Here is a 40,876-nt window from a genome sequence, read left to right on the forward strand (position 1 = left end):
TTTGCTAATGTGAGTGATATTTAATCATTCATGCGGTTGCCCTGCCACGGTCATAAGTATAGGAACGGGTATAGTTAGTGTAGGTGTTGTTATCAGAAGGTAGAGCCGGGGAGGGAAGTTGGTTATTTTGTTGACCAATATTGGCCATTTCACGCCCGGTAGCACTGATAAGCTGATACAGGGAATCGTAGGTATAGCTATTCTCCGGGGCTATTTTTTGATTGCGCCAAAAGCGGGTGGCTTCTGCATCATTACGAATACTAATGACATTGCCTACCGGGTCATATTGATAGCGTAAGTCTTGCAACACCTTGGTATCTGACGGACGGCGGGTGGTGATGCCGATAAGTCGTTGGGTTTCCGGTTCATAGCTGTATTCGGTGATAACGCCGTTACCGTGCTCTTCGCATAATTTTTGTCCGGCGGCGGAATAGGTCAGCGATTTGATAATCACTTGTTCGGCCTGACCTTTTAATGTTAGCCAGCTCCCTTTTAGCTGCCCGGCCACATCATAGGCTTGCCGCTGAATGTTGCCTTTGGCATCGGTCTGGGTAAGTAAAGCCCCGGTGGCATCAATGCTGCTTTGGGTGGTATAGACATCACTGTTCAGTTTTTGTTGCCAGAGGCTCTGGTCTTCACCTGTCCAATCGGCATCTTGGTTATCGACGAGCAGTTGTTGAGATTGTGATAAAACGGCGCCGGTCAGAGCAAGGCTGTTGAGTTGAGTGAGTCCTGCGGTATCGTAATGACGGGTACACTGACCAGCCAGGTTGTGCTCTTTTTCTTGTGGTGTATTACCGGCCCAGATAAGACGCTCGGTGGTTTTCTCTTCTGTCTGTACCTGTTCGGTAATAGCGAGCAGGCGACCGGGTAGGGTGTTATTTTCGTAGCGATGGTTCTGGCGGACGCCGGTTGCGTTGATGGTCAATACCCGGCGGCCTTCAATATCGTTGAGGGTAATTGTCCGGCCTGCATCGACGCTCTCTGTTCGCAGGATATTGCCGGTCAGATTGTGTTGCCAGATAAAATTTGGTTTCACCGTATTATCAGTTTGCTTGGCGTCATACAGGCGAGGATCAATGCTTTGGTTTAAATATCCGCCGACATTATATTGATGGCGAGTAATACGGGTATCAGTATTTGCTTCTGCGGTAGCACGGTGAAAACTGATGTTACGGACAGCCAGCCCACGGTTATCGTGGACACTAACAGTAGGCGTATGCTGATAAAGTTTGGGGTCGATGTTTTCCATCGTCATCTACTTCCTTTGTTATGTTGAATAATTTTTGCAATCGTTATTTTATCTACGTTACAGTGAATTAATGTTAAATTCACTCCTTCCACATAATAAGGATAATTTTTCTACTGAGGTAATTGAAATAACAGCGGTACGTAAGATGAATTTTAATAACAGGCCCTGATTAGGGCCTGTTGCAGGTGATATTGGGGCTGGTTATTCGAGAATAGTGTAACGAATATGCAGAATAATATCGGTCAGCATCTGTAATACGTTTTTTTGTTTACTGGCGGCATTGGGGAAACTTAGCGTTAGTGTCCCCTTGTCATTAATATCGATCCCTTCCAACGGCAGGAATTTGCCATCGTTGAAATCGAGCTGAAACTGACCGTTGTCATTCAGGCCGTGGGAGACCGCCAGGGCTTTACAACCTTTAGCTAAGCCGGTGGCGTCGCCGCCATAAGACAGAACCGCTTGCACGTCTTGATAGGGCCCCAATAGTGCCGGCAGAGAGACGCTAATTTGTTTAATGCGGCGTATTTTGCCTAACTGCATGTCATCTGGATAATCATCTTTAAGTTTCAGGTCTTGCAGGGTTAGCGTCGCGGATAGCGTATTGTTGGTTAATTTCAATTGATTGCCGTCGTTACCGGCGGAAGTCTCTTTATCTCCTTGTAGCAACGCTTCAATTTTATCTTTTAATGCAAAGCTTTTCTCCCCTAAGGATTGGTACACCTGCGCCAGAGAAACCGTGCGTTCCACTTCCAGTGCGCGTTGCTCTTGTTTCAGGTGCGCGTCTTCCATTTGCGCCAGGTTCAACATTAGGGTTTCTCCGGCGAGCAGGCCGGCATAAGTTCCCTGCCAGGCTCCCGGTTTAATAAAACGTGCGGAGCTATCATTAGTTTCCCAACGGTAAGCTTGTTCTGCCATCAAACAACGGGCGACGACTAAATCGTAAAATTGGAAATAAATGGCTGCTAACCGACCACGTAACCAATTATACAGCGCTTGATTGCTGAATTTTCGTTGCAGGAACGCTAGCTGCGCTTGAGTTTGCTCCTGTTGGGTTTTTAGGCTGGTTTTCTGTAATACCGCTGCTTCACGGCGTACCGTTAGCGATTTGAGTTGAGCATCGATTTGTTTCATCTCTGCGTCGGCATTATTACGCTGGATTTCCCACTCTTGACGGCGACGGCGCCATATTTCAGATTGCGAGACTTTCTCTGCTTCAATTAACAAACCTTCTGCGGCGATACCGCCACCAATCGCAATGGCATTGGCAATTGCTCCATAGCGCGTCCCCCCGACTGCAAAGCCGTAGATATTGGGCACCATCTCCAGTGCGGCGGCAGCCATGTGCAAGCCTTTCAATCCTGAGGTAATACTTTGGGAAGCTATTCGCATATCCAGAGCTTGACGCTCACCGGCGTTGACATCTTCGTCATATAATTTGCTGTAGTTGTCAAAGCGCGATTTTGCTCCGGCTTTGGATTTTTCCAGTACGGTTTTTTCAGCATCTATTTCTTCAATGGTCTTGTCTTGGATGCTGAGCGTCGTCAACATCAGTTCTTTGGCTTGATTTTGTAATAGAGCGTTTAAAGCCTCAGCATCTTGGCGTTCAATAATATTTTGCAACGTGGAACCAAACTGCGTGAGTTGAGCGACCATGCTGCGGGCATTTTCCAGCATATGCGGGAAGCGCCACAGTGACATAAATGGCTGTGGGAGAGAGCCTCCGCCTTGAGAAGTGGCGACGGCGGCGCTGAGTAACGCTTTCGGGTCCGCCGGTGTGGCATACATCGGCAGATAGAGCGGTTGACCATCGATAGAGAGATTATGACGTAAGTTATACAGACGCAGTTCCAGTTTGTTCCAGTAGCTCAACATAACATCGTTGATTTGTGGCAGGAAGAGATCGGTCAGGGTATTAGCGGAGCGCAATAATAATGCTGGTGTTTGCGTGCCTTGTCGTAGGGTGGTTATTGCATAGGAATATGCTTTTTGTACGGTGGTGTCTGCGGCATTGTCCAGACGTGGATTATTCCATACAGAACTCAGCGGCAGATAAGGTTTATCGCCCAACAGGTGCAGCGCCTGCATATACCACATTTTGGCTTCGTTCAACGTATCCCGCTCCAGTTGGCGATAGGCATGATCGCCCCGAGCCATCAGTAGATCGAGAGTGCGCATAAAGGTGGCTACTTTATAGTGCATTGGATCGTGCTGTGCCACCGCGTCAGGATCGACTGAATCCAGAGGATCACTGTTCCAACTGGTGTTTTCCAATAACGGGCGCACATTCCAGCGATAGTTTTTAATTTGACCACGAACAATATAACCGGATGGGCTCCAGACATATTTCAGCCAACGGTTAGCTTCATCAAAGTTTTGTTCATGTAGTAAACGCTGAGCAACCAGCATCGGGGTATAGTAGAACAGTTCCCAGAAATAGAGACTGTTAGCGCCGCTGAAATCCATAGGTTCTGTGAAAGTTTGTATTACTCTGGCTGATGCAAGCCCTGGGAAAGTCCCATTCTTATAGGTCGTGTCGAATGTAGCGGGTTTCTTATTATCCTCTTTAACGAATCGAATGAAATTTGTTTCCACTTTTTGATAAACCGCGTAAACATAGAGATTGTTTTTATTTCCATAAGCGTTATCAATGCGAGGTAAGAATAATTTTACTGTTGTTTGTGTAATATCGCTTAATATTCCCTGATAAATAGGAAAATGATCGCCTGCTTTAAAAATATCACCATACATAATCTTAAATAATTTATTCGTGCCGTGTATGTCAGGATTATATTTATCCAAAATGAGTTCTATATAAGCGCCTATTCCCATCATCGGCTCCTGAATATTCTGAGTTTCCATACTTAGAATTGTATCAATACCCGTATTAGCTCGTTCAACTAATTGGCGAGCAAATAGCGTATTAAGGCGAATGCGATAGGCTCCCCATTGCATATATTGAGCGCCATTTTCGTCATGGCAGAGAATTAGCGCGTTATCAGTAGTAACTTTACGAGTGACGGGAATAATGAATTTTTCTGAACCAAGATGGCGTTCTCCATTTGCATAGGCATTAAAATTGATTTCAATTTCAGCTTTATTATTTATAAAGTTGAGTTTTGAACCATCTATTTCAATTTCATTGAATGAATAGTCAGTTTGACCAAATGTAAATTTTGGCAATGGATTGACATAATCTTTGGCGGTATATTTTTTTTCACTTTCTCCAATAGTTACGGTGATATTGGAGGGTTCAACAGCAGTATCAATTTCTATTGGATTGGAAATTTGGTAACTATTGGTTCCATAAAATTTATGCCCAAAAATATTATTAATAGTAAGTCTGATTGCTACTGATTGCAAATTATGAAAAAATTCTTTATTAAGATTATGGTCTTCCAGAGTTATTGATACAAGGCCATCTATTGTATCGGTACATTTAATTATTGTCTCTCCAGAAGAAGAGGTAAATGTCCATTTGGTAGGGTCACTTGAGTGTGAGTAATTATATAATGTATTATTTATCAGGATAGAACCTTGATCAGTATCTCTTTTGCCAAATTTAAATGTAGGTATTAATTTGGAATCTGGGAGAGTTTGCTTAGAGTTATTTTTTGCGTCATAAATAATAAATTTATCCCCTACCTGACCAAATTTACGCATCAAATCAACCTGAGTTTTTCTTACTGCGCCTTCGCCGCGACCATAGTGATAAATACGTAGATTAGGTTTAATTTTTATTTTTAAAGCAGCTTCTGAGGATTGGTAAGAAATAGAAGAAATACGACCATCACCTAAATAACTTAAGTCGTATTTTCCCCAACTGTGGGTTTTACTTGAATTTATTTCAGGAGGAATTTCATAATTCTCTGCATATCGGTTATTTATTCTTATGACGCTATTAGTATCGAAATGTGTATAACTGTTATCTCGATAAGAGTTGTATTGTTCATTGGTCATATATTTGAAAGACATATCGGAGAAAATATATAATCCTGGGGTTTTATTATCCTTATTATCCTTATTATCCTTATTATCCTTATTATCCTTATTGTCAGTTTTATAATCATCCAATTTATCTTTTTTACTATAAAACATTACTAACAAGGTGTCTTCCCCTTGATAACCTGAGCAATAGAATCCGGGAGTTTGATATTTTTCCAGTTTTAGTGCTGATATTTTGTTATTCACATCAAAGGTTATTGGTGCATTCCAGGTACCATCATAACGAATATGTGCTAGTTTTAATTCATAGTAATAGTCTGTGGTGACTATATTATTCTCATTTTGTTTAGCTGTTTCATTTTGTTTGGCTGTTTCCTTTTGTTCCAGCCAAATCAGATATAATCGGGATTTATAGATAACTGGGCGAATGGTGCTTTGATAGGGATTAATTGCGCAGTCAATTTTGTGCCATTCACTCCAGGCATTAGCAGCGAATTTACCGTCGTTGAATTTACTGTGATCGATGCTGCGCCAATAATATTGATTAACTTCTGTTTTACTGTTCCCGATAAAATAGGTCAGTCCTTGGTCATTATTAACGTTATCATGATAAGCACTAATGACTTCCAAATTAGCGACTTGTTCAAACGAGGTCAGGTAAGATTTAAATGCATCTTCTACCGTATCGGCATTTAATTGGCTCTGGCTGACGGATTGCAATAACGTATCCATCATTTTCGTTTGTCCGATACGCATTGTCGGGTCGATATAATTTTCGGGATAGTAAACTAATTGTGAAACGCCAGCCCAAGTACTGTAACGTTTATTATATTTGTCCCAATCGATAAAAAATTGACGGGTAATAACATCAGAAACGGCATGGGTTTCTACATTTTCCAGCGCTCGGTTGACATACAATTGGATACTGGCAATGGCTTCGGCAATACGTGTAGTTTTTATTTCAGCGGAAACTTGATTATCAATCAGTAAGTATTGGTATAAATCGTCACGGCTTTTAATTGATGCTGCCCGATTAGCAACCTTGCCAATATAATAGTTGCTTAATGCAGTACCGCGAGATTCATCCAGAAATGCGTGTAGAGTATGAGTTTGTTGAGTGTCTAACCCGGCAGTTAATACCATAGCTGCGTTTTCCCATTGGGAATAGGTCGGTGTTTTTTGAGCCGGTTGTATATAATCCAATGCCATCAGGGATGAAATACCTTGTGGGGAGATATTAAAATTATTTGCTACATTGGTCCATTGCAGAATAATGTCGATGGATTGCCAATTGGAGAATGTATTTTCCTCAGTAACCTGCTTATAATTTTGTGCCTGAATACTGGCTTGTTCCAGTAAATTAGCATCAAGATTCATGGCGTTAGCTAATTTTCCCGCAGTTAAGGTTTTATTTTCAAAAGCCGTTAGAATAGGGGAGGCTTTTTCACCTAGAGAATTAACCCAATTGGCAAAGCGGGTTAGGGTGATTAATGTTGGTGCATTATGGGCTGGTGTCGCTTTATTCGGTTCATCAGGGATGCCAAAAATAGTTGGCTTTTCGATAAATAGACGGAAAGCGTTTTCATTAATGCCGGAAGAACGATAAATCATTGTCAATTGTGCCAGACAGTGACAGTACTGAATAATTTGTTCCTGCATTTCTGGCGGTTTTGACAATTCTGTAGTATCTCTATTTTGTAACCAGATCCAAAATTTTTCTGCTGTTATTTCATTTTCGCTTGGTTTTATCTTATCAGCCCAGAGAAGAATAGAATGTGCAACATTTTCAGATGGTAATTGTAGTGTTGCAGCAATATAAGGCGCGATGGCTGCCAGAAGTTTGGTTTTATTTTTATCGAAGTTCTGTAAGCCATTGTAGACCGTATCGAGTAAGTTTTGAATTTCAGGCGTTAGTGTTTTGTCATAGTTGGTGGTGGTCATCAAAAATAACTGATAGACACTCCACTTTTGTGTACACAGCCAATTGCTTAGGGTATCGAGTCTGTTTATGAGTTTCTCCAGCTCTTTATCATCAATATCATATAAATTTATTTTATCTTCACCAATAGTTATCAGTAGTAAATACAGTTCATCAATCGTTAATTGATGAATATCTGCCAGTAGTTTAGTCATATAAAGATTGGAAAGATTTTTTATATTATTAGCAATTTTTCCATCGGTATTGTTATGATTGGCAATATGGAGTAAACGATAGAGGGAAATATCATCGACATTAAAAGCACGTTTAAGTACTGCTTTGTGCCAGTTATCGGTACTGTTCAGACTTAAGTCAATATTAGTGTCTTCGATAACGAAATATTGTCCATTGAGTGGCGAGGTATTAAATAGGCGATCAAATTGGCTAGGTTGATTACTATAGGAGTATTGTGAAATGGAATCATTACATAATATTAAGGCAGTTTCCGTATCAATATTGTATTTCTGCATATAATATTTAACTAGAAATATTTTTCCTAATACTGTTGGGGTAATGTTATGTTCTGGAATAATTTCATCTAACTTTAAAAACGGCAGATTCACGGCTTGCGATAATAAAATAATTTTATTGATTTTTAGTAAATGTATTTTCTGAGTATTTAGTTCATTATCTGGATATTTGCGAATAAATTGACTGAGTTCTTCATCACTAAAATTATAATAACTTTTCAGATATTCCGGCATTGCCAGGCAGGCAGGGTCAATATCGCCAAAATTCTGTTTATAAATTGCCTCTGCGTTAGCTTCGGTAATCTCTTCTGTCAGAATATTAAACAGTTCTGGTGAGATAGAGTTATTAATTCCTAATAATGAAGCTTGATGCATTAATCCGGCGACCGCCGGTGATTTCTGAAATTGTTCAAGTTTCGGATCTTGTAATTGGATAGCTTTACGTACATTTTCGTAAGCATCATGATAAGGTATCGTGCCGGAAGGACGGAAAGTGGATAACATTTCCATCACCTGAGTATCGCTGTCCAGATTAGACTGATTAGCTTTAATTCCTTTCAACAAAATTTCATTAGACAGAGAAAGAGTGGAAAGTTCGGTATCCATATTTTGCTGGCTGAGCGTCATTGATTGGAGGTCTGGGCGGCGTTCATCCAGATGATAAACGGAGTCGCTGGCATGTAAATTACGTGCTTCACGATAGAGTTCAGTTAAATAAGCTGCGGGGGAGAACATAGAGGAAACCGAACCCGGCGCCACATATTGGCTGGCTCGGCCACCGAATTCACTATTATAGCCTCGTAATTCAGCATGAGGGAGGGTAATACCGAGGTGCACTGCATTTTGCAACTGCGGGTTAGCGCGTTTAAGAATACGCGCTTCATATAATTGATTCTCTTTTTGTTCCTGTTGCGCATCACGGTATAAGCGGTTGGTCTCTGACCAGGAGAGATGATCAGAGACTTGCTGGCGGAATTCATTAAAAGAATAGCGGCAAATATCTGTCAGGAAATTAATACCACATTGGCTTTGTAATATATCAGGTATCTCTTTCACGTATGAGTTCATGTTTATTCCTTTTAAATCATAAGGTAAATGAAACATCCGTGTGATCTCTGTATCATCAATACAAATCGATATAATAGAGAGAAGAGAGTGACTCCGTTCTATAGGAAGATGAGGATCATCACTATCTCACTGTTTTCTTTAAATAGCTGTTGCAAAAAAAACAGTCGCAAAATTTGCAATTGTTTTTTGCTCAAAACTGGATGTGGAAAATCAGTAAAGGCTAGATTTTTTTATATATCGTGGACTGCTTCTTTTGACAATGGGGTATTTTTGTCATTGCATTCGCCATTATATTTACAATAACTTAATCTTTTATTGAATTTGTAACACTTTGTTACAAAATCTACTTTTTGTAAATTAGAAAAATGAAAATTTTTCTTGCTATTTGGTGATGATTTAATAATCATAACTTTAGTTCCGTCATATGGACAATATGACGGAACTTTCAACTCCTGTTCCCTTATTCAAAGGGATTAATCGATGGGGATACATTTCGTCTTCCTGTCGTTCAACTTGCTATTACTCACGGTATAAGCGGTGTTTCTTATCTGTGGTAATAGGATTTTTACTATCTTGTTTCTGTAGTGACGCGATCAATCACGGTTATTCCTGACAGGATATTGATGCTGATGAAAGTGATTGATAGCCGGGCGGGGAAATCTTGTGAGACTTTCAACGCATAACGTGCGGTCTGCGTGCTTACATTTGTAACGTTAAAAGAAGGAAGTAAAACTAATGGGTATATCAGATCCACGCTTGTGTCTTGATTGTAAACGGTTTTTGAAAAACTGGGTGGAATTTCAGCTGGTGGATGAACAGGGAAAACCGCTGGTCAACATGCCTTATCGCCTGATCAGTCGCGGAACCCCAGGTTATGTACGCCAGGGGACAACCGACGGTTTCGGTGTGCTCAGAGAAGAGGATCTGTTGCCTCATCCGGTAACGTTGTATATCGGCGCCCAACCACTGGCCGACGAAATGGAGCAGCGTCCGTTACGGGAAAAACGGGGAGAAGAATTTTCAGTGGTGAAACCAAAAGCAGAAGCCGAAGGCTATCAATATCGTTATGTGACTATCGGGCAGATCAGTGATGGGTTGCCAGCGCTGGATGATTGGAATGATCCCAAAAAAATTCCACCTCCCTATCATTTCCCAGACCCGGAACCAAAAGGCTATCAGGTTCATCCGTTAAATCGCCGGTATGTGCTAGAAATATGTCCTTTTCGAGCCTGGGTTTTGCAACTGCATCATCAGAAGGAATATTCCATTGTTAATGCCTATAACCAGTGTTTGATGAGCGTACTGGCCTATGCCGATGAGGATGTCAACGTAGCAGGCTCGGTTAAACATTTTTTTAACCGGCAGATGGTAGATGTTTCAAAATTGCCCTATAAAGTGGAGGAATTGTCGGCAACGCCTGTAGTTTACGATGTACCGTTTAGTGAACGTTATACTCAAGTGGAATTTATTAATTCTAAAACAGGGGACAATAAACAGGGTAATACCCAATTGTTTTATGCGGTCAGTAAAAATGATGTGATTGTCAGTTGGCGGGGTACCGCCAGTACAGAAGATGTTCTGACAGATGCTACATACCAACCTTTAGAGTTAAGTTGCGATGAAAAAACATTGTGCAGCGGGTTTATTCACAGCGGCAAAGTACATAAAGGGTTCTGGGAAGCATTTAACTTGGTCAGCAAATTAAGAGTTCCCAGTGATACAGATCAAAAAGTATTCGCCAATATTACTAAGTTGGTTAAAAATAAAAGATTATTTGTCTGTGGTCACAGTTTAGGAGGCGCACTGGCAATACTGCACTGTGCACAACTAAAAGAACATAATCCATGTTTTTACAGCTATGGAATGCCACGAGTATTAACTGCCAGTGCAGTACGGGAACTGGCGGATATCACCCATTACCGCCATGTGAATGAAGATGACCCAATCCCTTCCTTACCACCAGAAAAAAATCTGGATAACTGGCTATATGATTGTTGGGGGCCACTCGGCTATTTATTCAGCCCTATTGAGTTACTGGATGTTACTAAAAGCGGTGAAATTTTCCTGCATCACGGAAAAATAGTGCACTTTTGTAAAATCAATCTGGTTATTGAATGGCTGGAAGAGCGTAACCCAAGCAACCATATACGACTTAGAACCACTTTACCCACCAAAACAAAATTGTATTTAATTCCGTCATTAAACTGTGAAACGGAACACAATCTAAAGGCTGCGGGGGAGATTCAAAAAGGATTTTTTAAACAGATAAGCGATGCAGATAAAGCTAAATGGTTTCCGTTGAATGAGAATCCAACTGAAAAAGATGCCTTGGGTTTTCCTGATCACAGTTCATTAAAATACGCCCGTTACATTGGCGCACGACTGGCAGAGCTAATTGCACCGGATAAATACTATTTTTTCCGAGATCAAGAACAGTTATTTGAAAAAACGCTGAATGAGAGGAACGATATTGTTGCTGATATTCGGCAACGCGATGCATTATTTTTACAAATGGACCATCACTTAAAGCAAGCATTAATTCGCACTCAACAGGATAAACAAGGACCGTTAGCCTTAACACGCTATATAGATAACGCTGTAGGAATTGAGGAGCAGTTACCATGATCAATATCAAGCAATACTTATCTGTCTTATCCGTGATTTTAATATCAGGCTGTGCTGATCCTAATGAGCCGCTCTCTCCTCCCAAAGAGAATCAGTGGATCATCATAGAAGGTGTGGTGCCGAAATACACACAGCCGCATGTATCCGCAGAGTATATTTCAAAAGATTGCCTTGAATATCAGTTACATGCTGACATGTCACCTTATAAAGTACCAACCTATAATGGGCTTCGCCTGAAAGTGAAAGCTGATCCGCAAACCGGTTATTTTCAAACAAAGCTACCTTTTAACGGTGGTGGCCGGTGCAAATGGAAAATTAACCGGGCCTTTGTGTCCATAACCTATACCAATGTCCACCATCTAGCGAAAGATGCAGTACCCTATGGGGGAACCGGTTTAATCGCATTTATTAATGATGCAGTCCAGACGAATATTAGCGAAATCGCCGCATCGAATACAATTGACTTTAGTCCGGTTATTTACCCTGTTTTAGAAATAGTTGAAGGATTTCCGAAAAGCGTATCCTTACAGGGTGAAGTTAAAATGTATCCCTTCAGATTAAAATTAACACCGGGCGCTAAATGGAAAATCACCTATAAACCCAAGCTGGATGAAACCAAAATGCCGAAAATCACGGTGACTAATGGGAGAGGAGAATGGGTTGAATATCCCAATGGAAGAATCGACCTCCGCCGACAAACGATAGATTACTGGAAGATAAAATAATATCTACTTCTGTAGGAATTGAGGAAAACTTATCATGATAAATATTAAACAATACTTATCGGTCTTATCAGTGATTTTAATATCGGGTTGCGCTGACTCCCATGAGCCGCTTTCTCCTCCTAAAGAGAATCAGTGGATAACCGTAGAAGGTGTGGCGCCGAAGTATACAAAACCATATGTGTCCGCTGTGTATATATCAAAAGACTGTCTTAAATATCGTCTGGATTCCAATATGTCTCCTTTTAAAGTACCAACTTATAATGGATTGAATCTGGATGTAAAGGTCAATCCACAAACCGGTTATTTTCAGGCAAAGTTACCTTTTAATGGAGGAGGCCGGTGTAAATGGAAAATTGACCGAGCCTTTGTTACTGTAGGTTATACCGATGTCCGCCATTTGATGAAAGATGCTACTCAAGAAGCAGGAACTGGGGGCATTGGTTTAACTGCATTTATCAACGACGCAACCCAGACAAATCTAAGCGAAACGGCAGCATTGAATACTATAGATTATAGTCCGGTTATTTACCCTGTATTGGAAATGGTTAATAGATTCCCCAAAAGAATATTCCTACAGGGTGAAGTAGGAATGCGTCCCTTTAGATTAGGGGTAACTCCAGGTGCTGAATGGAAAATTACCTATAAGCCTAAATTAGACGAAACCAAAATGCCTAAAATTATTATCCCACCTGGCAAAGAACCTTCAAGAGTTGAATATCCTGATGGCAGAGTTGATTTAAACAGAGACTCTATTGATTACTGGAAAATAAAATAATGCCCCCTCTGTAGGAATTGAGGAAAACTTACCATGATGAATATTAAACAATACTTATCGATCTTATCGGTGATTTTAATATCGGGCTGCGCTGACCCTAATGAACCGCTTTCTCCTCCCAAAGAGAATCAGTGGATCACCGTAGAAGGGGTAGCGCCTAAATACACACAACCATATGTATCCGCAGAGTATATCTCAAAAGATTGCCTTGAATATCAGCTGCATGCTGACATGTCACCTTATAAGGCGCCAACCTATAATGGGCTTCGCTTGAAAGTGAAGGCCGATCCACAAACTGGTTACTTTCAGGCAAAACTACCTTTTAATGGCGGAGGCCGATGTAAATGGAAAATTAACCGTGCCTTTGTGACTGTAGGTTATACTGATATTCGCCATTTAGTGAAAGATGCTGTTCAAGAGGAAGGAGCAGAGGGAACAGGTTTAACTGTATTCATTAATGATGCAGCCCAGACATATCTCAGCGAAACTAACGCATTGAATAATATAGATTACAGACCGGTTGTTTATCCTATTCTAAAAATAGTTTATGGGCGCCCAAACAGAGTATTTCTACAGGGTGAAGTAGGAATGCGTCCCTTTAGATTAAGGTTAACTCCAGGTGCTGAATGGAAAATTACCTATAAGCCTAAATTAGACGAAACCAAAATGCCTAAAATTATTATTCCACCAGGCAAAGAACCTTCAAGAGTTGAATATTCTGATGGCAGAATTGATTTAGACAGAGATTCTATTGATTACTGGAAAATAAAGTAGTGTTATCAGAGTTTCCAGTAAAAATTACTGACAGTGAGCCAGTAGGAAGAACAAGGAACATTGGCCTTACAACATTACTGTGATAAGAAGGAGTTATCAGTATGAAAATATTGAAGATAACGCTGTCCTTATTATTTCTCTATTTTATTTACTGGGCGTTTGGGGACACTTTTTTTAACTGGCTTTTTCCTTTTTCAATTGGAAGCTAACTTGATTATCGATAACCAGGAGGATGTATGAACACTTCTATGAACTGGCAACAATGGCTGACTACGCCTAATAAGCCACCTGTTTTCTTTATGCTCAATTCACTGGCGGAACCTAACCCGGTGGAGCTCTTTTATCGTAATGACTGGGTAGAGCAGGCTTTTCCGCTATACAGCAATACACCAATGGATCACCTGCTGGCGCAAAGCCCCTGGCTGGTTCAGCCTAAGTCAGGCTGTCTGTCAGTAATCGGTCATCTGCTTGATAGCCAAACTCTGAGCGATAACAGTTGGGGTTGGGCTTATCGCAGTGAGGATTTATGGGCGCGACAGCTTAATCATTGGCGTTCACGCCAGCAGGTGATATTACAAGAGAAACAGGTGCTCTTACGCAGTATGGATGCGCGTATCCTCGGTCAGTTATTACCGGCAATGATCGTCAGCGATTGGTCAGCATTTTTGACACCGGTAAGTGAGCTGATGATCGATATGCCCGAGCCGCAGATTTATTATCGGCCTGAAAATTGTGGTCACGGTGGCAGTGAACAACCCTTTGTCTTGGGCGACCATTTAATTGAGGCTTGGTTACATTCTGATTATGCTTTTCAAGGTCAGGTATTCGCACTTATTAGCGATTTATGGGAAAACCACGGTGAATTGGCTGATAAGCTGGATGAGCCAGCAGGGAAATTACAGGAGCGGATTATTGATTGGCTGAAATCGCGTTTAGAAAGTGGATGTAATATTAGTCACCTGACCAGTGCGGATTATTTACAGACGCTCGATGAACAATATACGGGCATTAATTAGCGAGTAATAGTCAATATTTTACGAATTTATAGACCTATCATTATGGCGATTTTAAACAAGAAGAAATGTGGTTAGTTTCTTCTTGTGAAATATTAATAAGTTGTGGTTGATGTAAATTATTTGATGTTATATTTTGGTTTGTTTAATGGAAATATTTTTGTAATAAATTGAAATATAAAATATGAATGATGATAAGATATATTTATATTCAATGAAATGATCTGGGTTTTCATTAAAATCATTATTCCAACATAGTGGTAAATTATATTTATTTTATAAATATAATGTAATTATTAAATAAATATTAAGAATTAAAGTGGTGAAATCCAATGTCAATTAATGCATACCATAATGTAAAAGAATGCAAAGTAGAAACATAGTTGTCATGTTCTATGGTTAATATTCTATTTCTGGAATGAAAACAAGAGGGTATGTGATGATATTTTGTTCAAAGCAACTAAAGTATTTTATGGAATCAGCTAAGAAAGAGTCATTCACGTTAGCAGCGGATACGCTTTGCATTACCCCCTCTCCACTTAGCAGGCTTGTATATCAACTGGAACAGCGTGTAGGTTGCCAATTATTTGAGCGATTACCGGGAAAAACCAAGCTCACAGAAGAGGGTAAGGCATTATATCAGGAGTTGTTGCCATGTTATGAAAGGATTCAGAAAGTTGAAGATAACTGGAATTGTCGTCGAAATTATAAATTATCAAACAGAGACAAACTGGTTATTGGCACAAGTGGAGAATATGTTAATAAGATATCTACAGTCGTAAAAAGAGCGGTGCAACGCTATCATTACCGCGATATTTGTATAATCAACAATTTTCTCATTGATGATTTAATAAGGCAAGACGCGGTATTTTCTTCCTTAATAAAAGGGGATATAACGGTTTATGTGACTACGGAATGTTATCCAGATAATGATGATATTATCAGGATAGATGGTGCTTATCAAAAGCTGTCTCTTGCCGTATCCAATGATATTTTGGAAGCAGAAAGTCATGCGGATGAAGTAATATATAGTTTTCCTTTGGTTCAGCATAATAGTGCCTTTTTAAAACAGTGCGATAATTTCATGCCATTGAATTATCTGCCTGAATACCAGAATCTAGCGTTATTGACGGTGCCTGATTTTACTAATAGATTAGATCTGGTAAAAGCGGGTATTGCGATAAGTTTAATGACACCTAATGAAATGCGCTATTCTGCCCATATTGATAAAAGTATAGCGTTTCTGAATTTTGAATCACGTCCAGCACCATCGGTAAGGTATTGTGCTTATGCGCTCAGAAATAAATATAAAGAGCCATTAAATTCATTAATTTCTGATTTGATATTTTAGAGTTGGATGTAAATTAAGGGGTTATATGTTTTTGATAAAATATGACCTTGATTGTTTTACATTAACACTAAAATTAAAATGTCTTAATATTTTCAAATGTGATATAAAAAATAAATAAGCCATGAGATAAATATTTTCTTATGGCTTATTATTAAAGATGGTTTCTTATTAGTTTTCCCCCTTGAATGTAAATTCAAGGGGGGAGATTAAAAATAGATAAAGAATATTAAATTTTCGTTATCTCTTATGAGGTTTTACATTTTTAAGCGGAATTGTTGTCAGAAATGAAATTTCTGCATCATTTACCGGTCCATGATTAAGTGCAATGATGGATGATGTCTCTATTTGTGGGGTGTCGAGTAAAAGGGAAGGTACCATGTTTTTAGTTCTACCCTCCGGTAGTGGATTTAGTTTTTGTCCATCAATGGCAAACTCGTAGAGATCCATATCAATTTTATGGAGTGGAGCCCCTGAGCTTTGTCCACCTGCTTCAGTATTAATTGCAGTAGAAACCCATACTGTAGATTTGTCCTTGGTATATTTTATGTAATTTGAGAGATCTTTTAGTTTTGGCTTTGCTCCCCATGTGCTTATGTTCTTGACTGTTTCTTTAGGTAAATTAGATGTATCTTTCTGACCAATAAAGATACTAGCAAATTGCCTTGCCATCTTAGTGTCTAGAGGAGTCCAGGCTTTAAATCCTTCAGGGAATTTACTTTGCATTTCTTCAAAGGATCTGTTATCTGCTCTATATAAAGTAAATGATTTTTTCTGTAGATTTGTCGAGGTAGTGCTTGAAGAACTGCTTTGAGCGCTTTCTGGCAGAGAGATTTCAGAAGTAGATTTATTTCCTACTGGACTCAATGGAGCAACAATAGATGACCCAGACGTCGTTGGTTTTATGTTTGCAGCTCCGATAGGGTGTGTGGTTGGTTGGCTACTCGTTGATGCTTTCGGTAAGCTAGGTTTTGGTGCTACAGGCGGGCGGATGTTTATCGCTACGTTTGTGGCATTTGCTGGCGAAGGCGCTGAGTCTGTTACTTTATTTTTTTTTAGTGCTGCTATGCGTTCTGCAATTGTTGGCATTAATCCATCAGGATCAAGCAGGGTAACTGGATTATTCCTCACCATTCGATATAAATTCAGCCCATCGATTGTTCCCGCGGGATCGGAGCTTAACCATCGTCCTATCCACGGTTGGTAATACCGATAGCCGTAGTAATATAGCCCGGTGGCATCCCGCTCTTTGCCTGAATAACGGATAGTTTTATAACTGGCTTCTGTCTGATTCCTGGCGGCCCATAATGCTGTTCCACCATAGGGATAATATTCTTCTTCACTGATAATTTGTCCTTCGCTATCTAATTCAAGTTGACTGGAACCGATGAGATTATCGTAGCTATAACGCAACTGATTATTGTCGATATCTTCCGGTTTACCGCTCTCCCAATGTAATACGCGTACCTGCGCCCGGCCCGCTTCGCCTACGGTGATAACTTGCAAATCTTCGGTTGTGGCCGTGCTGTTTTGTGTTAAACGGAGTTCCAGGCTCGGCAAATAAGTTATTCTCTGTATTTGAACGTTGTTGCTGGCCCGCTGTTCATTGACTTTTAATATCCGTTTCCCGTCGCCACTATAACGATACCATTCCAGATCATCATTGGCGCTCTTGTCTCGTTTCACCAATGTTACTTGTTGTAGCTCACCGCGTGTATTCCAGTTCAGGTTTTGTCCTGATATCAACGTGTTTTGATGCCCGCCTGCATCAAACAAAGCATCTACTTGTGTCGGATCTTCGGTCAATGTGCTGAGTACTGCGCGATTGTTGCGATTTGAAACCGTAATATTTGTGGTGTAGTTGTTTTGCGTAGCTGGTGAACTGTGCTGGATTTTAGTCAGATTGCCGCCACAGTCATAAGTATAAGTACGGGTATAGTTGGTATAGGTGTTGTTATCAGAAGGTAGAGCCGGGGAGGGAAATTGGTGACTTTGTTGACCTATATTCGCCATTTCGCGCCCGGTGGCGCTGATAAGCTGATACAGGGAATCGTAGGTATACGTGTTTTCCGGCACCACTTTCTGATTGTGCCAAAAGCGGGTAGCTTCCGCATCGTTACGGATACTGATGACATTGCCTACCGGGTCATATTCATAGCGCAGATCTTGCAGCACTTTAGTGTCTGACGGATTGGCATCTGACGAACGGCGGGTTTTGATACCGATCAGCCGTTGGGTTTCCGGTTCATAACTGTATTCGGTGATAACACCATTGCCGTGTTCCTCGCGTAATTTTTGTCCGGCGGCGGAGTAGGTCAGGGATTTGATAATCACTTGTTCCGTCTGGCCTTTGAGTGTTAGCCAGCTCCCGTTTAGCTGCCCGGCCACATCGTAAGCTAGCCTCTGAATGTTCCCTTTCGCATCGGTCTGAGTCAGTAAAGCGCCGGTGGCATCGAAGGTGCTCAGGGTTGTGTAGATGTCATCAGCCAGCATGTTTTGCCAGACGGTTTCGTTGTCACCTGTCCAGTTAGCTTCTTGAGTGTCGAGCAATAGTTGGCTGGATTGCGATAAAACAGTACCGGTCAGTGATAAACTCTCTAACCGGGTAACTCCCGTCGTGTCATAGTGGCGCACACACTGGCCGACAAGGTTATGGTCTTTCTCTGCTTCGGTATTGCCAGCCCAAATCAGGCGTTCGGTGATACGGGATGTTGTTTCCTCTGGTATTTGTTCGGTAACAGACAGCAGACGTCCGGGCAGGGAGGAAGTTTCATATTGTCGGGTTTGCATGACACCTGTTGCAGTCACCGTCAGCAGCGGACGGCCTTCAATATCATTCAAGGTGACAGTGCGACCTGCATCAATGCTCTCTGTACGTAGGGTATTGCCGGTCAAATCATACTGCCAAAGAAAATTGGGCTTGATCGTACTATTGGTTTGCCCGACCTCATATAGGCGTGGATCGATGCTTTGACTTAGGTGTCCGTGAGTATTGTATTGATGGCGGGTAATACGGGTATCGGTATCACCGTTTGCGGTGGTACGGTGAAAATCGATGTTACGGATTGTCAGACCACGGTTATCGTAAACGCTGACGGTAGGGGTTTTTTGATAAAGTTCGGGGTCAATGTTTTTCATAAGTTACCTCGTTGTTGGGGTGTTGTGTGTAATCCTTTCTGCAATCACAATTTTTGTCTGCATATTAGTTTTCTTACGATAGTGTAGTGGATAATTTTCCAGTTTAACTGGAGACAGATGGTTTGTTGTGGCAATGGGAATGCTTTATTGCTTTCCTCCATGATCTTGATGATGCGTAATGAGGCGGCGCCAAAGCCAGTTCAATCCGGTACTGCCTGTTGTGCCGAATAGACCTGCAATCGCAAAAGTCATATAGATGCTGCCGCCACTTTCAAAACTCAGCAATCCTCCCAGTACACCGGTAAAACAGGAGATGATGAGTTGACAGAATACGTTGATCCAACTCCATTTATATTGTTTGTTTTGCATATCAATGAGGTACCTTACGAGTCCGCCCCAGGCCGCAATAAAACCAATGATCAACCAGATAATAAGTTGAGTATCTGACGGTATTATGAGCAACACCTTTCACCTCTATCTATGTTTCCCGCCTGTTAGCCAGGCGGGATTGATCACGTTACATCTTTACCTTCTTCACCTCAGCGGCTGTGTCATTTTCATCTTCATTGACAGTAAACCAGGGAGTGAACAAAGTTCGACGGAACCAACCTTTTGCGGTGATAACCTTGATTTCTCGACCAATGGGATCATAGACATGGGTATCGGCATAAGCTTCTTTTTCCCGCCGGGCACTATCATTGCTGACGTATCGCCAGTCATTGAGGAAATAGGGCTGATAGGTACGTATCGGTTGTCCCTTATTGTCATATTCTGTTCGTCCAGTCACTGCCCAACGATTCTCAGTATGCTTGGCGCTTATCATCAGAGAACCGTTTTCATTGCGTTGCCAGGCCATGCCTGCTTCGTGTCGGGCAGCAGCTTGCAGCAAACGGCCAAAGCCATCACTGAATACTACCTGTTGACGGATCTGTTGCTCAGGATCGTGATCATAACGATCCGTCGTCAATGTAAGGCTGTGAGGGGGTAAACGGGGAGCGCTGTTTAGTTGAAGGGCCGTTTTTTGACGTTGTGCCCAGTGGCGATAAGCCAGTGGGCAGAGGCGTCCATCTTCGGTGATGACTCGCGCGTTATATAACTTTTGCCGGTCTTGCTCCGCCAGTTTATTGAAGGTTTTCTGACTTAATACTGGCATCCAGCTTTCTGGTGCGTAGACCTGACACTGTGCTACAGGGAGCGGTTTTTTTAACTCAATAGCGGCATTAACATCGGATGGTGGAGAAAATGATGCTTTTTCCGGTGAGGAATAACCTGTCATCTTGCCGTTTTCAGTTCCCCAAAAGCGCAATGTGATTGGTCGGCCCAATGCATCCAGTGTGATAAGGTGCTGATTGTCATTGATATCGGTGAGTTGCTCCGGGGTCAGAAAACGCCAGTCATATCTGGCTGAGGTTGTCAGTCCAGCAGCATCCCGGGTTTGTATCACAACGCAATAGTTTGTATCCCAGGTGAGGGTGATTTTACCGGTGAGTTGGGTGTTGCTCTGTTTTTGCGGGCGCCAGAACTGTGCCGCTGTACCGTAATCGGTATAGCCGTGATGGGCTACCCAAACTTTATCTTCTCCAGTGCGAGGAAATAGATAATTTGTTTGCTGATATCCAGCTTGCTCCAGCGTCGTTGATAATTTATCGGACGGGATGCTTCCGTTAAACGCTGATAATGTGGACTGGTTGAATACCGTTGTTTCGGTAAAGGCAATCAGGGCTTGCCGTGTTGGTGTTTGCAACGGCGTTGTATTTTGTCCATCGGTATAAACGGTTTTTTGCTGACCGAGGTATTCACGTGGTTTATCGTCCGCGATCAGGCTATTTTTATCACTCAGAAGTTCCAGATTTAAACCACCAGCAGGCACATTTTCAGCGTCATAAGTAAAGATATCACTGCGGGTACTATCCGGTAATCCCAATACTCGAACGGTATTGTTGGTCAGGTGATGCCAACTGGATTGTTGATAGGTGAGCCGTAATTGGCGTTGTTGGTCATCATAGCTGTTGGCTAACAACTTATCAGGCAATGTATCAGGATACAGATTGATTGCTGGTTGCTGGCGGCGTGGATATTGTACCGAAACCTGCTTTAGCGGTTGACCAAATAGATCACTGGATAGCGTAATATTTTGGCTGCATTGCGGGTCGCTGGCGATACGTTCGTAGTGATAGTTGCGGCTTTCAACTACAGATGACCAAAGTACAGGGTATTGGTTATCTGCCTGCTGTAACCGACGTACTTGTGGACGAAATTCAGTGACAGTATAGGGAACGTGTTTATTTGTACTGTCGTCCAATCCGTACAGTTCACTACGTAGCAATTGGCCTTTTAACGCGCGGTTGAACCAGTACCGATTGTTATCATCTTCCGGTGTTAGCGAGATATCTTTGTTATCTTGCCAGGTCGTAAAGCGTGGTGAGAAACCGGCAAAAGCCTGATCATCACCACGCCAATACTCGGTTGATAATGTGTTATCTATCACCGGCAGTCCGGTGGCATACCAGTTTTTGGTCAGCGCGGGTGGTGTGCGTTCTGGCGCGTTGCCTTGAGCCAGTTGATGGCTGTCTGTCTGCTCAACATAACCAAATCCGCGAAATTCCCGTTCACGCCCATCCCAGGCGCCACGAGCATAGCGCAGTGTGGTGACTAATTTGTTGCCGCTGATTTCATCCGCGGTTTCCGTTTGCCATAGGGTGTGTACCGGGAAGGGGAGATGACAAACCGGTGTTTGTCCGGCAGCCAGCGCCGCGGCTTTTTCATCCAGCCAGAACTGGGTGGAACTGCGGTAACGCAAGGTGTGGTTGGCCCCCATGTTGTTGTTCATTTCATTGAGTAACCACGGCTTCATGCTGGTCAGATCGCAGCGCCAGTGATGGGGAGACATATGTGGCACGCTCAGTATCAGGCTGGCGACGCCTAATCCTTGTACATCGGCCATTTGTAACTGACAGGTATGATCAAAACGCAGACCTTCCGGGAAGCGTAATGTCACTGGTTCAGCAAAGCCATTGCCACTTTTGTTCAGGAAGATATCCAGACGGTTTGTATGAACATAAATCAGATCCGTTGGACCGCTGCCATCCAGATCGGCCAGATAAACTTGAGCCGGGTTAAACTCGGTTGCTGGCTGGCTGAATCCCGGTAAGGTAATGGGTTGACCAAAACGTCCGTGCCCCAGATTAGGCCAGCAGGTGACTTTAGTCGCGCTCACTTCAACCAGATGGGCTTGACCGGAACCCAATACATCACTAAACGCCACCAACTTACGTGGATCGGCGCCCGGCACCGGCAGTGTGATATCACCGGATTGCACCACATCTTTCCCTTTGGCAAAGCCGTCGCGGGTATTGGCATATAAACGCACGCTCTTAGGGCCGATCAGCACCAAATCGGATAGCCCGGCTCCCATTAAATCTGCAAGTTGCGCACGTGGATGGGTATATTCCACCGGCAGAGCGTTGAGTGGGGTAAAACGTGTCCAACTGCCATCTGGGCGTTGACTATGATATCCCCGTAATCCCGGTCCGGTGATAACCCAGTCAAGTTGACCGTCTCCATTGATATCCACCAGCGAGGCGTTACTTTGCAGAGAAGGAATAACCGACAAAGGTTGCATTTTCTCCCAAGTGACGGCATCTGAGCCAATTTCGCCCAGACGCTGTGCGCAGCGGTACCACCAGGCGCCTTTATCCTGATATAGCAAGCCGGGTAATCCTTCGCCTTTTAGATCGACTAGTTGCCAGCGCTGAATGGCATTGAAGTTTGCCAGCACATCCATCGATTGCCAGCGAGCGTTATGTTGCGGTGAAAAATCCTGATACGCCAATTCTAATGGTGGCAGGGTGACGGCAGTACCATCTTGTTCGTGTCCTACTCGGCGAACGGATACCAGTGTGCTGGCGATTGCGCTTTCGTCATAATTGAATATCAGGCGTGAAACCAGCGTCGGTCCGTTGTGTTCTGTTATCTTACTATCCAGTGCTTGCAGGTGGTGATACATCAGTATTTGGCGGCATAAGCGGCGAGTACGGATCTCAAAGCCGTATTCATAACGGGAAAAACGGTCCTGGCGACAAAGCCAGCTACCTGTAGTCGAAAATGCTGGTGGCGTTTTCAGGTTGTTACTGCGTTCGCCATAATCAAATACCAGATAGAACAACCAATCTGCTTGTGATGGGGCGTTGCCATCCAGACCGGGTAATGTTTCGCTGGCTGTCCGGTTGCCGTAATACACTGTGTGTAGATAACGTTGCGCGGTGGCCTGTGGATGGAGCGTAATTTCATCAGCTTCGCAACCTGTATCATCTTCGGCACGATATTGATAATAAATTTGTTCACCATGTGGTGATACAGAAGCTTCCAGCAACCATTGTGCTGTTTGTGTGATGTCTGACGGGTTGCTGATCCGCGTTTGCGGTGATTTACCCAGTAAATGTACTTGTCCATCTGGGCTATATATTAGCCAAAAATCTGTTTTGCCTGTTGTTTTGGGTGTTGCCTTGGGTTGCCAATATTCCAATCGGCTGAAATGGCTTTCCAGACGGGAACGGTATCCGGTAACGGTAAAGGCGGCGCCTAGGTTGATACCCTGTAATGTGGATTCGTCGCGGGGTTGCTCCGCTACTACCAGCACCTCGCCTTCTGGCCCCAAAAAGGTATCGGTTTCGTCATAATGTGGGACGCCAAAATGGGTACGGCGGCGGATGGTCATAACGCTGCAATCCCAGCCCAGGCCGAACGAGCTGTTACCGCCGCCGCTGTTGTAGTTTAAGGCGAGTGATGGGGCATAACCGCGCCCGGCAGAAATAGGCAATGGTAGAGATAGCGCGGCCATACCATCCGGTCCGGTTGGGGTTAACGCTTCCCCCATTCCCGTGATAGCGCCTCCCCCTTTGGGCAATGATAGTTCCGTAATACTAAAATCTTGTGAATTTTGCATGAAAGACTCCTTGCAGGCCCCGCTTAGGGGCCTGTTTTAGCACTTAATTGAAATCGTTATTGGCGAATGGTGTAGCGAATATGCAGAATGATGTCGTTCAGACTCTCCAGCATGGCTTTTTGTTTTCCGGTTGCGTTCGGGAAGCTTAATGTCAGCGTACCTTTATCGATTTCGATTCCTTCAAATGGCAGGAATTTGCCATCGTTGAAATCCAACTGGAACTGACCGCTGTCATTCATCCCATGAGAAACCGCCAATGATTTGCAACTTTCAGCCAATCCAGTGGCATCTCCGCCATAAGACAGAATTGCTTGCACATCCTGATAGGGGCCTAACAGCGCCGGCAGGGTGACACTGATCTGCTTGATGCGTCGGGTTTCGCCAACAGATGCCGGGTAATCTTCCCGAATGTTCAAACTGGCAAGATTGACTGTGGCTACCAATTTATCGTCATTGAGACGGATGCCATTATTGTCATTGCCCAAGTTATTTTTACTGTTTTTGAGTAAGTCGGTGATTTTAGCTGCTAAATCAATTCTATCCTGACTAGGTTCCGTATAAACGTCTACTAATGAAACGGTACGTTCTACCTCCAGTACGCGTTTATCCTGTTTCAGGTGGGCATCTTCCATCTGTGCCAGATTCAGCATTAAGGTTTCACCCGCAAGCAAACCCGCATGGGTTCCCTGCCAGGCGCCGGGCTTGATAAAGCGTGCTGCGGCATCGTTAGTCTCCCAACGATAGGCCATTTCCGCCATCAGGCAACGGGCTACCGCTAAATCATAGAACTGAAAGTAAATGGCGGACAATCGACCACGTAGCCAGTTGTACAGCGCCTGATTACTGAACTTATGTTGCAGGAAGGTCAGTTGTGCATGAGTCTGCTCTTGTTGGGTTTTCAGGCTGGTTTTCTGCAATACTGCGGCTTCACGGCGTACTGCCAGCGAACCAAGTTGAGCGTCGATTTGTTTCAGCTCGGCTTCCGCATTATTACGCTGGATTTCCCACTCCTGACGACGCCGACGGTAGGTTTCAGACTGGCTAATTTTATCCGCTTCGGTGCTGATAACACTGGCGGAAAACTCCATGACATTACTTGTGGCTTGGGCAATTGCTCCCCAATGGCTACCACCATCAGCGAAGCCAAAGATGTTGGGAGCCAAATCAAGCGCTGCGCCTGCCAGATGTGATGCTTGAAGGGCAGTAGAGATACCTGCGACGGAGGCTCGCAACGCCATCGCCTGTTTTTCACCCGCGTTGATGTCTTCATCGTAGAATTTGCTGTAGCTATCAAAACGCGATTTAGCTCCGGCGCGGGTTTTTTCTAGTACAGTTTTTTCTGCATCCAGCTCTTCAATGGTTTTGTCCTGTATGCTGAGATTGGTCAATATCAGTTCCGCTGCTTGGTTCTGCAACAGCGTGTTTAATGCTTCCGCATCCTGACGTTCGATAATATTTTGTAACGTGGAACCGAATTGGGTGAGTTGACTGACCATACTGCGGGCGTTTTCCAGCATATGTGGGAAACGCCAAACGGATATAAACGTTGGCGGAAGATTGCTGCCACCTTGTGAATTGGCGACGGCGGCGCTGAGCAGCGCTTTTGGATCTGCCGGTGTTGCGAAAATAGGTAAATGTAAAGGCTGACCATCAATAGAGAGGTTATGGCGCAGGTTATACAGCCGTTGTTCCAGTTTTTGCCAATAGCTCAGCATCACTTCGTTGACCTGTGGCAGGAAAAGATCTGTGTTGATTCCAGCTGTAGACTGGCCTTGTCGTAAATCTGCTATTGCTTTGGCATGTGCCTGTTGTTTTTCAAGATCTGCGGCCTCTTTTAGCTCTGGATCACTCCATGTTGAACTGAGTAATAAATGAGGTTTATCGCCCAATAGATGTAGTGCCTGCATATACCACATTTTGGCTTCGGCGAGTGTGTCCCGTTCCAATTGGCGGTAGGCGTAATCTCCCTGTTCGATCAATAGATCAAGGGCGCGCATAAAAGTAGCGACTTTGTAGTGCATTGGATCATGTTGAGCGATGGCATCGGGATCAAATGTATCCAATGGATCATCGTTCCAGCTAGTGTCTTCTTGTAATGGGCGGACATTCCAGTTGTGGGGATGCTGCTTTTGACCATTGGCAATATGGCCAGATGGGTTCCAGACATATTTCAGCCAACGGTTAGCTTCATCGAAATTTTGCTCGTGTAGCAAACGTTGAGCGATCAGCATCGGGGTATAGTAGAACAGTTCCCAGAAGTAGAGGCTGTTGGCGCCGTTGAAGTCCATTGGTTCTGCGTTGTCCGATGTGATAACAACATTAAGATCTCGCTCTGTATCCCAACTGGACTCTTTTGTAAATGTGGTCATAGCCAGCGAAGACTTGTTCTCGTCCAATATTCCGGATTTCAGTCGGCCTTTTTGACATTTCAGGTAGATACCTAATTTACCTGTCAGATTACGAAGAGACATAAACGGATCATAAGGTTCTATTGTTAACTGGGAAATTGGGACAAACAAAGTCATTTGTTGTTTGGTATCAGTCAGTGTACCGCTCCAAAAAGTATGATCCCCTGGTTCCTCACTTCCTATGTTCAGTACAAGGTCTGCCTTGCGATTTGTTCCATGTTTATCTGCATTGTATTTGGGTACGGTTATTGCGATATAAAATCCGTATCCTAATTGCGGTTCCTGAATGTTCTGAGTTTCCATACTTAAAATAGTATTAATCCCAGCGTTGGCTCGACTAATTAATTTACGGGCAAACAGGGTATTAAGGCGAGTACGATAGGCTCCCCATTGCATATATTGTGCCCCATTTGGATCGTGGTGAAGGGTCAGGACATCATTAACATTCGCTTTTTTGATAATACGAATACTGAAATGTTCTTCACCTAGATTACGTTGTTCTTTACCACTTTCAAATGCGTCAGCAGATGCTGTAAAGGTGATATCAATACTTGCTTCATTATTTTTAAATACTAGAGTGGAGACATCTATTTGGTCGAGATTATTAAACTGATAACACATTTCTTCGAAGTTTGGTATCGGTTTAACGGTGTCGTTCGCTGTATATAGTTTACTGTCTAATGTTCCATCCTCCTTCACTGTTTTCACTGTGATTTTAACGTTTGAATGCTGAATATTTGTATTAATAAATATCGGTCCAGAAACATCTGTGTCAATACCACCGTGGTCGTCCATATAGAAATATTCTTTGAATGGATTGTCATTGTTATGTTTATTTTCAATATAACCATAATTACCACTAATGTTACCGCCAGTGGTTGTGGATATTTCTTTTGAGTCAGAAGAAAGGTTAGGGAACCAGGCTCTTGTAAAGTTAGTGGCACTATCCCGATAAAACAGAAGTCTTCCTTGACTAAGCTTACTTTCATTTCCTTCATATTGATAAACAGGGTAAATAAGTTTTTTGTTTGATAAATTATTCTGGTTAATACCTAGCGTGGTATAAATAATAAATTTATCACCGGGCTTGCCGTATTTCTTCATCAGATTGCACTGATTACGTTGTCGACCTTCATATCCATTATGAATAATTCTTAACTTTGGTGAGATTTGGATTTTTGAGTTATCGCTTGGGTCACGGGTAATCAGAATACTCCCGCCGTATACCATACTCAGGTAGCCTTCTCCCCAATCATAACCATTATTACTGTTTACCGATGAAGGGATTTCGTAGCTTTCTGCATAGCGGTTATTGACTCTTATGACATTGTTGGTATCAAACTGTTTATGAGTATTAAGTCTGTAACTTTCGGGTGTCATTTCCTCAGGAGACATATTGGAAGTGATATATAGCCCTTCTATTGGTGCTGTGTGTTTGTTTGTTTTTTCTGTGTAATTATTTAATTGCTCCTGTTTTTTATAAAACATCACCAGCAATTTATCTTTGCCTTGATAATTTGCACAATAGAGCCCTAACGCTTTATTCTTCGGTTCTGGATTTAGAGTAGATATTTTATTATTCACATCAAAAGTGACTGGTGTATTCCAGGTGCCGTCATAACGAATATGAGCGAGTTTCAGTTCATAACTAAAACCGGAGGTAGTTTTGTCACCTTCTTGTTTAGTCATTTTCTTCTGTTCCAGCCAGATAATATACAGGCGGGATTGGTAGACTACCGGGCGGATAGTATCTTCGTAGGGATTAATTGGGCATTCAATTTTGTGCCACTCACTCCAGGCATTAGCGGGGAATTTACCTTCGCTGAATTTATTGTGATCTACACTGCGCCAATAATATTGATTCACTTCCGTTTTACTGCGTCCGATAAAATAGGTCAATCCTTGGTCATTATTAATATTGTCATGATAGGCGCTGATGACTTCCAGATTAGCCACTTGTTCGAATGACGTTAGATAAGATTTAAAGGCATCTTCTACGGTATCGATATTTAATTGGCTTTGGCTGATGGATTGCAGTAGCGTATCCATCATTTTTGTCTGGCCGATCCGCAATGTTGGATCGATGTAATTTTCCGGATAGTAAAGGAGCTTAGCAATACCAGCCCAAGTGCTGTAGCGTTTGTTGTATTTATCCCAGTTAGTGAAGAATGAGCGGCTAGTGACACTTGTGTCGGTATCTCCCTCCATATTTTTCAACGCGCGGTTAATATACAGTTGGATACTGGCGATAGCTTCCGCAATCTCCGTGGTTTTGATGGCGGCGGAGACTTGGTTATCGATTAATAGGTATTGATATAGATCATCACGGTCTTTAATTACCGTATGTTTTCTTTCTTGTCGATCTTTTTGGTTATGAGAATAAATATAGTATGTACTTAACGCAGCACTGCGAGACTCACCCAGAAATGCATGTAGGGTATTGGCTTTTTGGGTATCTAGTCCGGCGGTTAATATTGAAGCGACATTTTCCCATTGGGCATAATTAGCAGAAGATTCTATGTCTAATATTTTCGCCAGTTCAGAAACGCCTTGTGGAGAGATGTTCAATTGACGCGAGATGTTAATCCACTGCAATAGGTTGTCGATAGATGGCCAATTGGAGAAATCAGCTTGTGCTTGAGTACTGGCTTGCTCTAGTAGATTTTTATCAAGATTCATGGCGTTAGCCAATAGTTCTGCCGTTAATGTTCCTTTTTCAAACTCGGTCAGTACAGAAGAGGCGTTTTCACCTAGTGAGTTAACCCAGTCAGTAAAACGCGTCAGCATAATCAGTGATAATACATTGTGTGTTGACGTTGTTTTCGCGGTAAGACCAAAGATTTGTGGATTTGTCACAAACAGACGTAAAGTGCTTTCGCTAAGACCGGTAGAGCGATAAATCAGCGCCAGTTGTGCTAGGCACTGGCAATATTGGACAGCTTGTTGAATTAGTGTAGTTTTTTCAGTTGCTTCAGTTGCTTCAGTTGCTTCAGTTGCTTCAGTTGTTTTCGATTGAGTTTCAATGGGTTTTTTCCGTAACCAGTTCCAGAATGAATCTGCCGTCATTTTGTTTTCTTTGCCAGAGTTTAGTTTATCTGCCCAAGCCAGCACGGAGAGAGCAACATTCTCAGATGGCAATTGCAGAGCGGCGGCGATATAAGGAGATATGGCTTTTGGCAGATTTTCCTTGATTTTTAGCAAATTCTCTCTGATTGCTGGCAGATTTTCTCCGGCTTTCAACAGATATTTCTCGTGTTCTTTCAGATTTTTCTCGTATTCTTTCAGAGCCTTTTTGGCTTCTAGCGGATTTTTATTGGCTTCCAATAGATATTTCTCGGCTTCCAACAGATATTGCTCGGCTTTCGGCAAATTATCTTTGTCTTCTGGTAAACTTTCTTTGGCTTTCAGTAGATTATCTTTGATTTTTAGTAGATTATCCTTGTAAAAATTCTGCAAGCCATTGTAGATGGTATCCAGAAGGTTGTGTATTTCCGGGGTTAGGGTTTCGTTATATTTATCGGTCGTCATTACAAACAGCTGATATACACTCCATTTTCGTGTACGTAGCCAGCCAGTGACGGCGTAGAGTTTGTCAATTAGAACAGTGAGGTTGTCATGAGTAATCTCAGATAAATTAATTGTTCCTTCATTTATGATTTCCAACAGTAAACTTAGTTCATCAATAGTTAATTGATGGATGTCTGCCAGTAATTTGGATAGATCGGGATGAGAAGGATTTTCTGAAATGGGTGCTTTGCACAGTATTAATGCAGTCTCAGCATCAATACCATAACGTTGCATATAGTCTTTAACACGTAAAGCTTCTCTTAATACATCTTCGTCTATATCTGGTTCGTCACTAAGGTCAAGGTCTTGAAAGCTTTCAAGGTAATCAGGGTCGTCCTTAAAATGGTTGTCAGAGTCATCCTCTGGAGGTGTTTTTTTAAGGATATCGATGGCAATGCTGTTAAGGATTATTGGTGATAGCTCGGTTGATCGAGATAGATTAATAGCTTTATTGAATTTCAATAGATAGTATTGGGTAATCTCGTCTCCCATATTCCACAGGCTATCTATTTGTTTAATCTTTTTACTAAACTGGTTAAGTTCTTTGTCTGTCAGATTATAATAACTTTTCAGGTATTCTGCCCTTGCCATTTGAAAAGATTTAATTTTACCAAAATTCTTCTTATAAAGTTTTTTTAGTTCATTAGTGTTATCAGCATTGGTTGCTGGTTTTATCTTTTCCGTCAGAATAGTAAACAGCTCCGGTGAGACAGAGGCATTAATCCCCAGCAAGGAGATTTGATACATCAGTTTGGTGATTGGCGTATCTGTTAATGTACTGGATTGTTCAAACACAGGAGCTTGTAATTGAATAATCTTACGTACACTTTCATAAGCATCGTGATATGGCATTGAGCCAGAAGTGCGGAAAGTTGATAATATTGCCATTACATCAGTATGTTGGCCTAATTCAAGCTGAGTCTTAATACTGTTCAGCAACATGTTATTAGACAGAGAAAGTGTGGAAATCTCTGTGTCCATATTTTTCTGGTTTAACACCAATGATTTTAGATCCGGACGCCGTGTATCCAGATGATAAATGGAACCTTCTGCATGTAAATTTCGGGCCTGACGATAAAGTTCAGTCAGATAAGCCGCAGGAGAAAACATGGAGGAAATTGCGCCAGGGGCTGCATATTTGCTGGCGCGGTTGCCAAATCGGCTATTATAACCTTGTTGGTCGGCATGAGGTGTTGTCAGGGCAAAATGGACCGCACTTTGTAAATGAGGATTGGCACGTTTCAGAATACGGGTTTCATACAGGAAATTTTTCTTTTGTTCTTGTTGTGCTTCAAGATATAAGCTCTGGGTCTGTGACCATGAGAGTTTATCCTTCACTTTTTTGCGCAGTTCGTCAAAAGAGAGATGGCAGATATCGGTTAGATTATTAAAACCTGCACCTAACGCTTGTTGATATTCGGATTTGAGTGTGTTCATGTTTATTCCCTTTAAATGTTGAGCCAATAAAACATTTATGCTGGCCTGCATCTCGTGGAGATAAATAAGGTTATTTATCTCCATCAAAATAAAGGCAGTACATATAACGTCTGATAGCGGTCTGAAATCAGGTTGAAAATAACGGTCAAATAGAAAACACCATTTAACTATCAACTATTTCACAACGTTATTATTTATTTAAATGGTTGTTGTAATGCAATAACAAAAATTATAATTACATCATAAGTAATATAATTGATTGACAATAACCAAATGAAATAATTGCCTTTGTTACATATGGCATACTATGAAAAAGAAGAGGGTTGATGTTTTATAGTAGGCAATCGGACGCACGAGAAAAGGAAATATCTCTGTTATAACGAGTGCTGGATAGGTTAAGAGGGCAGACTTGTATATTCATGAAAGGTTCAGGCCCCGTTTAGGAGCCTGTTTTTACTATTTGATTGAGATAGTTATTGGCAGATGGTGTAGCGAATATGCAGAATAATATCGCTCAATGCTTGTAACATGACTTGCTGTTTGCCGGTTGCATTCGGGAAATTGAGTGTTAATGTGCCGGTATCGTTAATCGCTATCCCTTCAAACGGCAGGAATTTACCATTGTTGAAATCCAACTGGAATTGACCACTGTCATTCATCCCGTGAGAAATTGCCAGTGATTTACAGCTTTCAGCTAATCCGGTTTCACTTCCACTGTAGGCCAAAATGGCTTGTACATCTTGGTATGGCCCTAACAGGGCTGGCAGGGTGACACTGATCTGTTTAATGCGCCGAATGTTGCCTACGCCGTTGCCTTCTGGGTAGTCGTTATGCAGTGACAGACCTGACAGAGAGATTTTGGCGCTGAGTTGGCTGTTTTCTAATGTAACGGGATGAGCGTCAACGGGTTCAGTTGTACTACCTGTTAGTAGGGTAGAAATACGTGTTGCCAAATTAAATGATTTTTCTGGTAGTGTTCCATAGAGTTGTGCCAGTGAAATAGTACGTTCCACTTCCAGAGCGCGTTGATCCCATCTCAAATAAGCATCCTCCATTTGTGCCAGATTCAGCATCAAGGTTTCACCGGCGAGCAGACCGGCGTGCGTCCCCTGCCAGGCGCCGGGTTTGATAAAGCGTGCTGTGGCATCGTTAGTTTCCCAACGATAAGCCATTTCTGCCATCAGACAACGGGTTACGGCCAAATCGTAAAATTGGAAGTAGATAGCAGCTAGCCGACCACGTAGCCAGTGGTACAACGTTTGATTACTGAATTTACGTTGTAGGAAAGTCAATTGCGCCTGAGTCTGTTCCTGTTGGGTTTTCAGGCTGGTTTTCTGCAACACCGCAGCTCCACGGCGTACTGCCAGCGATTGAAGTTGGGCGTCGATTTGCTTTATCTCTGCTTCGGCATTGTTACGCTGGATTTTCCACTCCTGATGGCGGCGGCGATAGGCTTCGGACTGGCTGATTTTGTCCGCTTCGGTGTTCATCACACTGGCGGAAAATTCCATGACATTACCTGTCGCTTCGGCAATTGCCCCCCAACGGCTGCCGCCATCAGCGAAACCAAAAATGTTGGGCGCCAGATCAAGGGCAGCACCTGCCAGACGCGATGCTTGCAGGGCGGTGCTGAGGCCGGCGACGGAGGCATGCAATGTAATCACTCGGTTTTCACCCGCATTGATATTTTCATCGTATAGCTTTTTGTAGCTGTCAAAGCGTGATTGCGCCCCGGCTTTGGATTTTTCCAGTACGATTTTTTCCGCATCCAACTCTTCGATGGTTTTGTCTTGTATGCTGAGATTGGTCAATATCAGTTCTGCCGCTTGATTCTGCAATAGCGTGTTTAAGGCTTCCGCATCCTGACGTTCGATAATATTTTGTAACGTGGAGCCGAACTGTGTTAACTGGCTTACCATACCGCGCGCGTTTTCCAACATCTGTGGGAAACGCCACAGTGACATAAATGACGTTGGTAACTTGCTTCCGCCTTGTGAGTTGGCAACAGCGGCACTGAGTAACGCTTTTGGATCTGCCGGTGTAGCGTAAATAGGCAGATGTAGCAGTTGGCCGTCGATAGAGAGATTATGGCGCAGGTTGTACAGCCGTTGCTCCAGTTTCTGCCAGTAGTTTTGCATCACTTCATTGACCTGTGGCAAGAAAAGATCTGTCGGGTGGTTGTGCCGACTAATATCACCTTGTCGCAGGGCAGTCATTGCATGGGCGTGTTCCTCCTGTTTTTCCGTTCTGGCAGCGTCACCTAAACTCGGTTTACGCCACGTTGAACTGAACGATAGATGAGGTTTATCGCCTAACAGATGCAGTGCTTGCATATACCACATCTTAGCTTCGTTAAGCGTATCTCGTTCTAATTGACGATAGGCGTAATCTCCACGGTCCAGCAACAGATCAAGGGTGCGCATAAAAGTAACGACTTTGTAGTGCATTGGATCATATTGCGCTATAGCATCGGGATCGACCGAATCCAGTGGATCATCGTTCCAACTGGTATCTTCCAATAATGGGCGGACATTCCAGCGGTGGCGCTGAATTTGACCATGTTCAATATAACCGGATGGGTTCCAGACATATTTCAGCCAACGGTTGGCTTCATCGAAGTTTTGTTCGTGTAGCAGGCGCTGAGCAATCAGCATTGGGGCATAGTAGAATAGTTCCCAAAAATAGAGGCTGTTAGCACCGCTGAAATCCATCGGTTCGGTTCCCAGTTTATTTTCTGTAAAAATAGGATCAGTATTTTCCTTATAACCTTTTGGATAATAACCTTGAAAATTAGTTTTATTAGTAAACCAAAACTCTCCAATGTATATTGGATTTTCAGAGTATTTTACAAATAAATAAATCCAACATTCGCCATTCTCTCTCTCATTTCCTGGTTCAGTACTATTACTGCCATTTATTACGGATATATAAGTTTTAGAAAGATCAATTAATTGAATTTCATCCTTTAATTCACCCTGATAAATGATATTTTCTTCGTTAGGTTTTTCTATGTCATTGACTAACATTATTGTGATATTGTTGCTATTACCGTGAAGATCTGGTCTATATATTGGTAATGTTGCAATAAAATTATCGTTCCATAAAGTAGGCTCCTGAATATTCTGGGTTTCTATATTCAGAATAGTATCAATTCCAGCGGTGGCGCGACTGACTAATTTACGGGCAAACAGCGTATTAAGGCGGATACGATAGTCTCCACACTGCATATATTGCGCCCCGTTTTTATCATTGTGAACAGTCAGGATATTATCGTCGTTAATCTCATGGGTAACAGGATTCCAGTTATTCACCCTTATGATATTGTTAGTATCAAATTGACTATAGGTGAGTTCATAAATAGTTCTGTGTTGTTCAGGCTCTATATTTTCAAATAACATATTAGAGGAGATATACACTCCTTGCATTAACTCTTGCATTAACTTTTGTATTAATGCTTCTAATCTTTCTTTTTCTAATTTTTCTTTTAATTTCCTTTCTATTTCTCTAGCTTTTTCTACTGTTAGAAAATCTGTTTCTACCTCTGTTTCCTCCCCTTTTTCTGCTATTTCTTTTACTTTTCTTTCTGCTTCTGCTAACTCCTTTACTTTTCTCTTATATTCATCCAGTTCATTTTGTTTGCGATAAAAAATTACCAGCAACTTATCTTCGTCTTGATGGTTTATACAATAGAATCCTAGTGACCAATCTAGTCGTTGTATCTCTTGTTGATTTAGTTTTTTCAATTCTTCCCATATTTCTACCTGTGTTGACGATTGTTTCTGATTACCCCAATCCTCTAGGTGAGTTCTCCATTTTTTCAATAGTTCTTCTAATAGATTCAATGATTCTTGTGGCTTTGGTGGGATCAGTAGTGGTCTTAGTGGCAGCACAGGTATTAGTCCCTTTGCCCGATCTTCTTCCATTCGTTCCAGATTCTCCTGTTTTTGTTTGATTGCCTTTTTGAGCTCCTCTTCTAATTGTTTTTGGTATTTTTTCAATTGAGTCAATAGCGCCGGTTTATTCGCTTGTTCTAATGGCGTCAATATATTAAGAATAGCAGATACTTTGTCACTAACATCAAAGGTTATTGGTGTATTCCAAGTACCGTCATAACGGATATGTGCTAGTTTTAGTTCATAATGATAATCTTCGACGGTTTGATGATTATTTTCTGTTTGTTTAGCAATTTTCTTCTGTTCCAGCCAGATCAGATACAGGCGGGATTGGAAAATTACCGGACGGATAGTGCTCTGATAGGGATTTATTGGACAGTCAATTTTGTGCCACTCATTCCAGGCGTTAGCAGGAAACTTACCATCGCTGAATTTATTGTGATCTACGCTACGCCAATAATATTGATTCACTTCGGTTTTACTGTGTCCGATAAAATAGGTTAATCCTTGATCACTGTTGGTATTGTCATGATAGGCACTGATGATTTCCAGATTAGCCATCTGTTCGAATGACGTCAGATAAGACATAAAGGCGTCTTCTACCGTATCGGTATTTAATTGACTCTGGCTGATGGATTGCAGCAACGTATCCATCATTTTTGTTCGCCCGATACGTATTGTCGGATCGATGTAATTCTCAGGGTAGTAAATGAGCTTAGCAATGCTGGCCCAGGTGCTGTAGCGTTTATTGTATTTATCCCAATCGGTAAAGAATGGTCGGGTGGTAACCTGCGAGACTGAGTTTCCCTCCATGTTTTTCAGTGCCCGGTTAATATACAGTTGGATACTGGCAATAGCTTCCGTAATCGGGGTAGTTTTGATGGCGGTGGAAACTTGGTTATCAATCAATAAATACTGGTACAGGTCATCACGGTTTTTAATTTCTGCATCTTTATCTTTGTTGGCTATATAGTACGTGCTTAGAGCAGTACTGCGAGATTCATCCAGAAAGTTGTGTAGGATATTGGTTTTTGGAGTGTCCAGCCCGGCGGTTAATATTGCCGCTACGTTTTCCCATTGGTTATAGTCTGGGGGAGGTTCTTTGATCAATACTTGTGTCAGTGTGGAAACGTCTTGTGGAGAGATGTTCAATTGACGCGCGATGTTAATCCACTGCAATAGGCTGTCGATAGATGGCCAGTCGGCGAAATTAACTTGTGCTTGATTACTGGCTTGCTCCAGTAGATTTTTATCAAGACTCAGGGCGTTAGCCAATAGTTCTGCTGTTAATGTTCCCTTCTCAAATTCGGTCAGTACAGAAGAGGCTTTTTCACCCAGAGAGTTAACCCAGTCAGTAAAACGTGTCAGCTTTATCAGTGATAATGCATTGTGTGTTGACGCTGATCCTGCGGTAAGACCAAAGAGTTGTGGTTTTGTGACAAACAGGCGTAAAGTGCTTTCGCTAAGGCCGGTGGAACGATAAATCAGTGCCAATTGTGCCAGGCATTGGCAATATTGGACTGCTTGTTCTTCTGTTATAGCGGTTGATTGCTCTGGATTATGTGAAGCTTGCAACCATTCCCAGAATTTTGTTGCTGTCATTGCACCAGAGCCAGGTTTTAGCTGATCTGCCCAGTTGAGTATATAATAAGCGGTATTTTCAGACTGCAATTGCAGAGCGGCGGCGATGTAAGGCGAGATCTTCGACAGAAGATTTGCCTCGTTTTCGCTGTTAAAGTTTTGCAAACCATTGTAGACAGCATCTAGCAGGTTCTGAATTTCCGGCGTTAGGGTTTGGTTATAGTCGGTGGTAGTCATCATAAACAGCAGGTACATACTCCACTTCCGTGTACGTAGCCAACTGGTAACGGCATAGAGTTTGTCAATCAGAACGGCCAGATTATCATCACTAATCCCGGATAAGTTGTTTGTTCCTTCATCTATGGTAATCAATAATAAATCCAGCTCATCAACCGTCAATTGATGGATGTCTGCCAACAATTTAGCCAGATAGAGATAAGAAAGATTAGCTACGCTACTGATTATCTTTCCATTAGTGTTGTGACGATTGGTAATCTTGAATAGGCGTTTTAATGAGTCATCATCAACATTAAAAGCACGTTTAAGCACCGCTTTACGCCAGTCATTGGTGCTACCCTGATTTAAATCAATCTCTTCCTCATCTGACGCGGAAAAATTCTTATCATCCAATGGTGGGATATTAAACAAGCGATTAAACAATTGACTGGGCGAACCGTTATAGATGTTTCCTGAAATAGGTACATTGCACAGTATCAGTGCAGTTTCAGCATCAATACCGTAACGTTGCATATAGTATTTAACACGAAAGATTTTCTTTAATATCTTTGCGTCAATATCTGGTCCATCACTAAGTTCATTGTATACGGTGATTACAGCTTCCAGGGTTATCTCTGGATATATAGATACCTCCTGATAGGTGCTACTAGAGATAATGCTTTTAAGGATTGTTGGTGTCAGCCCTGTTGACTGAGACAGACAAATAATCTTATTGAGTCTGAGTAGATAATATTGAGCGGGTTGTTGGCTACCATATTCTGAATTCATTTCCTCATGTATTCGTTTAATATTTTGCTGATTAATAAACTGATTAACTTCTTCATTAGTCAAATTATAATAGCTTTTCAGCTTTTCCGGCGTTGCCATTAGAGAAGGTTCAATATCACCAAAATTCTTCCCATAGAGCCTCTTAATTTCATCTTCATCATCGGTAATCTTCTCCACCAAAATATTAAACAATTCAGGTGAGACAGAAGCATTAATTCCCAATAGGGAGGTTTGATACATTAGTTTGGTAATTTCCGGTGATTCACTGAATTGTTCAAGTACCGGAGCTTGTAATTGAATAACTTTACACACACTTTCATAAGCATCGTTATATGGCATTGAACCAGAAGAGCGAAAGGTTGATAGCGCTTTCATCACGTTAGTATGGCCTTCCAGCCCGGTCTGCGTCTTAATCCCTTCCAGCAACACCTTATTAGATAGAGAAAGTGTAGAAACTTCATCATCCATATTTTGCTGGCTGAGTGTCAGTGATTTTAGATCCGGGCGGCGTTTATCCAGATGATAAATGGAGCTTTCTGTATGTAAATCCCGAGCCTGACGATAAAGTTCAGTCAGATAAGCGGCGGGAGAGAACATGGAAGCAACTGCGCCTGGAGCGACATACTGACTGGCGCGGCCGCCAAATTTACTGTTATAACCTTGCTGGTCGGCATGGGGCGTGGTTAAAGCAAGATGTACCGCATTTTGTAATTGAGGATTAGCACGTTTGAGGATGCTCGCTTCATGCAGTCGGTTAGCTTTTTGTTCCTGTTGTGCCATTTCAGGGCGTTCTGATGTCATGGTGCTCATGTTTATTCCTTTTAAATGTTAAATAAATAAGGTAGTTATGCTGCCCTGTGTATCATGGATACAATAAAAAAGTTATTGATATTCATTAAAATAAGGCAGCAAATATGACGTCTGATAACGGGTTGAAATAGGCTGAAAGTAACGGGTAGATAAAACGGTATCATTCGGTCGTTAACTATTTCATAACGTTATTATCTATTGTTTCTCTAAATGCCTATGGCAATGCAATAACAAAATTTATAATCACATAAATAATAATTAATTTTATTAATGATAAGTTTATGAAATAATTGCTATTGTTTTGAATGGTGTTTTATGGGAAGTAAAGTGATTAATATTTTGTGATGAGCGAAGGGGATAATTAGAAAAGACATTTTTCTTTTTGGTTATTATTTTAGTAATTGTCGCGATTATATATTAATCTGTATAAAGTAGTGATTTTTAATGAATGTAGTTGTTGTTTTTTAAAACTATTTTTAGGATGATAATCTACCCAATTAATTTTAAAATGCAGGATTCAAGTTGATTGGGTATATATACAAGAAATCGCTGGTAAAAAAAAGAATATTGTGACTGGACTCAATATATAGATAATACTCGTATACATATAGTTGTATTTGTGTCATGTTGATGTTGAATTTTTTTCATGGTGGGATTCTGGAGGAGTATGATTAATTTAAAGAAAAAGCAATATTGCCAAATATGATTTAGGTATTGCAAAAATCAATTTATTATTTTAGGTCCTGTTAGACCTGTTTATTTAACTCAGTTATGTTTTTTCTTAGCAAAAAACGCTGTAAGCCCTTGTATCTTGAAAATTGATTACAATGTGATTGGGGGGAGCAAGTGCTGCCAACAAAAAGGTAACTTGAAAGATAACGGGTTTGGTTATTATTACACATATATGAGATAACAAATGAATACTGACTGGATGAATGAAGAGGTTTCAAACTTATTCGAGCAATATGATAATTATTTGGAGGATAGACTTGGGTACACGCCGTTGATTGAGAACCTTAAGGAGAGCTTGGGGCAAAACATATCGGTTCTTGATTACGGTTGTGGCGGCGGAAAAGTGTCACGTCGGCTAATTGCTGGAGGCATACAGACGGTAACGGGAGTAGATATTTCACAAGCTATGGTGGATAAAGCCTCCAGCCACATCAATCGTGGAAATAGCTCTTATCATCAAATCAAAACTGGGGTCCTTGACTTCAAAGATAATACTTTTGACGCAGCCATATGCTGTTATGTGTTCATCGGTAGCAGTAAAAAGTCTGATCTTTTAAAAATCGCCAAGGAAATTCATAGGACATTAAAACCTGGCGGTATTTTTTACGTATTGGATAACAATCCAGATTCTGCTGGGATTAAATTCAGCTCTTTTATGAGCGGCGATCTAAATAAAAAATACAATGATGGAGAGATCAAGCCAGTGTATTTAGATCTGCCAAATGGAAGTGTATTTAAGATTTCAGATACGCATTGGCATAAAGATACATATTATAAAATCTTGAACGAGGCCGGGTTCAAAACTATTGAGCTTTTTGAACACAGTGACGTGGATGCTTTAAAAGATACTGAAGATCTACGATGTTACCCACCTTTCGCCATGTTTAAAGCGACTAAATTCTAGATGCTCTATATCTGACCGATGGAATTCCTTGCTTATTATAAAAAATGCCGGTGAGGGATTCCACGTCACTGGTTTCGAAAAGTAAGCTGATCTGAGAGAGTTTCACTGAAAAACCGGCACTCCAGTGAATTCTTATTCCTCGCTGTTTTCCGCTTCCCGTATCAGATGCCAGATCGTTGTGCCCGGTTCTCCGCCTTCAACATCAAAAGCCATCACCCCCTGAGCAAAGAAGTACTGCTGGCCAGGCAGGCTATCAGTTCGCCAGATCCCGCTGACCAGTGCCGGGTGGTCGCCTCTCAAAGGGGTCACTTGTAGCGGTCCCCGGTCATAACGAGCATACCAGGCCAAGGTGGAAGTTGAATTAAAATGACCTTCACCATAGAAGTGCAATGAATGGCCTTCACGAGGTATCACCCGTATTGGGCGTATCAGTTGGTTAATAGCAAAATAACTCTCCGGGACACTGCCCGGCAGTGGTGTTAAGTC

Annotated in this window: 14 protein-coding genes and 1 pseudogene; 7 read left to right on the forward strand and 8 right to left on the reverse strand. The window is 42.0% G+C overall.

Going from position 1 to position 40,876, the window contains the following annotated elements; translation table 11 throughout:
* Positions 1-43 precede the first annotated feature (43 nt).
* Positions 44-1,252: pseudogene (locus tag BA1DRAFT_RS15185) on the reverse strand (RHS repeat domain-containing protein); the annotation flags it as partial.
* A 201-nt stretch (positions 1,253-1,453) separates the two neighbouring features.
* On the reverse strand, positions 1,454-8,710 hold the full coding sequence (locus BA1DRAFT_RS15190) for a Tc toxin subunit A-related protein (RefSeq protein ID WP_036780723.1): 7,257 nt from the start codon (positions 8,708-8,710) through the stop codon (positions 1,454-1,456).
* Positions 8,711-9,445: 735 nt separating this feature from the next.
* Between BA1DRAFT_RS15190 and BA1DRAFT_RS15195 the strand changes: the two genes are divergently transcribed.
* From BA1DRAFT_RS15195 to BA1DRAFT_RS15220, 6 genes are all read left to right on the forward strand, one after another.
* Complete coding sequence (locus tag BA1DRAFT_RS15195; RefSeq protein WP_036780725.1) at positions 9,446-11,335, forward strand: lipase family protein; 1,890 nt, start codon at positions 9,446-9,448, stop codon at positions 11,333-11,335.
* Positions 11,332-12,060, forward strand: a complete 729-nt coding sequence (locus BA1DRAFT_RS15200) for a hypothetical protein (protein ID WP_036780727.1) — start codon at positions 11,332-11,334, stop codon at positions 12,058-12,060. Before BA1DRAFT_RS15195 ends, BA1DRAFT_RS15200 begins: the two co-directional genes overlap by 4 nt.
* A gap of 34 nt (positions 12,061-12,094) precedes the next feature.
* A complete protein-coding gene (locus BA1DRAFT_RS15205) occupies positions 12,095-12,835 on the forward strand; it encodes a hypothetical protein (protein ID WP_036780732.1) in 741 nt (246 codons plus the stop codon).
* A 33-nt stretch (positions 12,836-12,868) separates the two neighbouring features.
* The gene (locus BA1DRAFT_RS15210) at positions 12,869-13,609 is read left to right on the forward strand and encodes a hypothetical protein (protein WP_036780734.1); all 741 of its coding nucleotides are present in this window, start codon (positions 12,869-12,871) and stop codon (positions 13,607-13,609) included.
* A 236-nt stretch (positions 13,610-13,845) separates the two neighbouring features.
* A complete protein-coding gene (locus BA1DRAFT_RS15215; protein ID WP_036780736.1) occupies positions 13,846-14,625 on the forward strand; it encodes a DUF4123 domain-containing protein in 780 nt (259 codons plus the stop codon).
* Between the two features lie 436 nt (positions 14,626-15,061).
* Positions 15,062-15,973: a LysR family transcriptional regulator gene (locus BA1DRAFT_RS15220; RefSeq protein ID WP_036780738.1), complete on the forward strand. Its 912-nt coding sequence runs from the start codon at positions 15,062-15,064 to the stop codon at positions 15,971-15,973.
* Between the two features lie 237 nt (positions 15,974-16,210).
* Here BA1DRAFT_RS15220 and BA1DRAFT_RS15225 read toward each other — a convergent pair whose 3' ends face one another.
* From BA1DRAFT_RS15225 to BA1DRAFT_RS24135, 5 genes are all read right to left on the reverse strand, one after another.
* Positions 16,211-19,108, reverse strand: coding sequence for an RHS repeat domain-containing protein (locus BA1DRAFT_RS15225; protein ID WP_235201129.1), 2,898 nt, complete (start codon positions 19,106-19,108; stop codon positions 16,211-16,213).
* 144 nt (positions 19,109-19,252) lie between these two features.
* Positions 19,253-19,573, reverse strand: coding sequence for a phage holin family protein (locus BA1DRAFT_RS15230; RefSeq protein WP_036780739.1), 321 nt, complete (start codon positions 19,571-19,573; stop codon positions 19,253-19,255).
* 52 nt (positions 19,574-19,625) lie between these two features.
* Positions 19,626-24,053, reverse strand: a complete 4,428-nt coding sequence (locus BA1DRAFT_RS15235) for a SpvB/TcaC N-terminal domain-containing protein (RefSeq protein ID WP_036780741.1) — start codon at positions 24,051-24,053, stop codon at positions 19,626-19,628.
* A 56-nt stretch (positions 24,054-24,109) separates the two neighbouring features.
* Complete coding sequence (locus tag BA1DRAFT_RS15240) at positions 24,110-31,465, reverse strand: Tc toxin subunit A-related protein (protein WP_036780743.1); 7,356 nt, start codon at positions 31,463-31,465, stop codon at positions 24,110-24,112.
* A gap of 473 nt (positions 31,466-31,938) precedes the next feature.
* Positions 31,939-38,754, reverse strand: a complete 6,816-nt coding sequence (locus BA1DRAFT_RS24135) for a Tc toxin subunit A-related protein (RefSeq protein WP_036780757.1) — start codon at positions 38,752-38,754, stop codon at positions 31,939-31,941.
* A gap of 916 nt (positions 38,755-39,670) precedes the next feature.
* Here BA1DRAFT_RS24135 and BA1DRAFT_RS15250 point away from each other — a divergent pair.
* Positions 39,671-40,390 carry a class I SAM-dependent methyltransferase gene (locus BA1DRAFT_RS15250; RefSeq protein WP_036780760.1) on the forward strand — a complete coding sequence of 240 codons (720 nt, stop codon included), beginning with the start codon at positions 39,671-39,673 and terminating at the stop codon, positions 40,388-40,390.
* A gap of 132 nt (positions 40,391-40,522) precedes the next feature.
* Here BA1DRAFT_RS15250 and BA1DRAFT_RS15255 read toward each other — a convergent pair.
* Positions 40,523-40,876 (reverse strand): type VI immunity family protein (locus BA1DRAFT_RS15255; RefSeq protein WP_036780761.1); only part of this gene is annotated, 354 nt, incomplete at its 5' end.

Origin of the sequence: Photorhabdus aegyptia (genome assembly GCF_000612035.1) — a bacterium.
GTDB lineage: Bacteria > Pseudomonadota > Gammaproteobacteria > Enterobacterales > Enterobacteriaceae > Photorhabdus > Photorhabdus akhurstii.

Coding starts and splice junctions, on each gene's coding strand:
- BA1DRAFT_RS15195 (WP_036780725.1), top strand. CDS start 9,446: ATGGGTATATCAGATCCACGCTTGTGTCTTGATTGTAAACGGTTTTTG.
- BA1DRAFT_RS15240 (WP_036780743.1), bottom strand. CDS start 31,465: ATGAACACACTCAAATCCGAATATCAACAAGCGTTAGGTGCAGGTTTT.
- BA1DRAFT_RS15190 (WP_036780723.1), bottom strand. CDS start 8,710: ATGAACTCATACGTGAAAGAGATACCTGATATATTACAAAGCCAATGT.
- BA1DRAFT_RS15215 (WP_036780736.1), top strand. CDS start 13,846: ATGAACACTTCTATGAACTGGCAACAATGGCTGACTACGCCTAATAAG.
- BA1DRAFT_RS15225 (WP_235201129.1), bottom strand. CDS start 19,108: ATGAAAAACATTGACCCCGAACTTTATCAAAAAACCCCTACCGTCAGC.
- BA1DRAFT_RS15220 (WP_036780738.1), top strand. CDS start 15,062: ATGATATTTTGTTCAAAGCAACTAAAGTATTTTATGGAATCAGCTAAG.
- BA1DRAFT_RS15210 (WP_036780734.1), top strand. CDS start 12,869: ATGATGAATATTAAACAATACTTATCGATCTTATCGGTGATTTTAATA.
- BA1DRAFT_RS24135 (WP_036780757.1), bottom strand. CDS start 38,754: ATGAGCACCATGACATCAGAACGCCCTGAAATGGCACAACAGGAACAA.
- BA1DRAFT_RS15205 (WP_036780732.1), top strand. CDS start 12,095: ATGATAAATATTAAACAATACTTATCGGTCTTATCAGTGATTTTAATA.
- BA1DRAFT_RS15250 (WP_036780760.1), top strand. CDS start 39,671: ATGAATACTGACTGGATGAATGAAGAGGTTTCAAACTTATTCGAGCAA.
- BA1DRAFT_RS15200 (WP_036780727.1), top strand. CDS start 11,332: ATGATCAATATCAAGCAATACTTATCTGTCTTATCCGTGATTTTAATA.
- BA1DRAFT_RS15235 (WP_036780741.1), bottom strand. CDS start 24,053: ATGCAAAATTCACAAGATTTTAGTATTACGGAACTATCATTGCCCAAA.